The sequence below is a fragment of the Thermincola sp. GK-1 genome, assembly GCF_059412445.1.
This window is the reverse complement of sequence record NZ_JBSQAT010000001.1, coordinates 288,358-339,089: the sequence shown is the minus strand read 5'-3', so window position 1 is coordinate 339,089 and position 50,732 is coordinate 288,358. Positions and strand designations below refer to the sequence as shown.

Sequence of the window (50,732 nt, the reverse complement as noted above, 5' to 3'; positions counted from 1 at the left end):
CTAATATTCGATATTCTTGAGGAAGATTATCCTATAAACCCGAGGATAAAGCCAGGTGGGTAGAGTTTGACGCTTACTTTTATACCAGGGGTTTTTTTCCCTGGTTAATATTTCACTGAAGATATAACCTGATATGGCTGCCACGGAAGCGACTAATGCACCAAAGAGCAGAATACAGGTAAAAATAACCGAAAAAGTTACTGTTACATATCCACCTCTGGGTAATTGTACCTTTAATACCTCAGTAAAAATTGACAAAATACTAAAAAACAACAAACCTTTCAATAGTTCACTTGTATATTCGGTGTTATAAGCCAAAAACAAAAACCAACCCAAGGCTATAAAGCTTACAATAATGATATATAGTTGTGCTGCTTTTGGTAAGTTTCTCATATATGTTCCACCATTTCCATTGCTTTTCTTAAAAATAATAAGGACCGACTTACTTTATTTTAGCTCTGGTAGCACAATTAGCAGAAAAATAAAATTACCAACGCACAAATGCACCACCGGCTAATACTAAAGTAACGATAGCCAAAACAACTTTAGCAATAGTTTTCATGTAAAGTTAACCTCCCGTCTTCTCTGACTCGACCTTTTCCCGCTAAGAATGGTCGGTTGTGCTCCGCTCGGGTAGGTTTCTCGCTCTGCTCATAAATGTTTACTGCATAAAACTTTACAGAAACATTAAAGTTTGGCCTATCTACTGTCGGTCCTTAATAAAACATTTTCCATTAAAATTGCTATTTTATTGTACATTATTATTGTACATTATTCGTTAAGCAGCAGCGCCAGTTTTCTGTTAACTGCCGACAAAGTTGCTTTCACCGTAGCCTCCCGGTCATCCTCTTTAATGTACGCCGTTCCAATCAAACGGTCTTCGCCTAGATTAGTGACCAAGGCAACTGATACAACTACTGCCTGATGCCGGGCCAAGGTAACCAAAGTCAAATCCTCCACCACAAAGTTGCAGGTCCCGGCCAGGTAATCTTCCAGAGCTGCCGCAGTGGCCATGGCTACAACCCGTAACTTGTTGGTTGCGGAACTGGGACCGGAAGCAGTACCTTCAATGACGCTATCAGCTATTTCCAGTTGCACCCGGGCCTCAGTACGGCGGTCAATGGTGGAGAGGTGAACTGCCACAATTTTAGGCCTTATTTCTGTGCCGGCACAACCGTTGTTATTCTCGTCATGGATTTGGGCAACACTGATTTTTTTATGGTCAACAGCTATACCGAACTGAGCCATAAAAGCCGATTCAATGTCACGTACTATCTGTTTGGGGTTCCTACTGGATCCTGACAAAACATGAATTTCTTCTATTTCACCTTTATCATTCTTTATCACCTTTGCTGAAACGACATCGCGCATCTGGCGGATTAGTGCTTCACCTTCATCTATATAATCGGCGTCTTTTCCGTCAAGAACCATGCTGATCCCTCACTTTGGCATATAGAAATACATATTTTTTTATTTTTCTACTTTACTATGTTTTTTCCTCTTTTTCTCCAACCTTAATTATTATAAAATTTTCTACAATTTCCACCTTATAACGACAAAAAAATAAGAGACCGCTTTTGATTATAACGGTCTCACGATGTTGACAAAGGTATTCTTTGTCATCGGCATTTTGAGTTTAGAATTCGGGTTCGATTAAACCGTAATTGCCGTCTTTCCTCTTATACACAACATTGACTTCCTCAGTTTCAGCATTGGAAAATACAAAGAAATTATGGCCCAGCATATTCATTTGCAGGATAGCTTCATCAACAGGCATGGGTTTTATAGCGAAACGCTTTGTTTTTACTATGCGCGGTTCATCTTCATCAGCCCCAGCAGCCGGAGCCTCAACAGGGTTGCCGGCTTTGGTCCTTTTACTCATAATTTTGGTTTTATACTTATCGATTTGTCTTTCCAGCTTTTCTATGACTAAATCAATAGATGCGTACATATCGCCTGTTGCTTCTTCACCCCTGAGAATCATACCGTTGACAGGCATAGTCACCTCTACCTTATGGGTGTCTTTTTCCACCACCAGAGTAACCTGGGCTTCCAGTTCGTTGTCAAAGAACTTCTCCAGCTTACTCAGCCTTTTTTCTACATATTCTTTTAATGCCGGTGTGACATCAATATTTTTGCCTCTTACATTCAATTTCATAAGCAGCGCTCCTTTCAGTCAGTATCTTTAAATTATTATTCCCTTATTTCCATGAAAATCCTGCATTTTTAGAAAAAATATAGCGGTTCTAATTTAAAAACCCCAGGGAGCTACCTGGGGTTAGAATTGTCATTTGAAATTATAACTTAACTACGTTTGCCGCTTGAGGCCCACGAGCACCTTCCACAATTTCAAATTCGACTTCCTGTCCTTCAGCCAAGGTCTTGAATCCTTCTTCTTGAATAGCAGAGAAGTGAACGAATACATCGCCGCCGTCTTCTCTTTCAATGAAGCCGAATCCTTTCTCCTGGTTGAACCACTTAACTTTACCTAACATACTTTACATTCCCCCTAAATATTTCTTACCGCGAGCCTTAGGCAAACTCACTTGCTTAATCATAACACAAGCACTAAAATGTGTCAATATAGAAACCGAAAAATACCTTTATTGGCGCGTGTTTAGCAAATTTTCATTAATTTGCACCCGAATTTGTGTTCCTGCTCGCCAATTATGTGGAAAAATATCTGTGGATAATGTGGATAAGTCTGTTAATAAGTGTGATTATTTATGTGAAAGTGTGGACAAATTTTTTGTGGAAAACAAAAAGCCCAAACCGGAAATCAGGTTTGGGATCCGAATAAGCTTATTTTTTCTTATCAAAAAATACGGGTTCAGGAAACATTTCGGGACGGTCAAGGTATGCTTGCTGAAATTCCCGATACTGCTTGATCTGTTTTAGCTCCTGGCTGATACTTATTTTATGTTCTTCCATTATCTTCATGTTCTGTCGGTCCCATGTCACGATCTCCTTTAATAGGTCCTTTATCTTCTGCGTCTCTTCTTCCAACTTCCGTCTTAACTGAGGGTAAATCAGGTCCTGTACCTTGGCCAGGTTAAATTCCTTGAAGTGCAATAATTCCATGACTTCTTTTTTATGCGGTTCCATGTCGGAGTTTATTTCATTTATATTCTTTATTATGTCCGCTCTTGCGTCTAAAGCCTTGTCAATTTCCTGCCAGTTGTCCGTTTCAATAAGCTCCCTTAACTGCCGGGATAGGTTTCGTAGCTGTTCATAAAACACACTCTGTTGCTGATAGCCATTGATTATATGTTCGATGTGACTGTTCAGGTTTTTAACCTTCAATATTTACACCGCCTGCCACAAGGTTTTTTCTTTCCTTACATTTCACCGCGGCTTCCGCCCAGACTTCCCTCAGTTCCTGAACTTGTCCGAGGACTTCCGTTATAATATCCGGGTCTTTTTTTATATTGGCCTGGACAAGCCTGCGATTCCAGTAATCATAGATATTGCGGAGATTAAAGGCAATTTCTCCCACACTCAGATCCAAGCTTACCATTAGCTCATTTATTATATCTTGTGTCTTGCCAATATATTTGTTTGCATCTTCCATGTTTTTCCGGAAGACAGCCTCTCTTGCCTGGTGAAGAAATTTTATTGCCCCATCATACAACATGACAACCAACTGTTCCGGGCTAGCCGTCTGCACAGAGATCTGTTTGTACTGGCTGTACGGATTTACCTGCATGAACACCCCACCTTTTTAGTATTTATAGAAAAATTTATCATGTGAATCTACCTATTCTAACAACATTTGAACAGTATTAATATCGTTAAATTATGCAAATGTCTTTAATAATTTTTCATGATTTGCACTTACATATATTTAAATTAGATTAAATCCCAAGTTAAAGGAGTACCTTTCCGCACATCTTTTGTAACTTTTTTTCCCAATAAGGCGTTAAAATATTTAGGTGCAAGTCCAAGTCCTGGTCTAATAGCCTTTAAGTTACTTTCTGTCAGTACATCCCCAGCCTTCATATCTTGAACAATATAAAGGGATCGTCTAAACTTTATAGATGATTTTTCCTGTTCTGAAGGACCATACGAAATTTGCCCTAATGCCGCCCAGGCCCTTTTTGTTTCCTGAACTAATTGTTTCATTTCTTCCGGTTCCAATGAAAAGGCAGCATCTACACCCCCGTCCTGGCGGCTCAACGTAAAATGCTTCTCAATGACTGTAGCTCCCAAAGCTACACTAGCTACCGCTACACCAATACCCAAAGTATGGTCAGATAAACCAACGTGAACATTAAACAGATCTTTCATATGAGGAATAGTTAATATATTGGAATCTTCAGGAGTTGCCGGATATGTACTTGTACATTTTAATAATACGATATCTTCACAACCTGCCTCCCTGGCAGTTCGAACAGCTTCATCCAGTTCTGCCACAGTGGCCATACCTGTTGAAATAAATATAGGTTTACCAGTAGAGGCTACCTTGCGAATCAAAGGTAAATCAATATTTTCAAAAGATGCAATCTTGTAACAGGGTACATCCAATGATTCCAGGAAATCTACTGCGGTTTCATCAAAGGGGGTGCTAAATCCAACAATACCTAGCTCCTTGCATCGGTCAAATATAGGTTTATGCCATTCCCACGGAGTATAAGCTTTTTGATAAAGGTTATATAAAGATTGTCCATTCCAAAGGTTATCGGGGGCATCGATGTAAAATTCCCCTTCGTTTAAATCCAGAGTCATGGTATCGGCAGTATAAGTTTGAATTTTTAATGCATGAACCCCGGCTTTTGCAGCGGCTTCAACAATCTCAAGCGCACGTGCCAGTGATTGATTATGGTTACCGGACATTTCGGCTATAATAAATGGAAAGTATTCTTTTCCAATAACTTTATCACCTATTGTAATTTTCATTTTTGACCTCCTTGTTCAGGATGCAATATACTCCCTTGCTTTTTCAAAACCTAAATTTGCAATAACATCAACTATTGATAGATATGGAACAAAATCAGTTGAAGTTTTTTGAGGATATGGTTTTGGAATAAAATTATGATATTCAACCTTAATACCACTTTTTTTAAATAGTCCCTCTTCTTCAATATAGGCCTTAGACCCTGGCGCACTTAGATAAATATTTCCGCCTAAATACTCACAGATTTTTAATAAATACTCAGATTTTTTACCATGAACAGGTATTTCGCTGCTTAATTTAGTTTCAGTGGAAATGCCTAATTTTTTATTTATTTCTTTTATAATGGAAATATTTATTTCTGCCAGAGATTGTCGGGCATTATCAAGTATATCGGCAATCAAAGATATAATCTCATTACCAAAATCATGTTTTGCGTATGCATGAATGAGGTTTAACTTATGTTGCTCTCTCCACGGTTGACTTTCATCGGTTTGAACTTGACATATAAGTTGTTCTCTCTTACCTTTTGTCATAACAGGTATGGTCAAAAACTTTTCGTTACCTTGCAGTAAAATTCTATTTCTTTGCTGCCACGACCTTTTGGCAAATTGCACATCATCTAAAAAAACAAAAAGATCCACAGAGGATATCATATTAAAATATCCTGCCCAGGGTAAATAGGTAGGTTGCATTATAGCACATTTCATTGACAAACCTCCATCCGTCTTGACTGCCATTCCTTTGCCAAAATAGATAATCTGAGTTGATCACTAAAAACACCATTGCGAAAAACAGCTTCTCTTTCAACCCCTTCAATGACAAACCCCGCCTTATTATATAGACCTGCAGCCACTTTATTTTTGGGGTCCAGGTGTAGCCAAACACGATTTAATCTTAAAAAATCAAATGCATAATTAAGAACACATACCAAAGCACTCCATCCCATTCCCCGCCCCCGTGCCAACGGGTTTCCTATATAAATTTGCAGATAAGCGGAAGCATGACGTTTATTAAGTTGAAGTAAAATATTTCCACAGTGTACGTTATGGGTATCTAAAATACTCCATATTAGTAGATTATTTTGAGCCGCTATCCACTGTCGGTGGGAGTCAAATGTAATCGTTCTGGTCAATCCAAAATTCTCACGCATTTCCGGATCATTTAGCCATAAAACAGTTTGTTCATCATGTTTCTCAGAATAAGGCACAAGCCTCGTATCTCTGTAAAAGAAACATATTTGGTTCACTTTAACTCCCCCCGGCCATTATAAAAGAAAAAATACGCTTCAATCCGAGTCCGTCAGAACAAGACAGCCCTATTTCACGCATTGATACTAATTTTTCCCTGTCATTCAAAAAATCATTAAACCTGGTAACGAATTCCTCGTCACTGATAAGGTTAGCCGACCCCAAATATACACATAATCCTTTTTCAGCAATTTTCTTTAGTATATTTGTTTGATTGTAGGTAATAGCTAAATATGCTGATGGCAAACCCATACATGCTCTTTCCCAGGTAGCCATCCCCGGTGCGCCTAATGCTACAGTACAACTACTCATATGAGCCGCCATGTTGTTCACATTCTGTTGCCAATCTATTCGTTTCCCGTATTTTTCAGATAAGTCCTTTAAAGAATCTAAGTACCTATATGAATTTCCCACTACTATCCTTAATGTTAAATCAGGAAAACTTCTGACCAGCAGCCGGCTAAAACGCGCCGTATAATTCGAATTATCAACACCGCCAAAAAAAATATGTACTATATGATTTCCTGCAATCTCCGTACGCGATGTGATTTTTCGTCTATATTCTGCAAATTGTGGCCGCAGCAAAGCATATTTAATACCATATAAACCTATACAGTGTTCAGGTATTAACCCTGCATATTTGTCTCCATCTTCACCAAATGTTTGATCTAATATTAGATCACAATCATGAGGACGGTTTGCTAAATCATCAATGACCATAATTTTTTTTACGTATTTCCTCATTTGGGTTTCCCACTGAGCGTCTAACCCATAATGGTCAACAATTAGCCAGTCTATACATTCGAAGTCCCTTTGCAAAACAGCTTTTGTCTCTTCAGCATCTACTTTAATTTTATTAACTGACCGTTGGTTTTTTATCGAATCTTCAGGCAGGCGGTAAACTTTGATTCCCTTTTTTTCAACATGACTAGAGATATTTCCAGGCAGGTCCCGACTTATAAAAGATACATTAACATTGTTTCGACGCAACTCATCTGCAAGAGTTAGACAACGCATTACATGACCGGTACCCAGTTGTGTTGATGAATCTACTCGAAACACCACATTCATTTTCATCTCCACCCTATTTTATTGCGATATGGGCTTAGCACTTGAGCTTCTTTTGCTCGATATGCCGGTTAATCTCATAAAGTTCAGGCATCTCGGCAAATAAATTTAGAATATCCTTCATTAAAAATATCCGTTTGCCAGTGTATAATTTCTGATAAATAATCTTAATAACTTGAAAATCCTCGAGAGTGTCAACTGTCCATCTGTAGTGCGAATAATCTGTATCACTGTCATAATTACCGCATTTAAATAAGTCCGGGTTTTCATAAAAATAAGGGGTGACATGCTCCCGTTCGTAGTCGTTAGCAGCATTAAAAAATGCTCTTTGCAATGCTTCAAAAGTAAATATTTCAACATCCAAACCTCGGGGAAACCTGCGTACCAATGTATTGCTGTAATAATCCAAGTCTTTTTTTTGTTTAAAAATATTAACCATTTCTTCTACAATTTTGGGGTCAATAACCGGGCAGTCAGCGGTAATACGAATAACAATGTCTGCTCCGGCTTTGCGGGCGGCGTAATAAAACCTGGCCAAAACATCATCTTCTGAACCGGTAAAAACACAAATTGACAATTTATTTCCAAGTTCAACAATTTGCCTGTCAGCGGGCTTGTTACTGGTGGCAATGATAATTTGGTCTATGTTTTTTACTCCTTTAATTCGATCAATAATATGTTCCAAAAGCGGTTTACCCTCAACCTCCATTAGGACTTTTCCCGGCAAGCGGGTGGAACCCATTCGGGCCTGGATAATACAAACCACTTTTCCCATTTTTTTACTTTCACATTTTTTGCATAGTAATGCTTTTACAATAGGCAACAATAGCTCGTAAGCTTCTGAAATTACAGTTATATCTAAGTTAGAATAATCCCCGTGATTTACCTTGTTTCGAATTATTTGAATACACTTCATTAAATAAAAGGAAACGTTATTTTCGATAAGTGTTTCTTTTGATTTAAGTTTGGAAAAAGAATCCTTCAACTTTTCCGAATAGTTTTCACCTTTGCCGTTATTCGCCCTCTCATCAATCAAATTAGCAGTTGTAAATTTTTCGACAATACTTACATATCTAATTAAATTACCATCTTTGTATGTCTTTTCTATCACACGTCTAACTGTATTAAGTAAGTCCTTATTATGATAATCGATATGATAACGGTTATTTTTAGGGGCTAGCCTATCAAATACTGCAAATAACGTTCTGAATTTATGTATTATATGTACACCTTGTTGAGATTCATACAAATTGTAAAACAAATTCATAATTTCAATATCTGATGATGCTTCAAGTATCAATTCTATTTGTTTGTTTACTTCAGCTTCACTAATTTCATTATTTGGTATACCTATTTTTAAATAACCCAGCAGGTAATCTGTATCGGGTTCTACTTTAAAATCTTTCAGTTCAACGCTACTTCCAAAAATACAAAATACTCTTAATATAAAATCTCTAAAGTCGCAGGCAATTAAATAATTTTTATTTTTATCCTCACTTATAATTGTTGCTCGTATAGAGATTTCTTCGTCGGAAATCTTATTGCAAGCAATATTACTTATATAATTATCATGTATTGTATTTGCAATTGTTATATCATCTTTTAACTTTATTCCTCTTAGGATTAAGGAAACTTGGCTTTGAATCATTTGTTAGAAAACCCTCCCTAGGCCTGTCCTCCAAGAATCGGTGAAGCAAAACATAGATAACGTATGTGACTTCATTGCCAACAAGTACTATAAACCCCATTTATTTTTAAATTCATCAAACATTTTAAACCCCGTTTGCCTGTGGTGGCGTAACCTCACTTGCTTAACTTAATATCTCCTATAATATTGCAATACCTTCTCTACGGCTTTTACAACATCCCCTGCATCATGCAAATTCATCTTAGGAAACAACGGAATCGTAATTAACTCTTCATATATTTTTTCAGCCTTAGGGCACAGTCCAGGCTCATATCCTGCCTTCCTGTAGAACGGCATCAGATAAATGGGTATGTAATGCAAATTAACTCCAATGTTTTCGGCCTGAATCGCCTCAAATATTCTACTGCGGCTTACATTAAATAATCCTGTTTTTATCCTTATTACAAACAGATGCCAGCTTGACTCAACATCTTTACTTTGATAAGGCAGTATCAGACCGTCTACCTCTGATAGATGTTCCATATAGAAATCAACTATTTCCCTTCGCTTAGCCAGGAACTCCTCACTCTTCTTCAACTGACTTAATCCGAGGGCCGCCTGTATATCGGTCATGCGGTAGTTATATCCCAGAAACTGCATTTCGTAATACCAAGGTCCCTCGTCCTTTTCTATCAATTTCCTATCCCTGGTTATCCCGTGGTTTCTGAACATTAGCAATCTCCGGTATAGTTCCCGGTTATTTGTAGTGATCATCCCACCCTCCCCGGTAGTAATATGTTTTACCGGATGAAAGCTGAAGGTCGTCATATCACTCATCCCGCCGATTTTTCGGCCTTTATATTCGGCCCCCAGGGCATGAGCGGCATCTTCTATAACAACCAACCCGTGCTCTCTGGCAATCGCGTGTATTTCATCCATCTCACAAGGCTGACCTGTAAAGTGCACGGGAATAATCGCCCTGGTTCGCGGGGTAATTTTCTTCTTTATCTCTTCCGGGTCAATGTTATAAGTCCGAGGATCTATATCGGCAAATACAGGAGTCCCCCCCTGATATAAGATACAGTTGGCTGAGGCGGCAAATGTTATAGGGGTCGTGATAACTTCATCTCCCGGCCCGATACCGGCTGCAAAGACCGCTGCATGCAGAGCGGCAGTACCGTTGGCAACAGCAACCGCATATCTTGCGCCAACATACCTGGCAAATTCCTCTTCAAACTCTTTCACTTTTGGCCCAGTAGTCAGATAAGGGCTTTTTAGAACCTCCACCACCGCGGCAATATCATCTTCATCAATCCACTGGGTCGCATAAGGCAGGAAGGTATCCCGAACCGGTTTCCCGCCAAAAACGGCTAATATATCTTCCTTTTTCATTGGCCAGCCTCCGTTGAAATTATCCCTTTCCGTGATGCTAACCATAGCCTGTCATGTCAGATCAGGGTTATTGGCTATCCAATCCCTGGTTCTCCTGATACCCTCTGCCAAATCCACCCTGGGTACCCATCCCAGAAGTTTATTGGCCAGTGAATAGTCACATAAAAGTTTTGGTATCTCACTCTGGGGATGAATATGCGCAACGTGCCTGATTTTTTCTTCCTCCTGACAGATAAGCCTGGCCAGCTTATTTATACTGATATCCGAACCGCAGCCGGCATTAACGATACGTCCGTTAACCGCATCAGAATAACCCGCCTCCACCACAAAGCGCGCACAATCTTCCACATATAGAAAATCCCGGGTTTGTGTCCCATCTCCGTAAATATTCAGAACCCTCCCTTCCAACTGCCTTTTAATAAAGATGGCCACTACCCCACCTTCACCATTACATTTCTGAAACGGTCCGTAGGTGTTAAAAGGCCTGACCACTACTGTTGGGAGGCCGTAAGCATAATAATATGACAGCACCATGTTCTCTCCGGCAATCTTGGCCCCGGCGTAGGGAGATGCCGGCTTTACGGGCCAGGTTTCGTCAATACCCTTATCATCAGGGGCCCGGTCATAAACCATGCAGGTACTCATAAATACCATTTTGGTTTTATTTTTCCGGCACTCCTCCAGCACGTTGAAAGTTCCCTTTACATCGCATTCAAAAGTATCTTCCGGATTGTCAATACTTTCCTGAACATTAATTTTTGCTGCCAAGTGATAGCACAGTTCAAATTCACCCTCTGCGAAGAGCCTGCTTAGCAGCGCCCTGTCCCGGATATCTCCCAAGGTAAATCCTGCAAAATTCGTTCCAACAAATTCCCGGATATTTTCCTCCCTGCCGTTGGACAGGTTGTCAAGTATCCAGACACGGTGCCCATCGCCCAATAGTTTTTTGACTACCCATCGACCAATAAACCCTGCTCCTCCTGTAACCAACACACGCATAATATCATTCCTTTCCTTCCAAACTAACAGCAACTTCGGGTAATCCAGCAAATAGAGACCGGCGCTGTTCCAACAAACCCTCCCGCCAAAGTAATTCTCTTAATTCTTCTTTACTTAAAACCGGTTGTTCATGCGAACTATACGCTCTTTGTCCCGCGGCCTGTCCATCTGCGTAAGTATACGTCTTTCCGCTAAACGTAGGTGGTATTGCAAACATTTGGGGAAATTCGGTAGCAAATTGGGCTTCTTCACAAGTCATAAGTTCTTCATACATTTTTTCTCCCGGCCGTAAACCTATATACTTTATAGAAATGTCCGACGGCCTATATCCACACAAAGGGGCAAATTCTTCAATCATCACTTCGGCCAATTCCCGGACACGGATAACAGGCATTTTCAAAACAAATACTTCTCCGCCAATAACTCGCCGTGCAGCTTCCAGAGTCAACTTAACAGCCTGCTTCACAGTCATCATAAATCTGGTCATTTCGGGGACGGTCACTGTTATCGGGCCGCCCTGTAAAATCTGTCTTTTAAATAGCGGGATAACTGACCCCCTTGACCCCATGATATTTCCGAAACGCACAGATGCAAATAGTGTTCTCCTTGCCCCCTTATGAAATTCGGCAGCCGACATAAGCCGTTCGGCCACAAGTTTCGTTGCCCCCATTACATTAGTGGGGCTGATAGACTTGTCAGTACTTGTGTAAATAACTCTTTCTACATTGTGTTCCAACGCCGTTTCAATCACATTTTGAGTACCCAGAATATTTGTTTTAACCGCTTCAAAAGGGTTATATTCGCAGGATGGCACTTGTTTCAGTGCGGCCGTGTGAAATACAATATCTATTCCCTCCATAGCCCTGTGAAGCCTTTGACCATCCCTTATATCTCCTAAAAGGAACCGTATATTATCATAATCACTTAAATCCTGTTGCATGTCAAACTGCTTAGCCTCGTCCCGGCTGAAAATTCTTAAGACCTTCGGTTTATATCTTAAAATTTCCCTCGCTAATGCTTGACCCAATGAGCCTGTACCACCGGTAACCAGAATGCTTTTACCTTCCACAATATCCCACATGTCCTCACTCCGTTCCATAAGTTTGAGCCCATTTCAACGCCTGCTCCACTACTGGTCGCATGTAGGTAGCTATTTCCTCTATTCCCCGATACAGCAACAGAGACTTCTTAGCTAACCGTTTTCCTGCTTCCTGTTCTGTTTCTCCAGGGCGCTCCTGAAGAAATTCTGAATTATAAAGGCGCATAAGCAAAGGTTGAAAAGCCATAACAAATAATGCGGTAACGGACCTTGTTTCCGAAAAATTTCGGTCCAATTTCTCTAATTCCGACAAAACAATCGACAGCCTCCGCCTCTTTTTTGCGTTTAAATATGGTAATTTTTCGTAAAGACTGTTCATTTCATTGCTTAACTTGCTCCCCTTCGCACCGATTTTGGCCAAGTTTTCCAACCCATCCACTAATTCCTTCAGCTTCTCCTCAACTTGCTTGCCTTGGTCCCCGGTCAACCTTCGCTTCCGGTGCGATTCCTTAAACAAAGCAACCTCATTGTGGTTAGAAATACAGTATTCCTCTATGGCCTTTTTCAGTGCCATTACCTGTGTTCCCGAAATCCGGGCCCCTCCCTCGGTGGCATCAATAACCTTAATACTGTCGGGATATGAAGCTATTTCCTGTTCGAACCAGCTTAACATAGCAAGAAACACTCGGTCGGTGTACACGGTGCCACCGTTTATATCCTCTACAGGAATTAACCGGCGACTATAATCCTCAGCTTTAACATCCTGATATACAGTACCTGACGCATGGCTTCGACCTTCCGTGTAAGCTAAATCCTGACCAACCAATATAATCGGGTTGCAACCAAGACGGTAAGCAAAGTCCATGGCCACATTCGCCACTGACGGACCGGATTTAAGTTCTATTATATTAATATTTAATGCCTCTTGAAACCAGCTAAGCAAATATCGGTCACAGCAACAGACCCACTTGGAACCATCATATTCCTCGACAATTTGTGGGTAGATCCCTACATCAAAAACCAGCGGTACTTCACAACTAATTTTTTCAAAATGTTTATAATTGGGCGCCCCCCCATCTACGGAAATAACCAGGTCTGGGTCAATACCTTCTGCCAATAAAGCTTTTAAGGCCGTCCCAACAGCAATAATTAAAGCCTTCCCTTTAGCATCTTTTAAGTGTCCGATATTTTTGGATAAAGATGGTCCCGCACTGACAATGATAGCAGGAACGTTCGTGAAATACCCGAAAAGGTCTGAAACAATAGGATTAGTAACGATATGCTTAAAATTACGGAAAAAATTTACCGGCCAGACCAATGCAAAATGAAGCATGGTATTTATATTCACGGACAATTTGGACAGAGCTTCAAAAAATATCGTCCGGAAATAATTCAGAAAATCACCATATATCCGACAAATTGGTTCAAATTCCAGTAAATGTACCTTATTCAAAGCGTATAACGTGGTTGTCATGTTTATGAGATTTATAACTTCTGCAGATGTTGGAGAAATTAAATAATGAAATTTTGCATCTTTTACGAGCTCGGAATAATTTTCTTTCCCTATATCGAACAATTGTTTTTCAGGTTCGACCAGAATAATATGGGTTTCGGGATACTTATTTCTCAAAAGCTTCAAGTGGTACCCTAATCCCCCGCCACATATAAATAAAACCGCATCTTCACTTACCTCTATATTATTTACCCATCGTTCAGCCTCTCTGGTTGGATTAAAGGCACTGTGCAAATAGACCTGTCGGTCACCGGTTTTTGCCAATAATGTTAACTCGCCATTTTTTGCTTTAAGTAAGTTTAATTCCATCCCAATATCCCCTTTAACTGGTTCCATGTTATGGGTTGGATTCCTTTAATAAATGCTCCTGAACCCAGGTTATAAACTGTTCTGCCATTTGCTGCTACAATTCCCTCAATACGTTTTCGGTAATAATCCAGATTTCGACTGGTCCTAATCGTCCCTCCTGTAACAGCCGGAATTTCACGCATATTTTTAAGAACCGCTTTAATTTCCCCGTACATGGTCCCGTCAGCATGACTTTTTTCATTTTTGTACCCCAGGTCTACACCTAAAAGCAGAGTAGGTTGTTTATTCAGGAAAAAACTTAGTGATAACGCGGCCGCCGATACCGTACCCCCAGTAACCAGGTACGGAGGCCTACCTGTGTTACCCCAGTCAAACCCTTCCTGCCACGCCCAGTAAATGTTCCCTTTTATCTTTTCGACTACCGCCGGATGAACTGTAGCAAAAACTACACTGTCAATCTCCTGGGTTCGGGAAGTGATTTGATTTGCAACCTTTTCCTGCGGATCTAAAAACACCTGAATATCAGGCTTAATACCGGATCGTACCAATAATTCTGTGGAACTGCCGACAGAGATGAGATTTAATCGACCAGCCCAGGATTTTAATTCCTCTAGCGCCTCATTTAATGAAGGCCCCGACCCTATAACCAAATTGGGTCTTTCAGGCCACCTTCTCTTTAAATCACCGATCCCCAAACCGTTTATAGCAAGCAAACTATTCTGTTTCCAATTCTCTTCACCAAGCCTGTAAAAACGTTTATTTGTGTCTAACCGCATCAGATAATCTTCCAAAATTTCTTTGATGTCCTGCCAGTTTTCCGGCAAAGCCATAATGCTTGTCCTGTGAATTAACAATGTCCCTTTATCTTCTGCCATCGTAATTAAATGCTTTAATGCGTGCAGATAATCCTTTTTATTATAAACCGTTATCAATCTGCAATTATCCGGCTTTACCCAGTTGGTTCGTTGATGGGTCAGTTTAACCAGTTCGGGTTGTCCTTCCAGAACAATTATCTCCGTAGAACTGACAGCCTTGGCTAGAGCCTCCACATGGTACCCCAGCCCAAGACCAATTACAATAATCGGTTCGCTTCGGCTGTGAGAGAGCTGTTCTTTTATCCATCTCTCAGATTCAAGTTCGGGATTATACCGGCTATGTAGAAAAAATGAGGAACCATTATCTCTCAGAATTTGGGCTGTGAGAGCCCCCGAAACTCCCAAAATAGGTATAATCTTCATCAATTGTCACCTGAAACGTTTCTGGTTGCAAAGATTTCTCCCTGTTGATGCAAAAGCTTTATGTACGGTAAAATTTCATATTCGATTAAATCACCGATAAGTACAAAGTCACTGTTTGCCCAAGCTTCGGTGAGCTCCTGTAAATTGTTTTTAAGACTCTCCGCCTTTTTATACCAGTCGGAACTCAGTAATTCGGATTTCCCGTCTATATTAATTTGTAGCAGGGCTTGAGTTAAACTTGCCATCCACTCTATACCGTCCAATGCTTCGTTAAATATTTGAATCGCCTCTCCCTCATAACCTGCCCGAAGTAACCCAACCACTTTGTCAAGCCCGGAGTAAAGGCGCGGTAAGTACTCTCTTCCGGAATCAATCGCTTCAAGGATTAATTTTTCTGCTGATGCCGTCATTCCTTATCACCTCTGTCTGATACGATAAAATACCCACCGCCCGGCCCACGGCGCACGTTCAGCAAACCCCTGTCTGACAACCTTTTGGCCTGTTCCCTGATATAGGACGGCGTAACGTTTAACCAGCGGCTGATAGCCCATGAATTCATAGGATTGGCATAACTGGTGCGGTTCTCCTTCAATATCCGCATAATCTCCTTCTGGATATAACTTGCCGATTCGGACACTTACATCACCTCAATAGACTTATCCATGCTTAAGTCGACAATTTATTTGGAAAAAGAAAGTAACATATAGCAAATACGTTACTTGCTTTTTCCCAATAAAATTAACTAGCTGTAAAGTGCATTTAACTGACCGGCCAGCCAACTGGCCTGGTTCTGCATATCACTTAAAGCCTTTTCCATTGCTGTAAACTGTTCCCACAGTTGCTCTTCCCTTAATTTCAGGCGCTCTTCATAAGCGGCAATTTTCCCGTCATAGTCCTTTATGACCTTATCTAAACTGTCCAGCCTGGCCGGAATAAGGCCCTTCTTTACAATAACACCGCCAATGCTTTTGGTGCTGGAAGAAATAAATTGTTCCAATTCATTTTGCAGTTTCACCGCAATGCCTGTTTCCCCGGCATCTATATCCCGGTCTCCGTCAAGGTCATGGAAAAACAGCCGGGCCACACCCTCGGGGTCCTGATTAACCGCATCCTTCAGTTTGGTCTCATCAATCTGCAGTCTACCCGATTTCCCAAAATCATCGGAAGTGGTAGTGATACCTATATCGGGCAGCCGGTCAAAAGGTTGTAATCCGGCAATAGGCTCGGAAATCATCCGGCGGAGCCTGTCCTTGAGCCCCACCAGGGCGCTGTCACCCCGCAAAAGTCCCTTTTTCAATGCGGCATCAGTGGTCGCATCCTTGACTTTATCTTCACTTAACCTGGTATTGATCAGATCCATGGTACTGTTATACTGATCCACAAAAGCCTTAACCGTGGCATATACCGCATCGGTATCCTGCTCAACGGTAATAGTTGTGGAAGCACCCTCTTTAAGCAGGTTAATAGTCAGTCCTGAAACCACATCTGAAACAGTGTTGGAGCCCCTGACCACGTCTATGCCATTAATTTTAAAAACAGCGTCCATCGGACTTTGCAGGGTATCGGCAACGCTCTTGTCATCCTTCAGCAAGCCAAGGGATTCCAGTACCTCGGTCGGGTCCGTCGACCCGGCAAGGTTATTACTGTCAGTGAGGGTAATACTGTTGGCAGTGCCCGTTTCATCATGGGTCAATACCAGTCTGTTATCCACTATAGACGCAGTGACTCTCAGCTCTTTCTCTGTATCAGTGTTGTCCTTGGCGGCATTTATTTTATTCATTATTGAAGTCAGGGTATCGTCTGCCGTTACCGAGATAGTGCTGGTATAAAGTCCGTCACTGATGGTAAAATTTCCTGACAAACCCAGCGCAGTTGTGGTACTGCCCTGATTCGAACCGGCAACCCGGTGGGCCTTGGCCAGGGTAGTGACAGTAATGTCGTAGGCCCCGGCCCCGGCTGTGCCGTCGGCCGCCGCTGTAGCCACGGTCTCATCCTGAGAAGTTGTTTTTTGCACCGTAAACTTGGCCGGGTCCAGTAAATCCTTGATTTTGGAATCAAGGGCTGCCAGGCTGGTGTTGATTTCCTGCCACAGCTCCTTGCGCAGTTCATAGGTATGCTGCTGCTGTTTCATCAAATCAACGGGCCTGGCTTCTATCTGCATCAATTGGGTTATCAAACTCTGTGTATCCAAACCGGAAATTATGCCGCTCAATCGTTCCATGACCAATCACCCCTACCGGCGTTCATCAACAAAAACACCTACGATTTCCTGTATTTTCGCCACCACATCCAGTATTTCGGAGGGCGGAATTTCCCTGATCACTTCTCCCGTCTCCAGGTTTATCACCTGCACCTGCCACCGCTTCGCTCCCTCGTGGAATCGAAAGTGCAGGCTTCTATTAAAAACAAGTGCCGTTTTGTTCAACTTTTCGACAGCATCATGCACCGTTCGGGCGTCCAACCGGTTTTTCCCTTGCCCAAACCCGGTATCCCCTGCAACCGGTTCTTTTCTGACAGCTCCGGCACCCCTGGCCGTAACCAGTTGCTGATTGGCATTAATCGTCAAAGAAGAATCAACCTTCATATGTCACACCGCCCTTATACATACAGGCTGGCCAGCCATTGGCCGACCAGCCTGTACGTAAGGCTATTAACCCAATAACTTCAACACGCTCTGCGGCGCCATGTTGGCCTGGGCCAGCATAGCGGTACCGGCCTGGGTAAGAATCTGGTTCTTGGTGAACTTGACCATTTCAGCGGCCATATCAACGTCACGGACCCGGGACTCAGCAGCAGCAAGGTTCTCAGCAGAGGTCTGCAGGTTGGTAATGGTATGCTCCAAGCGGTTTTGGTATGCACCCAACTTGGACCTTTCGGTTGATACATCATTTATAGCGGTGTCTAACTTAGAAATCAATGCTTCAGCGGCTGCCTGTTGCGAAGCAGCGGCACCAGTACCCACGGCAATTACAGCAGCACTTATTCCAGAACCCAACGCATCAGAAGTCATGGTACTAATGGTCAAAGTAATAGTCTGGCTGGCATTGGCGCCAATATGGAATGCTTTACCGGTAAATGTACCGTCAAGCAGTTTCTCGGTGTTGAACTCGGTCTGGGAAGCAATACGGTTAATTTCATTTCTCAGCTCGGTCAATTCATCCTGAATTTTCTTCCTGTCAAAGGTGGTGTTGGTATCGTTGGCGGCCTGGACAGCCAGTTCGCGCATCCTTTGCAGAATGCTGTGGGTTTCGTTCAGCGCGCCCTCAGCGGTCTGGATCAGGGAAATGGCATCCTGAGCGTTACGTACGGCCTGGTTTAAACCGCCGATCTGGCCCCGCATTTTTTCACTGATAGCCAGGCCTGCCGCATCATCACCGGCCCGGTTGATTCTCAAACCGGATGAAAGTTTTTCCAGAGATTTGGCCATAGCGTTGTTGGTATTGGCCAGTCTGTTTTGTGCAAATAATGCACTGATGTTGTTGTTAATCCGCATAAATAAATCATCCTCCCTGAATTTTTTTGAGCATCCATGCTCCTAATCAAACATTTTTCCTGCCACCCTCCGTATCGGCCGCTACTTCAGGAAACAAGAAAAATTTGTTATGTCATCTGAATTTATCGAAAAATGGCGAAAAACCTTTAGCTTTATCTCGGCTGTTTTTTCACCATTTCTGGTCCGTATTCTCCTTTTTTCTTTTTATTGCTTAATCTATCTCCATAATTCCATTTATTTAAAATAAACGCATGCCAATTTTAGCAATTCTAATTGCACTATAAAATCACTATAAAACCACTGAGTACACGGAGAACACAGAGGAATAAAACTAAAAAATCAATATTCTCTCCGTGCTCTCTGCGTCCTCTGTGGTCAAGTTTTTTTACCCAAATTTAAATTTTTCATAATAGTTTTTAAATCCCTGACCTGCTTTTCGCCCATTCCGGTGGCCATACCGGCCGCCTCTCTGTTTTCAGCCCTGACTTCGTCCAGGATTTCTTTCCGTGCTATGGCAACTTTTTTTGGCGCTGCAATGGCAATTTTTACTTTATCGCCTTTAATTTCCACCACCGTGATTTCAATTTCATTATCTATGATTATACTTTCACCGGCTTTCCTGGTTAACGCCAACATGCTTACAGCCCCCCCTGGCCCTGTTTCTCTTGGAACAAATAGTACTTAACAGGGTACCTGTCATCGGCCAGGATAACCTGCTTCCCTTTTCTGTTGGAAATATTTATTACTATGGGGGCCCTCAGGTTGGCCGTTATCTTTTTTACATCCTCCGGCACCACCAGTACCGTAAAAACCCGGGCCTGCTCCGGTTTTGCAAGTTCAAGTTCCCGAACGTCCTCATCGGACAGGTCAAATTCATAGCCGGGATAAAAAATAAAGGGCTCCATTACCACAAAAGCCAGTTCAGGCTCCTCTGCAGACTGCAGCCATTTAAAAGGTGTCTCCTGATCGTGGTCCAGCAGGATATACTTATTTTTATCTTCAAAACCCAGCATACCCCCCACAATAAATATAATATCTTTTTCTTCAATCTCTAGGCTGCCAAAGCGCCTGGTTTCAACAATCACGCAACTCACCCCTATAAATTAAATAACTAAATCCAAATAAGTGCCGGTGGTTTCAATTTTTAATAAAGGCTCCTGTTCCAGATAAATATTTACCTTACCCGGTGCAAATTTGATTTCCGGGAAATTCGGGTTTACCTGCAGCCTTATACTGCCTGACCTCGCATTTAAATTAATACCCCCGGTAAACCAGATTTTCGGGGGCGTATGCGGAATTGCATCCACATTATAGTCACGGTTGTCAAAGGAATTTTGCCAGGCAATATCCGCAATAATACCTCTTCCCTTGCCGGCCGAGCGAGCCAGGCTGTCCCCTTCACCGGCCATCCGTCCAATACCGGCGAGCACTGTAGCCCGTCCTTCGCCGGCATGTTCTGCCTCCAGGGCCACAACTTTTTTGTAGCCTATATCGGCCAAAGCCTGGGTCTGGTCTATATGAACCCGTGGATAATCAATATTAATCTCTATTTCGGGCGGCACCGTAATCAACTGCATGTCCGCCTGCCTGGTTCGTATGTCCATGAAGGGCTGAGTGTAGTTGATCCCTATCTGCCCAAATTGCTGAGTTATCTTAAGGTCCATAGGCTTCTCACCTTAACGTAAAAAGTCTATCAGCGTGGGCTGAATAATTCTGGCCCCCGCCGCCAGAGCAGTACGGTAAGTGTTTTCCTGCATTTTCAACTGAGTTATAACTTCGGCTGTATTGATATCTTCATTCTTGGACAACAGTTCGCTCAAATTAAGGTTCGCCTCATCCAGTCGGGATTTCGTCAGGTCAAGCCGGTTAGTTTTTGCCCCCACCTCCGAACGCAGGGAAAGTATATTATCAATGGCATTATCCAGTTCACCGACCCGGACATTGGACAAACTTGCAGTGTTGCCGGCAGTTAAGTCGGCTTCAATGTTGGCCAAAAGCTGAAAAACATCCTGGGCGTTGATAAACGCCCTATCACCTGTTATATTTACCTGCATCGAAACATTAACGCCTATTTCGTATATAATTGACCCGTTATCTCCGGTGTATGCCCCGGCTGCGGTAAAAGGCGGAGTTGTTGTTTTAAACCCGCCAAAAATATGCCGCCCGTCATGGGTCGTATTGGCCACCTGAATCATCTGGTCTCTGAGCTGGTGTATTTCCTTGGCCAGGGCATCCCTCGACTGCTGCGCCAGAGTATCGTTAGCGCCATTAATGGTCAGTTCCCGCGCCCTGTGCAAAAGGTCCGATACCTGGCCCAGGGCAATATCGGTAGTATCCAGCCAGGCCCGCGCGTCCTCAACATTATTCAGGTATTTCTCTGTTTCTGTAAGCCCTACCCGCAACCGCAGGGAACTGACCACACCTACAGGGTCATCGGAAGGCCGGTTTATTTTTTTTCCGGTGGACAATTGCTCCTGTATCTTATTCATAATCCGGTAATTATTATTTAAATTTGACAGAAAATTGCCCACCAACATACTCTGTGTTACGCGCATATAAGACACCCCTTTAAAATGTTCTTATTCATTATCTCCCAACCAGCCCCAGCCTGTTGACGATGGTGTCCAACATCTCGTCCATGGCCGTTATTGTCCGTGCCGCAGCATTGTAGGCATGCTGAAACTTGATCATATTGGTCATTTCCTCATCCAGGGAAACGCCGGAAACTTCCTGCCTGCGGTTTTCCAGTTGGGAGAGGAGCAGGTTCTGGTTATCTACCATCCTGCTGCTTTCCTGGGCTTCAACACCCAGTTGGGCTATCATGCCTCTGTAGTAATCATCCAACGTGGCCGTGCCAAGTAAAGCCTGATGTTTAAGCTCAGCAATATTTAATGCGTTAGAGCCGTCTCCCGAATTTTCCACCGAAGGCGATGCCAATGGGTCTGCTGCCGTGGAAGCGGCGGCAATATTGTCGAGATCACCCAATATGGCCGCATCAATGGAAATCGTCGCCGCCGTCGTACCCGCTGCATCAAAGAAATTAAAGTGCGGGTCAGCAGCCGTCTTATTCAGCCCGTATCCGGCAACATGTTCAGCATTGACTGAAGTTACCAGAGCATTGGCCAGGTCATCCAGTTGTTGCCTATAAGAGGGTATAGTTATATCCCGTATATCAAGCATACCTTTTATGCTGCCGGACTGTACAGAAACTGCCGTACCGTCAACAGCCCACTGTAAATCCACATACCCATGATTTGCCCCGTTGGGTACTGCGGAAATTTTACTGACTCCTGCAGCAGAAACCAGGGCCCGACCTCCTATGGAAACAGTCACAGCTCCGGAATTATCTTCTTTAACGGTAATCTGGACTATTTTTGAAAGTTCATCCAGCAGCAGGTCCCTTTTGTCCCGCAAATCATTGGCGTTATCTCCCTGTACTTCAACCCTGACAATCTGGTCATTCAGTGCAGCAACCTGGCCGGCAATGTTATTTATTTCGTCAACTTTTATTTTTACTGAGGCATCCAGATCTTCAGCAAGATCTGTCAGTTGCCTGTCCAGGTGATTAAAGGTTTCCGCAACAGCTATACCCCTCTGGCGCACCAGCGATCGGACCGCTTCCAGTTCAGGCTTCTTGGAAAGTTCCTGCCAGGCCTCCCAAAATTGGTCTAAAACTGTCCGCAAGCCGGCATCGGAGGGTTCATTAAAAATGACCTCCAGTTTCTGCAGAGAATTATTTTTTGTCTCCCACTCACCCGTTTTGTTAACCTCCTGCCGGACCTGCAAGTCTATAAAACTATCCCGCATCCGCTTAACTTCCTCAACCATGACCCCGGTACCGATCTGACCGGCGCCGATGGGCCTGTTCACGCTCGGATAGGCAAAAGGCGTTGTCGTGGCCATCACCGCACGCTGCCTGGAAAACCCTTCGGTATTGGCATTGGCAATATTGTGGGCAGTAACATCCAAGGCCCGCTGCTGAGCCTGCAGGGCCTGCCGCCCAATGTTTAGTCCAAAAAAAGTACTTCGCATTTATATACCACCTCTAAATTTTTTGGTCAAATATCCGGGCCGGCGCCCCGTTTTTTCTCTCTTTATCATTATCATTATAAGACGGACTGGTATCCGTATTGCTTAAAATATTCAAATAAAAATTTACGTACTCCAGGGAATGTTCAATCAGCTCAGTATTAGTCTTATTCTCCTTTTCCAACTCGGCAAATATGTTTACCATTTTGTCAAAGACACAGCGTAAACGCGCAGCGGCATCTGCATCCAGACGTTTCTCCAATTCAGTAGCCGTTAAATTTGCCGGTGAAAGTGCAAAATGGTTGGCCAAAGCTTGATGAATCCTGTTTCTTTGCCCTTCAAGCCTACCAACCTGAAAAATGATTGCTTCTTCCTGTTTGGTAATACCATCAAGTTCTTCTATTTTTCCCTTAACCAAAACCGGTCGTTTGGCCCTGGCCAGGCTGAGCAACTGCGTGTACAGATCCAACTGCTCCTGCAATATGGCAATTAACTCCTCGGCAAGTTTCAGCATATTAATCCCCCATCCCCGATAATTAAACCAGCTTATCCACCAGGCTTCGGCCAATCATCTTCTCAGCTATTTCATCGTCGGAAATTTCATAGGTCCCGGTCATAACCTGATTCTGAATCCCTTTCAACCGTTCTTCTCTGATATCAGGCATTTCTTTAATAAGATTTTTAGCCATTTGAAAAGCCCTGGCCGTATCTGAAACCAAAGAATTGTCGTTTACCATAGCTTTCTTTTCTCTTTCGTCTTTTGCCTTCGTGGCGGAATACCGGGCATCCTGCCTGGCATAAGTCTGGAGCAGGCTCTTTATCTGCGCGTCGGAAATTATCATGCTGTCCACCTCTTTGTAACTTTCCTTTGAAGAAAATAAATAAACCTAATATAACTTCGTAAAAAAACCGGCCAGGATTAAAGCCGGTTTTTCGTTACAAAAGAGGCAAATACTCGTTATTGCTCATTCTTCCGTCCTTTTGCCCCAGTTTATGTCTACCAATATATTTTTTCTGAATTTTTTATCATCTCAATCCCGGCCCCTTAACTTGTCCACGATGAACATGCGCCTTTTTATCTTTTCCTGCTCATCTTCCATGTTTTGTGCCGGTTCTTCCCGTTTTTTATGCTTTGCTTTGTCCATCATTTCCGAAGTCAATTCCTGAGCGCATCTGGAGCAAAGGGTACCTATACGGATGGGAGCGCCGCATCTCTGGCAGGTTAATTTGAATTCCAGGTGAGCATCCTGAATACGCCCCTCGCGCAGCCACCGAAGTATAACATTTTCTTCCACATCAAACTTTTCGGCAATCTGTTCCACCGTAGCGCCCGGATATTTTTTCAGGTAGTTCCTGACCTGTTCAAACTTTTCTTCTTCTTCCCGCACACAATCGGGGCAAAGATTTCTGTTTACCATTACAAAGACTTTGCCGCATTTAGGACAGTTCCGGAGTTCTCCCATAAGTACCCCTCCTCTTACTCGCATATTGTTTTCGACATTTTTTCTTCATCTCCTCCATTTTATTGCATCAAACTAATACAAAATTACTGTTTTTTCTCTGGCCGCCAATACAACCGGTAGCCAGGGTAAGAACGCAAACCCTATGCGCCCCCGCCATTATCAAAGTGCGCGTACATTCCTCCACAGTGCTTCCTGTAGTCAAAACATCATCTATTAACAAAACATTTTTTCCTTTCAAATTTGCATCGGCAACTACCGCAAAGGAATCCACCAGATTCCTCCTTCGTTCTTCTGCAGACAGCTTCGTTTGCGTGGGCGTATGTTTTACCCTGGTCAGGCTTGTTCCGTCAAAAGGCAACATTAATTCCTTCGCGACTCTGCGCGCCAGCAATTCCGCCTGGTTAAAAGTCCTTGCCAAAAGCCTTTCTTTATGCAGCGGCACGGGGATAACAACATCGGTATCAAGGAACCTTTCGTCTTTTACCATCTGTTCAATTAATAACCTGGCCAAAAGGTCGGCCAGTGATTGCTTACCGGTGTATTTCAGCAAATGAATGGCTTCCCGCAGCCGGCCGTCGTAAATACCGGCCGCTTTAGCAAAGCTGTAGGCCGGGGCTTTGTTGCGGCATGCGTGACAAACCCGCTCTTCATCCGGAGATTTGCTGAAAAATCGTCCGCAAACCCTACACGACAACATCTGGTTCTCCGTTAATTCTTCCAGACACCGGCTACAGCAATCCCTTTCATATTCAGCGCCACAAAGCGGGCACCTAGGCAAAGGCGGGAGCAACAGGTCTCTCAGACAGGCCAAAAACGATATCACCTTAGCAGCCCCCTCTGTCCGGCCAGACTATTGGTCCCGATAATTTTTTTAATCGCTGCCTCCATAGGTTCTGAGACGGTCGCAGCGGCATAAAGAACATCCCCGGCAGGGTAATCTACCGTTCGCCCGGCCCGTCCGGCCATTTGAATCAAAGCGCCCTCTGTAAAAATGCGCTCGTTATCAGCCCAGAGCACGAGCACATGCGCGTTGGGCACGGTAATTCCCCGCTCCATAATTGTTGTAGTTACCAGGAAAGGAACTGGGCCTTTTTGAAAGGCGAGTTTTTTCCGGTCCCTTTCAGGGTCTGCAGCATGGACTGCGCAGGCACATTTGTCATCGGCAAAATACTGCCTTAAAATGTCATAAACCACCAGCGTATCTGAGACATGGGGAACGAAAATAAATACTTTGGCCTGTCTCCTGATTCCCCGTTCAAAGAGCCAGTCCACAAGGACAGGGTCCATCTGCCCATTTTTTATAATGTAGGACTTTAAAATCTCGGGGACAGGCAGACGATAGCCATGGTACCGGGCTGGAAGCAAAATTTTTGTGGCGTGCCGATCCCTGACCTGCCGGTAGAGAAAGGGGTCAGGGGTAGCGGTAATGTATATTATTTTGCTGCCTTCTTTCAAGGCCCTCTGCAAAACGCCCCGTAAAACAGAATTTTCTCTATAAGGGTAGGCATCGGCTTCATCCAGAAATACTATGTCGAATTTACCGGCAAATCTCATAAGCTGATGGGTGGTAGCCAGGGTTATGGCCGCTTCCCCATATTTGGTCGGGCTGCCCCCGTACAGGGCAGTAATGGTCACTCCGGGAAAAGCCTCCACAAACCTCGGGTAGAGCTCGGTAATAACATCCCGCCGGGGAGCGGCATAAAGAACCCGGGCCTCCTCTTTCAGCGCCTGGGCTATACCCCGGAAAGCCACTTCCGTTTTTCCGGCGCCGCAAACAGCCTCTACCAAACATATTTGGCGGAATTTATCCTTTATAAAGTCTTCCAGCCTGGCAGCCGCCATCTCCTGGGCTGCGGACAACCCCCTGCACCGTAACACCGGCTCGGCTGCATAAGTCTCAGGTATTGTCTGCTCTACCCCGCCTCTGTATAAAGGCTCACAGAAACGGGCAGCGCCCAGCATAATGCAGTCCTCACAATAATAACACGCCTGATTGCAGCGGGCACATGCCGCAGGGACTACCCCTGTTTTGCTGCCACAGCGAAAGCACTGCAATTCTCCTGGACCGGTATAACCTACCCCCGGCAAAATATCTATTTTCCCCTGCAGATACAAATAATGTAAGCCCAAATCCAGGCCCGTAAAATTATTGATACCGTTTTCAGCCAGGCTTCTTTCAATTTCCGCCTTCTGCAATATTCTGCCGGTTATTGTTTTTAGTAATATTTCCAGTGCCTGACTGTCCCACACCGGCAACCGCCCGCTCCAAACCGGCACCGGTTCCGTCCCAGCATTCAGCCGGTGTTCCTGTAAGCGCATACGGGTTAATATTTTGTCCGTCAGCCTTTTGGCCCGGTTATAATCCAGCCCTTTATCAACGGCCACAATTTTTTGCCAAAGACCTTTTGCCCAGCCCGTTATTTTATTGGCACCATTTTTGGTTAACCTGGTCTGAATGGCATGAACTATTCCCAAAGGCAGAGGCTTAGCCAGGGGAAATACATGGTAGCCGTCAGTTGCCAGATAACAGGCGTCGAAACTTATGTCCGGTGAATATTTGATTTGATAAGCGTCTGCATTACAAGCATAATATAACGTGTACTGCATCGCCTGCCTCCTTGAAAAATCTTACGGGCGTATAGCGCAGGCATTGCCCGGTAAAAAAAGAGAGCTTGTTTAGCTCTCCAACGCTGGCTTCTTCTTAAATGTGCATACCTGGTTTCGCCCTGCCTGCTTGGCATCGTAAAGCGCTAAATCAGCATGGCTGATAAGTTCACTCTTTGTCTGGGCATCCCTGGGGTAGCTGGCTACCCCGATACTTACTGTGACTGATACCGGTTCGCCCGCGCCTGTTTTAATATAGGTGTTTTCCACTATTTTCCTGATCCGTTCCGCTAACTGGGCCACTTCATTGCTATCCATGCCGGGAAAAATGACAGCAAACTCTTCGCCACCGTATCTTACCGCCGTATCAACACCGCGCACATTTTCCTTTATTACCCGGGCAATTTCCGCCAGCATACGGTTGCCCATTAAATGGCCGTGCCTGTCATTGAAAAGCTTAAAATTGTCAATGTCCAGCATAAAAAGGGAAATCACCGAAAACTTGTTCTTCTTCAGCTCTTTATCCAGCGCTATCTGAAAATAGCGGTAGTTATACAACCCCGTCAGTTCATCAGTGATGGCCAACTGTTCCATTTCCTTGTTCATTTTTTCTATTATTTCCGTATAACTCTGCAGTTGCTCATGGGATGCAGATAACTGGTGATAGGCTGTTTCCAGTTCAGAGGTGATTTTCATGGTACTGGCCTGCTGTTCCCTGCCAATCTTAATCAGGTAACCCAATATGGAAGACAGGAGAAAGAAAAAGATAATGTTCACCAGTATGGATGTTTCCCCGATAATAGCCAGGTTTAAGCCCAATTCGTTGTATTGAAACCATAGACTTAACAAGCCGGCAAAAAAAGCGGTGAGAAAACTGTCGATAAAACCGCAATACATCGTAGCGGCAATAATGGGCAGCAGATAAAAATTGGGGTAAAAAATACTGGAAGTCCCTCCGGTATAATCAATCCACAGAGTGGCAAAAATCATGTTTACACCCAAAGCCAGGGTCTTTTGAATCCAGTCAGGTTCGTTTTTAAAAAGAACAAATGGAACAACCAGCCCGTTAAATAGGCAGGCGCCGACAAACAGTATATATATGTGCGGAAACTTAACTTTGGCCGGGTCCACAAAGGCCAGTATGGCAAAAGGGATACTGGCCAGTCCGGTGATTATCCACAAGTTACGATTGGTATTGCTGTCACCTATCATATTATTACCTCTTTCAGGTATACGGGTTTAAAATTTAGGTATAATTTTTGGAAATTATATTTAGATATTCTATGCGCAGCAAAATTCTCCTGCAAGAAAAATGGTTACTTTGTCATATTCACCCATTAGAGCGTCAAGTTTCCTTCTCGACTGGCGTAAGGTTCATTTGGGACCAAACAGTAACCCGGTTCTTCCCATGTTCCTTGGAATAATAGAGGGCCTGGTCAGCTAATTCGACTACCTGTTGCGGGTCTTTTGTATCCGCAGGATAGGAGGAAACCCCTATACTCACTGTTACACCCACCGGAGGTTTATCATCTGCAATCCTGAAAACAGTCTCGCTGATAGCCTTTCTTATTCGCTCCGCTACTGTTTTTGCATCGCCCGAATCAGTCTCGGGAAGAAGTATGGCAAACTCTTCACCCCCGTATCTGGCTACTGTGTCAATGTTCCGCGTATTTTTCTTTATAATCTTGGCCACGGTAAACAAAGCCGTATCTCCCGCCTTGTGGCCAAATTCGTCATTAAACCGTTTAAAGTAATCTATATCAATCATAATGACGGAAAATTTACAGCCATACCTTTGAGACCGCTGATACTCTTCCTCGAATTTTTTATAAAAATAGCGGTGATTGTAAACCTTGGTCAAGCCATCGGTAATAGCCAATTTCTCAATCTTTTTATAAAGCAGAGCGTTAGCCATGGCTACCGCCGCCTGGCCGCCCAATATGGTAAGAATCTGCATATGCTTGGGCCCGTACGCATAGGGTTCTTTCTTGCCAATGGTTACAACCCCGATAATCTTTTTTTCAACCATGAGGGGAACGACCAGTAATGACCTGAGAAACTGGGTAATACCGGGCATAGACCTGAGGCGCCGGTCTTTCTTGGTATCGTACACTATTTCCGGCTGCCCTGTTTTAGCTACCATACCAACAATCCCTTCATCCAAAGAGAAGGATATTTTCTTAAGTTTGTCTGCATAGGGACTTCTTATGGCTGAAGGAATCAGGAGTTGTTCCTCCTCATGCCACAAATAAATGATCCCTGTATGGTAGGATATAACTTTCCGGCTTTCCGTCAAAATTAACCCCAACGTCTCGGCCATATCGAGGCTGGCGCCTAAACTTTGGGCTACCCCGTAAAGCACCGATAGCTCCCGATTGGCCATTTCCAGGTTTATATACAACCTCAACAGGTACTTCAAGGTCAGGACAGGTATAAACAGCAAAGCCGCTCCGAGCAGGCCGGTTTTGTTATAGATGAGAAACATTAAGATACCCACCGGTGTGGAAAATAAATAAGTATATATATCCCACTTAAGAGCAGCCCCCCACATCGACCAGGTATAATGGCGGCAGGAAGGCCAAAGAAATATGTTCACCAACAGGTGATTTATCACAAAATAGCTTAAAACAAATACCAATAAAGGCAGGATATTGGGTAGCGAAATCTTATCCGAAGTCAGGCCTCCAACGTAATAATATGCATAAGCGGCGCCGACAGCAGAAATGGTATATTGAGCACCGTTAAATAAAGTTGTACGGAACGAACCGTCTTTGGAAATTACCAAATTACCCAGCAGAGCGCTTAAAACACTGATCAATACCGTTGCGCTCGTATCAAAAAGCAAAAAGGAGGTTAATACTACTGCAAACCCCACTGAAAGACTGCCCTGAGGCAGCGCTACCACAAACCATTCGGCCAATACACCCAAAACCAGAAACACAAGGTATTCACGCAAAAAATCAATATCAACGGGCTGTAGCCGCAACATGGAAACAAGCAGTCCGCAGCCCAGAAATATTACCAGCCAGACATATAAACTATGCATGAAACCGGTTCTGGCTCTGGCCAAGCTCTTCACCCCCCAAGGCATTATTCGACAATTAGCAAGGTATTCCCTTCACAAATTCCACAAAAAGACAAAATGATATCAAAGAAAGTAACGGTGAAACAAACATTGCTCCATAGTTGTAAGTGCCACTGTATGGTGAAGCAAAAATTACCACAGAGTGTATTGAGATAAAAAAAATAAACCGCAAAGGTTGTTAGCCCAAATACGGTTATAATTTAGGAATAAAACATCGATGAACTTTTTGCTCTCCCTAATTTGATTCTATGGTTATGTTATCTCCCAGTTTGGTTCCTGTTTTCTCCACTGTTCCCGCCGGCAGTTCAATGACCTGGAACGCCCGGGAAAAAACTTTAGTACACCGGAAAGGGGGCAAATTTTTGTATATGCCTATAATGGCGTTGTTCATATCCAGAAACAGCACATCAATGGAAAATCTCATAAAACAAGTATGTACGCCTTTGCAGGGCTTGATTAACAAAGCTTCTCCTGCAAAAAAGTTTTTTCTGTTTAAGAGGCCTATAAGCCTTGTAAGCCATTTGTCAGCCACTTTCACCTTATTGGCTAAAACCATGCCTGCGCTGGTATTTACTATATACAAAGGCCACCCCTCCACTGCGCCTGGCTGTCGGATATCAGAATGTTTTCAAAACCTGGATTGCCGCCGGACCAAGAACGACAATAAAAATCGTGGGAAAAATAAAGATTATCAGGGGAATAAGCATTTTAACAGGGGCTTTCATCGCCTTTTGCTCTGCCCTCTGGCGTCTTTTCTGGCGCATTTGCTCCGATTGCACCCGCAAAACATTGCCTATGCTCACCCCTAACTGGTCTGCCTGAATAACAGCTCCGACAAAAGACTGGACATCTTCCACACCCGTTCTGACACCCAAATCCTTCAGCGCATCTCTCCTCGGCTTACCCATTTTAACTTCCTGCAGCATCCTGGCGCATTCCTGGGATAAAACCCCTTTTATTTTTTCCACCACCTTTACCATTGCCGCATCAAAGCCCAGACCGGCTTCCACGCTAACCGTCAACAAATCGAGCACATCCGGGAGCGTATCCTGAATTTCCTCCTGTCTGGCCGCCGACTTTGCTTTTAAATAGTACTCGGGCAGCAAAAAACCGATGGCTCCACCTAATGCCACTACTGCTACCATACCGGCCGGGCTCCAGCCCAACGGCAGGACAACAACTATACCGATGACCGGAAGCAAAAGGGTCAGCGCATATTGAATGACCATAAATTCATTGGGTGAAAGATCCAAGGGATTGCCGGCAGCCAGTAATTTTCGCTGCAGGGAAATTCGTTTCTTGGCCGGTATGGCTTTACCCAAAGACAAAGCAATTCTCTCCAGCACAGGCCTGACTACCCGCTCAAAAAAGGGTCTGTCCAGTTCATCCTCTATCTGCTGCTTCTTATTCATGGAAGCGATTTCTTCTATGCGTTGGGCAACAATGATTTTATCGCGGTACACAGTGTAATAAATGCCCTGGACCAAAAAGAACACCGTTACAAAAGTAAGCCCCAAAACAAGGTACAACACCGTTACCACTCCAGTCAAACTTTAATATCGACAATTTTCTTGATCAGAGCTACCCCAATAAGTTGCAATATAACACCGGCGACAATCAGGACAAGACCCAGCGAATCACTGAACAGGATACCTATGTACCCGGGATTTATGGCGGCAAGAATCAACCCCATCCCAACAGGTAAGGCCCCAACTATCATGCCCGATATGCGGCCCTGGGCTGTCAGGGTTTTTATTTCCCCTTTGATACGCACCCGCTCCCTGATGGTATGGGATATGCCCTCCAATATCTGGGACAGGTTGCCGCCCACCTGGCGCTGAATCAATACTGCCGTGATAACCAGGTCCAGGTCCTCGCTTTCTACACGGTTACAGAGGTTTTGCAGGGCCTCTTCCGTTGCGGTACCCAAATTCATTTCCCGTAAAGCCCGGGCAAATTCAACGGAAATCGGGGCGGGCATTTCCTTGCTCACCAGTTCCATGGCCTGCAAAAAACTGAAACCGGCTCGCAATGAATTAGCCATAATTATCAGCGCATCGCCGATCTGGGCATTGAACCGGGCCACTCTTTTTTGTTTGGCTGCCTTCACAACATATTTCGGCACTATAAATCCGGCACTTGCCCCAACCCAGCCCAAAACAAAGTTGCCCGTAAATATAAAGGCCAGGATCCCCATCCCCAGCACACAAAGCACGTTTATCAGAACAAATTCCTCACCCCGCAGGGGAATATCCGCCTTAATCAGTTCCGCTTCCATGGTTTTGGCAAAACTCCTGGCAGCGAAGATTTTACTGGACTTTTGAAACAACTTTTTCAAATTAATGCTCTCTTTTGGTTTCCTGGCCCTGTTATCCGCTTCATAGATGCGTTTGGTGTACTGTTCCATACGGGCAATCAGCATTCTGCGCCGGGCCGTTACAGCCATCAGCACAAAATAACTGAAGACAAAAACAGTCCCGAAAATAAGGAGCAAAACCAGGGATTGCATTGAATCACCCCGCTTAGCTTATGGGCACCGCAAAAGTATCTTCGGGCAGTATTATTCCTGCCGCCTCCAATTTACTCAGGAATTTTGGCCTTATGCCCGTCGGTCTGAACTGACCGATAATCCTTCCTCTGTCATCAACGCCTTTTTGCTCAAAGACAAAAATATCCTGCAAAACTATCGTATCCCCTTCTAAACCGAGCACTTCAGTGATATGGGTAATTTTCCTCGACCCGTCTTTCAACCGGTTTTGCTGAACAATCATGTCCACGGCCGAAGCAATCTGTTCCCTGATGGCACGCACCGGTAATTCCATACCGGCCATTAAAACCATGGTTTCCAACCGGGACAACATATCCCGCGGCGAGTTGGCATGACCCGTCGTCAGAGACCCGTCATGGCCCGTATTCATAGCCTGCAGCATATCCAGCGCTTCACCGCTCCGGACTTCGCCGACTACTATTCGGTCCGGCCTCATCCGCAGGCAATTTTTGACCAAATCCCTGATTGTCACGGCGCCCTTGCCCTCGATATTGGCCGGCCTGCTTTCCAGAGTCACCACGTGTTCTTGGCGCAATTGCAGTTCCGCAGCATCCTCACAGGTAATAATGCGTTCATCATTTGGTATAAACGACGAAAGAACATTTAAAGTGGTGGTTTTACCGGAACCGGTTCCCCCTGATACGACTATATTCAGTCTTCCTTTGACACAGGCTTCCAAAAATTTAGCCATCTGCGGCGTCAGGGTTCCGAACCTGATCAGGTCGTCGATTTGCAGTGGGTCTTTGGAAAATTTCCTGATAGTAATAGTCGGCCCTTTCAAGGCCAGGGGAGGAATTATGGCGTTTACCCGTGACCCATCGGGCAACCGCGCGTCAACCATTGGCGAACTTTCATCTATGCGACGGCCCAGAGGCGCCACAATTTTTTCTATAATATGCATGACATGCTCATTATCCCGAAAGGAAATATCCGTTAATTGCAGCTTACCGCTTCTCTCCACATACACCTGATGAGGGCCGTTTACCATAATTTCCGAAACGGTGGGGTCATTTATCAGCGGCGTAATAGGCCCCAAGCCGATTACTTCATCAATTATCTCCGAAACAATCTTTGCTCTGTCTGCCCTGGGAATAAAACCGGCCTCCCGGTCAATGATAGGATTAACCAGGTCTTCAATCTGACTCTTCAGTTTCTCCGGGGAAATCTCCACATCCGTCTTGTCTCCTTTTAGTATCTCATCATCCAGCTCTTCTATAACCTGTTTATGAATCTTCAGCTTCAGCTCCTGATAAGGGTCCTTGACAACAGGCTGGCTGAACACCCGTTCCTGGGTATCCGGACCTTCATTCAGGTTCTGCTTTTCCTGTTCAAGCCTTTTCAGCAAAGACATGCATAATCCCCCTCATCTTTTCACCGCTGTTCCACCAAAATACTATCTTTTTCTCTTTTATCCAAATAATCTGCTAAGCAGGCCCTTTTTGCTCTCGTCGCCTGTTTCCAGCCCGGTGTCCGACCTTTTTATAATCATCTGGGCCAGTTCTTTTACACTTTGGCTGATTTTGGCCCCGGGCTGGGAAATAACAAAAGGGACCCCCTTATTCACTGCCCCTACTACAACTCTTCCATCACTGGGGATATGGGCAGCAACCTTCATGCCCAGACTTCTTTCCATATCACTGCATTTGATGCCAATCTCGTTGGAAGACCTGTTTAAGATGAGCTTTACTTTGCCTTTGTGGTGTAGAGATTCTAAAACTTCCAAACCCAGCTTGACATTTTTAATGGTCGGCAAATCCAGGGAAACTATCAGAAGTATCTGCTGGCATATATCCAGGGCTGTTAAAGTCGTCTCGTGAAAAAAAGGCGGCGTATCCACTATGATATAATCGTATTTCTGTTTTAACGTGTTAAGTATTTTTTCCACATGGGCAGCCGTAATCAACTCGGCATATTCGGGACGGGTGGGCGCCGGCAGTACCCTGACGCCGGACGAATGCGGAACCAGGTAACTTTCCAGTGTTTCCGCATCCAGAGACCCGATATCCTGAATAAGTTCGGTAATCGTTCTTTTCGGTATTACATTCATCATTACCGCCACGTCACCAAACTGCAGGTCTAAATCAACGATGACCACCTTTTTCCTGGTCTCGTGAAATAAACTTACTGCCAGGTTGGTAACAATGGTTGTTTTACCCACGCCGCCTTTGGTGCTAAAAACCGTAATAATCTGCGGGTCTTTGTTATCCATCAGCTTTGAGGGGTCAGCGGCCTGGATTTTTCTTTTCATTTCAAAATCATAAACATTTTTAATAGTACCGGCCAGTTCGTCGCTGGTAAAAGGCTTGACCATATATTCCCTGGCCCCCGCCGCCATGGCTCGCCTGACATATTCAACCTCCCCCTGTACGGAAATAATGATAATACTTGTTTTGGGGTATTTCAGGGAGATTGCCTCCGTAGCCTTGATTCCATCAAGTCCGGGCATGTTAATGTCCATCAAAATAATATCTGGGTTAAGCTTGCCTGTCTGCCTGATGACATCCTCACCGTCGACAGCCTCGCCAACGACCGTTATCTCTTTTTCAAATTGCAGGAGCCGCTTTATATTTTCCCTGGTTTCTGCCACATCGTCAGCTATTAGTACTTTAATTGGCATCGGGCCCACCTCCGGAATTTTGCCAAACACGCTACCGGCTCTATTTTTTCAAAAACTGTGTATCATCAAAAGGCGGTCGGTCATATCTACTCTGGTCCAGTGGCGACCTCAGAGCCAGGGTAACCTTGCCATGATCCAGCATCAGGGTCAGGGCCTGCATTTTATCCGCCGGTATGGCCAGCGTAACATTTTTCGCTCCGGTATCAGATTGGTTATTTTTTGCATCCTCTTTACCCTGGTTTACTGCCCTATTTGTAGCAGGCGTAAAATTATCGCCAACGGCCAGGACTTCCACGTTTTGCAGTAAAACGTGCGCCACAGTTGTCTGTGTCGGACCCGTTTGTTGATTGGAAGCAGGGTTACTGGTTTCCAGCTCAATGGTCCCTATCACGTCTACCCGGTCACCCGGTCTTACCAAACCTCCCACGCCCGTGACTTCGTTAATCGGTACAGACATAGCTCTGGATCCGAGGGGGACTTGATAGGACAAACTTACCGGGTTGCCTTCTTTTCGTAAGATTTTTTCCCTTAATACCTGTTCGCCGGCCGAAATGTCACTGCCTGAAACAAACCCGATGACCTGCTCCTCATCCAAAACTGCATTGGGATGGACAAATTCTTCAGGCACATCTTTGACAGAGACCATATCGCCGGTAATAACGGTCCTGGCCGGAATATTGACATTGGCCACTACGACTTTTTTGGTCGTTACGTTAGTAGCAGCTTTCTTTACCTGCTCCAGGTAGTAATTCATCGCCAGAGTCGTAAGTAGAGCCAAGAAAACCGCCACAAACAGAATCTTTTTATTGGACATTTTCTCGCCCCCGCTTTTACTCGCTTAATTTTATGCCATGTAGACCGTAATCTGTTGCAGATTCGTCACTGTCGGCCGAAATAGCTTCTTTGATAAAATAACCGACCACATTGTTTTCATGGCCCTGCCCCTCAACTCCTTTAAGGAAAAAAGCGGCAAAACCCACCACCCGTACCCTTCTGGAATCGATTTGTTCAACCACCGGCACGTAGATAACCCGGGGGCAATCGGGTTGATAACTGTCCCAGGTGCATTCGGGGGAATGCCTGGTCCTGCACAGATTGATCCGGTAATTCACCCCGTCCGATGTAGGGCCTGACATATTGCCACTTTTGATGTCAATCACATCGCCGATGGAAACAGATCCGGCATAACCGTTCTTTATCGTCTCCCGGTATTCACTGGCGCCGCCTCCTCCACCGGTGTAATCCAGAGCCCCAAACCAGCCATGCCAACGTCCTCCGTCATTGCTTACACCACCGGAACCTTCTTTGAGCACATATTCTTCTCCGTAATGAAGTTCCTGCTTCAGTACGCTGAAAGGTACTGCTCCGGTCAACGTTCTGGCCGGCGCCACTCTCGCTTTAGCTGAAGCGCTAACGGTACTGAAATTTCTGCCAAATAGTCTGGCAAAAACCAGATTCACTGTGTCGTTTGATGTAACGGTAATACTCTTGTTGTCCGGCGCAACGGTGGCTGTAACCTGAAGCGGGTCAAGACCGTTTAACTGAGCATAGCTTTTGGCAATCGCCACGGCGTTGGCCGGATTATCTGGCAGCTCCTGGGCTCCGGCCAACGCCGCCGCATCCACGGCATGCGCCACTTTATTTTGCTTAACGTAAAGCAAACCTATATCAGTAACAATGGCAACAAAACCCAAAAATACGGTAAAGGCTATGGCTACAATGACAATAACGCTACCCTCTTCCTTTTTTAGAAGCCTGGAAATAAGGTGTTTCATTAATACCACCTCCGATTGGTAACCGGTATATACCGTTCCCCGTCATTCTACCCGCATCGTAGTTGAGGCGGTAACTATATATGGGTTTCCGGTTATGACCCCGATAAGAGGCGCGATTATATCCAGGCTATACGAAACCTGTACCGTCAAGGGGGTACCCCTGGTTCTGCTTCCGGCAGGACTGATGGTGACAGTTATTTTGGCAGGATCTAAAGTATAGGCGTTGTTAATCACCGCATCTCTGATATCGGCATCGGTTCCGCCTACTACTCCGTGGCGCGCCCCTTCCCTGGCCGCGTTGGTAACAATCAAATAGGTGTTCATAATACGGCCAAACTCAACAATACCAAAAATAATTAAAATCAAGACGGGCAGAACCAGGGCCATTTCTACCAAAGCCTGTCCGTTTCCAGTTCGCCCGAATTTCCTAAACCATGTCATATTAACCGTCACCTCATCAGATAGGCCACAAAAGTGCCTATACCTATTGCCAAACCATACGGCAAGGACTCATGATACTCCGCTTTATCCAGACTTTTTAAGGTGTTAATTCTAAAACGGCTGCCAATAAAAACAAGAAATGTCAGCGCTATTCTTTTAAGGGTTGACAGCAGGCGTTTTTGTTTTATCAGAACGGCAATAGCAAAAATTCCGCCGGTAATTCCGGTAGCCAGAAAAGCATTAAATGCAAAATAGGGTCCTTTTAAAGCGCCAACAGCACCCATCAGTTTAACGTCTCCTGCCCCAAAACCACCCAGAGCAAAGGGAACAAAGAGCAGCCCTAACCCTGCTCCCAGCCCTTTCAGGCTGAAAATAATCCCTGCAGTTCCCGAAGTTAAGGCATGTAGCATTAGCCCCGCCACAATCCCTGTGGCAATTACCTTGTTATATATCTTCCGCTGCTTTAAATCAGTATAGACGGAAATTAAGACTACACCCACTGTTACAGCATCCAACAGATAAGTTGCCAAAGTCATAAATTTTTCACCCTTCTATTAACAAACCCTACTTAAAAAGTAGGGCTTGTTTGAAGTGCATTATACCAATTATTGCGTTTTTCAACGGTTATGCCTTTTCCCAGAGGCCGCATCCGCTTTACAAATATGAACCCGGTTAAGGAAGTTGAGGGCAGTGGATTTGCCACCGCCCGTTAATTATTTATCAAATTTTAATTAGTTCGACCGATCTTGCGCCAGTTCATCCCTTACAGTAGTAAACCTGGCTTTCAGGTTATCGCCCATTGTAGCCATAATAGCAATTACCGCAATTACAATTAACGCAAGAATAAGTCCATACTCCGTCACACCCTGTCCACTTTCTTCTTTCCATAATTTTTTTATCATGGTTAACATACACTCACCCCCTTGCCATATTTTGTAACCAGGAAAGTCGGGCAAAAAAACAGCCTTTCTCTCCAAACTGCTTTTGGTAGAGAAAGGCTTTCCTTCTATCACTCCCCTTCGGCAGCCTGGCGATCATAGCAATAAGCTTTAGACCCATGGCTTTGCGCCACCGTCTTTCGACGGCTTAGCCTTTATCGTGGTTTTCCACTACTTCGGAATAAAATCTTCTTTTAGGTTGTCCGAACAAAATTCCTTCTTCGCTTCTTAGCTAATTATATTGTATCATTCTGCCTGGTTTTCTTGTATTCTACTGTAGTCTCAATTTTTTTAGGACTTTTGTCCCAGGACCTGACCCGTTTTCTTTTTAGATAATGTTTTATCCTACCCATAATCTGATTACATCTATGTATATCGCCCACTTCCTCCAAAAGGACTACCCGGCCGGAAGCCGCCCGCCATATTTCCTCATACAGCCCCATCATCTTCCTGGTTGAAACCAGCAGTTTGATGGTGGGATAGTCCCTGGCCAGCAAAGCAGCAATTTGCGGTGTTCTGTCTTCTGACCCCATGTCAAATAATAATATTTCAAAGTCTTCGTAATTGCCATACCTCAGCATCATCAGCCTTCTTACCAACCACTCCAGGTTTTCTTCATTATTTTGCAAAAATAAAACTAGACTGAATTTGGGGCCAAAACCATGGCGTGGCTGGCTGCTATTGTGAAACCGTTTTGTCATCCCCATTACCAAAACAGCGATTATAACCAAACTTGTCATACATACTGCCAGAACTGTCCACATCTCCGCCCACCCCCCGGTTCTTTCTTTATAATATGAGGGGGAGAACCCCAGGCGTTACAGAGGACAATTATAAATCCTACAGGTCAGTCTTTATGGCATAAAGGGCTGCCTGAGTCCGATCGTGCACTTTGATTTTTCGGAATATGCTGCTGATATGGTTTTTCACAGTCTTTTCACTGATAAAAAGCTCTGCGGCTATTTCCCTGTTATTTTTTCCCTCAGCGATCAGCCTGATGATTTCCCGTTCCCTGGCCGTCAATTCCGCCAAACCACCGGACGCCGGGCCTCCACCGGCCGGATTGTTTACCTCCCGCAGCAACATTTGGGTAATCCTTGGGGCAATAACCGTCTCTCCCGCATAAACAGCCTTTATAGTTGATATCAATGCGTCAACACTGACATCTTTCAGCAAATACCCTGAAACGCCTATTTTAATCAGTTCAAGTATCCTTTGTTCACAGTCATCCACGGTCAAAGCAATAACCTTTATTTCAGGGTTATTTTTCAACAAAATTTTTGCCGCTTCCACGCCGCTAAATTTGGGCATGTTTAAATCAAGCAGCACGACATCTGGTTTTAACCGGTTTACCTTATCCAAAACCTCATTGCCGTCGGCTGCTTCGCCGGCAACGCAGATCTCCTTATCCAGAGCCAATACTTTAATTAGCCCTTCCCTTATTAACGGGTGGTCATCAGCAATGAGAACCTTAATTTTCCCCAACCGCCTGTACCTCCTGTCCGGCCACCGGAATTTTGAAATATAACTCGGTTCCCTGCTTCGGGGCCGTGGTTATCTTCATCTCTCCCCCAAGCAGCGCAACCCGTTCCCGCATATTGATAAGGCCAAACTTATTCCCTTTGTTATTCATCATTACCTGTTCTAAATCAAACCCTACCCCATTATCCCTTATACATATGGTAAAAAACTTGTCATTTACATCAATCGTCAGGTTTACCCTGCCGGCCCGCGCATGTTTGCGCACATTGTTAAGCCCTTCCTGTATTAAACGGAAGATAGCGATTTCCAGCGCTGGGGTATACCGCGCTTCCCGGCCAAAAAAATTGGCATCCACTTCTATACGGGATTTTGACTTATAATCTTCCAGGTACCTTTTTACGGCCGGCACAATGCCCAAGTCATCCAGAGCCATCGGCCGCAAGTCAAAAATTATCTTGCGCACATCCTGCAAGGTCAGTTTGACGGCCTCTTTTATCTGACCCAACTCCGCCCGTACCTGTTCGGGGGCCACATCCATTAATTTTTCACAGTATTCCATGCGTAAAACCAGGTTGGCCATAGCTTGGGCCGGCCCGTCATGTATTTCCCTGGCGACCCGTTTTCTTTCTTCTTCCTGGGCCCTGATAATTTCTATACCCATCTGTTGCTTCTGCTGCAAGCTCTCCAGCCTTAAGTTCAAGTTTTTTAAATTACCGCCTATAAAGTCCATCACTACCCCTACCTGGGACATAAGGTTGTCGGCCTTCCTGGCGGTTTCCTGTAATTTTACCAAACTGGCTTCGTAGTCCTTTTTCTTTTGTTTTAACAGGCTTTCACGTTCCAAAAGAGAGCTTAAATAAGCCTGCATTTTGCTGGCATGCTCGTAGGCCCTCTTTATATCCGCTTCTTTATATTGTTGAAAATTCCGGTCGATTTCACCTAGTTCATATTGGGCTACTCTTTCGTCTTCCCTGACTTTTTCTATTTCTTTCGCCAGTTCTACTAACTGGTCGTTAACTTCATCCAAATGCGTTTTCATGCGCAGGTACTCGATACGGGCATTTTCTGCAATGGCGAAGATTTGTTCTTTGCCGTTTTCTATAGAAAAAATGGTATCCTTGACTATCTTGTCCAGGTTGCTAATGTCTGATTTACTTCCATTGATAGCTAATTCCACCATTTTTGCGCCCCCCTTTCCTCTTTTTTCGACAATAATTGGCAGAATCCTGCAAAGCTGGCATAAATAAAGGTTTGGGTTTAGCCCAAACCTACTAACTCTACGATTTCCTCCTGTATGGCTTTTAAATCATCGACGCTATTGGCTTCCACATAAATCCGGAAAAGGGGTTCTGTGCCCGAAGCCCTGATAAGAGCCCAACTACCGTCTTCCAGGACAAATTTCCTACCGTCAAGGCTTAAAACTTTATGGACAGCTTTTCCGGCAACAGAAGCCGGTGCCAGCTCTTTGAGGGACTCCAGGACCCGTTCTTTTGTTTCCTGGGAACAGCGAATATCTTTTCGTTCGCTGAACAGCCGGCCATATTTGTCTTCAATATCCTTGAGTATTTCCCGCACCGGTTTTTTGTGCCAAGCCACCATTTCTGCAATCAGGGCATTGGCCAAAATGCCGTCTTTCTCGGGAATGTGACCGGCAATGCTTAACCCTCCGCTTTCTTCACCACCTAAAATACTGCCGCGCTTCATCATAGATTCACCGATATATTTAAAACCAACAGGCGTTTCGTCTACGTCCATGCCGAAATCGCGCGCAATGCGGTCCAACATATGGGTAGTGGCCACGGAACGGGCTACCGGCCCCCTGATATTTTTATTTGCCAACAAGTGATAATAAACAAGGGTCAGCACCTGGTTAGCCGTGGTATAAGCGCCGTCGGCATCAATTACCCCAAACCTGTCGGCGTCGCCGTCCATAGCCAGACCCAAGTGAGCCCTTCTTTCCACCACCAGCTTTTTCAATTGGGTCAGCACTTTATCGGAAGGTTCGGGTAAACTGCCGCCAAATAACGCGTCCCTGTATCCGTGTATCGTTTCCACCTGGCAGCCGGCATCCCTGAGCACAGTATCCAGGTAGTCAATTCCAGCTCCATACATAGGGTCAACAATGACTTTTAAATTCGCCTCTTTTATGGCCTTAGTATCTATTATTGATTTCAGGTGTTCCGTATAAGCAGGAAAAGGATCAAAGTATTCAACCAAACCATTATTAACGGCCTTTTCAAAAGAAGTTGCCACAACCTTACCATCTGTCAGCGCTTCATGCAATAATCGTTCTATTTCATTGGTTATGTAAGGCAGCGCCGGGCCCGCATATTCAGGTATAAATTTGATCCCGTTATATTCCGGCGGATTATGGCTGGCCGTCAGCATCACAGCGCCGGCGGTTTCTTTTAACTTGACAGCAAAAGCAGTAACAGGTGTGGGCATGGACCGGTTGTTCATAAATATCTTGATTTCATGTCCACAGAAAACCTCGGCCACAGCCTGGGCAAAATGTTCCGACAAAAACCGGTTGTCATAACCGATGACCACGCCACGACCGGCAAGACGGCTCCCCTTCACATATCTGGCCAAGGCCTCCGCAACATATTTGACATTTTCAAAAGTAAATTCTTTAGCCATTATGGCACGCCAACCATCTGTGCCAAATTTAATCGCAGCCATTCCTCGCCTACCCCCATTTGCATAAATTGATATCACAAATTCAGTTTTATGGGCCCCGGTCAGTTTTTATTACTTAATTTTAATTAATTTTACCCGGTGGGTTGATTTTCCTTTTTCCGATTAAAAATTTTTTCTACGTTATACCTCTTTATCGCTTATGTCCGTTACATGGTCAAGTTTATCTTCTTTCAAATCCACATAAAGTTCGCCCTGAGAATTGATGGCGGCCAGCGCTACTTCCCCTATCGTATGCACACCTTTTTTTCCCAGCTCCTGCATCAGCCATTCCTCGCTTAAATTATTTTGCACCAGATTGGCCTCGACCAATTTACCGTCCACTATAAGTTCTGAAGGAACCCCCTCATATTGTGTGGCTATCCCCAAGTCCTTAGGGGTAGCGGGCCTATATTGGGATTTCAACTGGACACTTAAATGTCCGTTGGGTTCAAGAATAGCAAACTCTACCTGACTGATATCAAAAACACCCCTTAACCTGAGCTGGCTCATCAAGTCATCCATGGTATACCTGGTCAATCCCATATTTTCTTCTAATACTTTTCCATTGTGAATGACCACAGTAGGTTCCCCCTGGATAAGTTTGCGCAATGGCCTGCTCTGCAAAGATACATAACCGGCTAAAATAGACAGGAATACAAAAGTCACCAAGGCAGCAAAAACAGGCCAGACATCAATATTCAGGCTGCCGGCCATATTAGCGGCAATGCTGCCGATGGTAATTCCCGTAACAAAATGGTAAAAAGTCAGCTCGGATATTTGCTGTTTTCCCACCAAACGGGCTAATACCAGCAAGGCAACAAAGGCAAAAGCTGACCGGAACATAGCTTGAATTATTTCATTCAATTAAAAAACCCCCTTTAAACCATATCGCTCTTATTATGGTTCAAAGGGAGGTTTTTAATTCCGATATTATTTCAGATTTCTCTCATGCCTTCAACACAAAAAACTCCCTTGTGGGAGTTTTAAGCGGAATATTTGCGCTCTTGCTGCGGCATTTCCAGAGTTTGTACGGCTCTGGAGCCAAGCACGCCCAATTTATCGGCGCCAATAAAAGCCGCCAGGGTAACGCCGATAAACACCAGGAAGGACTGGGCTGTCGTTAATTGGGTAAGAATTATACCACTGACTCCCAGGAGAATGTCAAACAGGTAAATGGCCAGTACTGTCTGGCGATGGGATAAGCCTTTTTCCAACAAGCAGTGATGCAAGTGTTCCTTATCAGCTTTAAAGATGGGCTGATGGTTCATAAACCTTCTCACAATAGCAAAAGCAGTATCAAATATGGGGATACCGATAATGAATATGGGCACAAACACCGACATAACGGCAAAGCCCTTGGTCAGCCCAATAATAGATAAAGCAGCAAGGATATAGCCTAAAAACATGCTTCCCGAATCACCCATAAAAATCTTGGCCGGGTGAAAATTGTATTTGAGGAAGCCGATAGTACTGGCGCCCAGGATAATTGCCGGAAGGACTACCATGTACTGGCCTTCCAGCCATCCGATTACAGCCAGGCAGAAAGCAGCTATGGTAGCCACGCCACCGGCCAATCCGTCTAAACCGTCAACCAGGTTAACGGCGTTGGTTACGCCAACAATCCAGAACAAGGTAATGGGGATGCTCAATATCCCTAAATTTACTACCCCGCCGAAGGGGTTGGTGACAAAAGTGACTTCTATACCGAATAATACCAAAACCAAGGCTGCTACAATCTGGCCTAACAGCTTCAACCGGGGTGAAATATCAAAAATATCGTCCATTATTCCTAAAGCAACTATCAAGGCGCTACCGATGACCAGGCCCAGTGTGATTTTACTGATTTCCTGTGTGACCAGCATAGCTATGACAAAGCCAAGAAAAATGGCCACTCCGCCTAACCTGGGCATCGGCTTGCAGTGTACTTTACGGTCATTGGGGCAATCAACTGCGCCAATTTTAAAGGCTAACCTTCTTACCAAAGGCGTCATTATCAGCGTTGTCAGGAAAGCGACTGCGATTCCGAGTACTTTGGTCTCCACTTCGTCTCTCCCCTCCCCAAGGGCAACGTCCTTACGAAATATTTCTATGCTAAAATAGCAAACAACAATACACACTTGTCCCTATTTTAACACATTAACCGACATTTGTCACTACTATCCGCAAAATTACTCGCCAACAGCAAACATTAATTCTGCCTCGGCAACCAACTGATCGCCCACAAATGCCCGGCCAAAAGCCTTGCCTACCCGGCCACGCAGCTTTAACATCTCTACCTCCAACCGCAGTTGGTCACCCGGGACAACCTGTTTTCTAAAACGCACCTTATCCAAACCGGCAAAAAAAGCAATTTTCCCTTTAAATTCAGGCTTTGACAGGATGTACACCGCCCCTGTCTGAGCCAATGCCTCGATAATCAAAACTCCCGGCATAACCGGGTAGTCAGGAAAATGCCCCTGAAAATACTCTTCGTTAGCGCTTACATTTTTTTGTCCCACAACTTTATTTTCATCCATTTCAATAATCCTGTCCACCAACAGAAAGGGATATCTGTGGGGCAAAATCTCTTTAATCCGGTTAATATCTAACATCTTGGTTCCTCCTTTATATGCCGGTTACCGGCTTTTTAACATTTTATCTTTTAATTTTATAATCAACCCTGTCAAATCGGCTATCTCTCTGACCTTGAGCAGTAACAAACCGAAAAAGTAAACCAGTACTCCTGCCGCACCGGCAAGTAAAATTTTCAGCAAAAGCCCCTGGCGCGAACTGTCCGGGACATAGCTTCCCAGCAAATTATAAAGTACGGCTGTTACCAATGCCATCACAGCGCCGGCAGAAATGATCTTACCTAAAGTCAGCAGCCAATGGGCAGGGAAAATTTCACCCAACTTCCTTCTCAGGTAAACATATAAGATCAAAACATTAACAGATAAACCCAACGCCAATCCCAAAGCCAGGCCCCCAACGCCCATAATTTTAACCAGCAGCAAATCAAATAAGACAGTGGCCATGGCGCCCACCGCAGCGATAAGCACAGGAGTTACCGTATCCTGCAGGGCATAAAAACTTCTGGTCAAAATGTCTCTTAGGGCCCACGGAATTATCGCCAAAGCATAATAGGCCAGAGCATTAGCCGTAACTACCGTGTTGTGAACCGTAAATTCCCCATGTTCAAAGAGCAGCTTAATTATAGGTTTATTCAGTGTGAGGAGTCCCACTGCGGCAGGGACCAGAATCAGAAAAAAGAGACTGATCCCGCGAATCAAGGTTTCTTTTAATTGCCCGTATTCCCTTTTTGATGCGTAAACCGACAGGGCCGGAAAAACAGGAATTGAAATAGCCGCCACAAACAAGCCAAGGGGTAGCTGCATCACCCTGTTGGCATAGTTTAACGCCGAAATGCTTCCTGCTTCGAGGGTTGAAGCCAGTCCCCGTTCCACAAAAACCGGCGCCTGGCCGATAATCACCCCCAGTACAACAGGGAGCATTAGCCACAGGGTTTTCTTTACACCCGGGTGGGACCAGGAAATAATCAGGCGGTATTGAAAACCCTTTTTCCACATCACCGGGAGCTGAAAAAGAAATTGCGCGGCAAAACCCACCATTGTCCCTGCTGCCAGGCTGGCAATCCCCCAGCGGCGCCCTAGAGCCAGGACAAACCCGATGGTAACCAGACTGGTAATCATGGGGCCCAAAGCCGGAAATAAAAAATGCCTGTAAGAGTTCAAAATAGCCGAAATCAGCCCCATTAAGCCAATAAACAATAGGGCCGGCAGTATTATGCGGAACAGTTTTGCCGTTAAAGCCAGGCTGGCCCGGTCAAAACCCGGCGCAAGCAATTTTACAATATAAGGGCTTAGAACAAAAGCCGCGGTAATCAGGGTAATAAAAAAAACCGCCACCAGGTTAATTGTTGTATTGGCCAGGTTATTTGCTTCTCCCCTGTCCCTGGAAACCAGGTAATCATTGAAGACAGGCAAAAATGCAGCGTTAAAGGCTCCCGCCAGGGCCATAGCCACCATACTGGGGATAGTATAGGCCACTACATAAGCGTCGGTATGGGCAGACGCACCGAACTGGTTGGCAATCACCATTTCCCTGATAAAACCGACAAACCGGCCGACCAGAGTTGCTACCATGATGACCGACGCCGCTTTCGCCAAACTTTTGGTGTTACTCATGCCTTTTTCCCTCTTTGCATTTTTCTCGTCCTTCTACGTACTAATTTTTCATATACTTCTGCCGTTTTTCGGGCCATCGCTTCAGCGGTAAATTTCTTCTCAACTGTTTCCCTTCCCGTTCTGGCCAACTCCCGGGCAAGGCCAGGCAGTTCCAAAACACTGGTTATGGCTTCGGACAAAGCAATGGGATCGCCCGGAGGCACAAGTAAACCGTTAACACGGTTTTTAATGATTTCCGGTACACCGCCCACCGCACTGGCCACAACAGGCTTTTCCATGGCCATAGCCTCTATAATGGACAATCCAAAACCTTCTGACAGGGAAGGCTGTACAACAATATCCACAGATGTCAAGACTTCCGGAATGTCTTTTCTAAAACCGGCAAAAATGACATTTCCGGCAATTCCCAGCTCCCGGGCCTGTTCCTCAAGGCGCTTCTTTTCCGGGCCTGTCCCCACAATGAGCAACTTTAAAAATGGAAAATCACGGACCAGTTGTTCAAAGGCATAGAACAAAATACTGTGCCCTTTGACAGGATGCAATCTGGAAATTACCGCCAGCAAAGTTTCATTATCGGCGATCTTGAACTGTTTTCTTATTTGAGCCCTTTTAGCCTCAGAAAAAAAATATTTATTTAATTCCAAACCGTTGTATATAACGGAAACCCTTCGTTTACTGATACCGTATTTTTCACAAACATACCCGGCCAAATCTTCAGAAACTGTTATAAAATGCTTAGTCAAAGGCAGGGTCAGTTTTTCGCTGATTTTATTTACATACAGGTCCAGCTTTCGCGGGTAATCATACTCCAGATTGCTGTGGATCGTTGTAACAATGTTTTTTATCCCTGCTTTTCTGGCAGCCAGCCGGCCGACCAGATTGGCGCGCACCCCATGGGTATGCACTATGTCAAAACCATTTTTCTTTATGTAATCGGAGAGCCTGAAGATAACTTTAAGGTCTAACTTCCCGGCCATAGGAAATACCCGGTGGGGAAAACCTTCGCCCGCCAGTCTGCCGGCCAGCGGCGCTCCAAACAAACAGGCCACCACAATATGAAAATCCTGCCGGTCCATATTTCTCAACAGTGTAATCAAATACTGCTCAGCCCCGCCAAATTCTCCGCCACCTATGACATGCAGCACTTTTATTTTCTTCTTCAACCCTGCTCTCCCCCTAAACACGTCCTATTAATATATTCTAACAGGCATTCCTTTTTTGTACAACTTAGATTCTAAATTGGGGGCAAATGTTTGGATTTTCTTAGGGGCCGTGAAAAATTGAAGGCCGAATGCTTCACAGACCTTAGATGTTCATAAGAAAAGCATTCGGCCATAAAAACCCCCGCCTAATTTCACCGGGAAACAGTTTATACCGGTTCTGACGGAACATAATATATGAGCCATTTACCATCTATTTTCATTAAGTACACATACTCCGTCATGTTAATTACGTTTTCGCCGTCGGCATCTTTGACGGTCATCTTTGAATCATATGTAACCTGTGCCAGCCAATCACTTTTATTCACTACTTTACCTTTGGAAAGGATTTCGTATTTTAAACTTATGTTGCGGTCCGCCATTTCGTTCAGGGCATCGGCGTTTGTCGCCAGGGCGGCTTCTTCTGTTCCGGTGAGATACTCCTTCAACGGAGATAAATCATAGGGGGCTCCGCCGTTTAGCAGTTCTTCATTTTTTGCCATGTAGGCATCGGTCACCGCTAACAGTTCTTCATCATCAGGAAGCTGTGTCTTATCATTGGATAGCATGTTATATAACATGGTCATCACTTCGGCTCTGGTGGCATAACTGTTAGGTTCGAATTTTCCATTCGACTTGCCCCTAATAATGCCCACATCAGCAGCCTTTTGAATAACTTCAGCAGCCCAATGTTCATCAGAGACATCAGGGAAACTCCTGGGTTGTTTTACAGGGCTCCGGTCATGTAAGCCTTTGACCACCATAGCGGCAATCTCCGCTCTCCTAATATTGGCATTGGGGTTAAAATTGCCCTGGGCGTCCCCGTAAATAATTTCTTTCTGATAAAGGGTGTTCACTGCCTCCCTGGCCCATGAGGGTATCTTAGCAGCATCCTTAAACGAAGCCTTTCCGGCAGCCGGAATCAAATTCAAGGTCTGAAACATCATGACTGCAAACTCAGCCCTGGTAATGTTCTGATTTGGAAGCAGTTTCCTGGCGGGCACGTAAGCCCTCATCTGCTCATTATAGCGGGTCGAAGGATAACCTTTGACTATGCCCATTGCTACCAAATGAGTCATCTGGTTTTCCGCCCAATGCCCTTCCACGTCGGAGAGGTCATAAATCAGCACATCCGTTATATTTGCCGATGCCGGAGCAGCAACCAGCAGCAGGCATATAACCAGGGTAAAAAACCTCCGTAACCTGATCTGTCTCATGTTTTCACTCCTAACAAAAATTGTTTGCATTACCATATTAGTTCTCTAACCGCCTAAAAATACCCTGCTTTTATAAACAAATTCTTTTCTGGTAAATTATGTTAGGACTGACCCTTTGGCCCTACACTGATGCCGCCTATTACAATAGTGATACATGTTTCCTCTGTGTTCTCCGTGCCCTCTGTGGTGATTTTTTAACAACGGTTGTTTCACTATGGCAGCCTGTTGCGACTTAGCGAAAGATTTTCTTCGCTAAGACCAGGAAGAGGAACTTGGGCAGTTCCAACATTCTGAAAAAGCGGCTTGGCTGGGTGACCAGCCTATACAACCATTCCAGGCCGAGCCTCTGCATAAACACCGGGGCTCTTTTCACAGCTCCCGCCAACACATCAAAACTCCCGCCCACACCTATAGCAACAGGAATCCCCAGTTCCGCTTGATGAGCGTTAATCCATGCTTCCTGTTTTCCCATACCCAAAGCAGCCAGCAAAATATGAGGCCTGGAGGCTTTAATATCTGCAAGGACTCCATCTTCATCATCTTGAAAATAGCCATGGTGGTATCCGGCCATTACAATACCCGGGTATTTGGCCCGAACATTGGCAACGGCCTGTTTGACCACCTCTTCCCTTGCCCCCAGGAAATAAAAACGGTATCCCTCCCGCGCGCCAATTTCAAACAGCGCCTGAATGAGATCAATACCCGTCACCCGGCCTTTTAAGGGGGTCCCAAATATCTTTGCGGCAATGATCAGGCCGACCCCATCGGCCGTAATAAGGTCTGCTTCAGATAAAATTTCAGCAAATCGGGGCTCCCGGCGGGCTTTCATAACAATCTCGGGGTTAGCGGTAACAATCATGGCACGGCCACCCTCTTTTATCACCTGTACTATATATTGTAGGGCTTCCGACAGGTCAAGCTGATCAATTTTTACTCCTAAAATATCAATTTTCCCCGGCATAAAACACTAACCACCTTTATGTCTATATAGAAACTTTATATCTTATATAAACTTTATGTCTTAATATAAACTTCCATATGCATGCGCGAATTTTTAAGGAGAGGCATAAAACCTCTCCTGTGTTTATTCCATCTTATCAAGTTAAACCATTTATCAAGTTAATCCAGTACTATGGGAGCGCCAGGCCCTCATCCTGCTGAGTGGATTTGGGCGCCGTCCCGGTTGAACCGGGGTTCGGAGGCGGTACAACAATATTATTCCCACCCTGCCCGGTAACAGGAACGTCGGTATTTCCCTGGTTTGGCCCGGTGGATTCCGCGCCTCCCGGAGTAGAGCCTCCCGGAATTGAGCCTCCCGTAGAACCGTTACCCGGCTGCTGCGTCCCGTTGGCAGGATTAATTATCGACCCATTATTATTTGGTTCGGTAGGTTCAGTCGGTGCGGTATTACCTGTATTCCCCTCCGGTGGAGGAACTGTACCGGAACCATTGGTGTTTTGTTGTGGCGTTTGGCTGTCTGTTTCGCCAATGTTTACGTCAACCTGCGGTTTGTTTTTTTGAGGTACTTCTGTCCGTTTTTTCACATACTCCTTACTCGCCTTTTTCGGTATGTCCTTCGGAACGTTTACAGGTTTATCAACCACGGCAGCAGTTGTGACGCCCTTGAACATGTCAGCCAATACCAGTTTGGT

The 50,732-nt window shown here is 44.7% G+C and carries 54 protein-coding genes and 1 riboswitch (1 of these 55 running past the window's edge); all 54 genes read right to left on the bottom strand.

What is annotated here, in order from left to right; all coding sequences use genetic code 11:
• Positions 1-771: 771 nt before the first annotated feature.
• Positions 772-1,431 carry a hypothetical protein gene (locus tag ACSNJE_RS01695; RefSeq protein WP_495251844.1) on the bottom strand — a complete coding sequence of 220 codons (660 nt, stop codon included), beginning with the start codon at positions 1,429-1,431 and terminating at the stop codon, positions 772-774.
• A gap of 205 nt (positions 1,432-1,636) precedes the next feature.
• Positions 1,637-2,158 (bottom strand): ribosome hibernation-promoting factor, HPF/YfiA family, encoded by a 522-nt coding sequence (gene hpf / locus ACSNJE_RS01690; protein WP_495251843.1) that lies wholly within the window; start codon positions 2,156-2,158, stop codon positions 1,637-1,639.
• A 139-nt stretch (positions 2,159-2,297) separates the two neighbouring features.
• Positions 2,298-2,495, bottom strand: a complete 198-nt coding sequence (locus tag ACSNJE_RS01685; RefSeq protein ID WP_013121599.1) for a cold shock domain-containing protein — start codon at positions 2,493-2,495, stop codon at positions 2,298-2,300.
• A gap of 307 nt (positions 2,496-2,802) precedes the next feature.
• Complete coding sequence (locus ACSNJE_RS01680) at positions 2,803-3,303, bottom strand: hypothetical protein (RefSeq protein WP_495251842.1); 501 nt, start codon at positions 3,301-3,303, stop codon at positions 2,803-2,805.
• Positions 3,293-3,706 carry a flagellar export chaperone FliS gene (gene fliS / locus ACSNJE_RS01675; RefSeq protein ID WP_052217330.1) on the bottom strand — a complete coding sequence of 138 codons (414 nt, stop codon included), beginning with the start codon at positions 3,704-3,706 and terminating at the stop codon, positions 3,293-3,295. The genes ACSNJE_RS01680 and fliS overlap by 11 nt, the downstream gene beginning before the upstream one ends.
• A gap of 143 nt (positions 3,707-3,849) precedes the next feature.
• On the bottom strand, positions 3,850-4,896 hold the full coding sequence (gene pseI, locus ACSNJE_RS01670; protein WP_495251841.1) for a pseudaminic acid synthase: 1,047 nt from the start codon (positions 4,894-4,896) through the stop codon (positions 3,850-3,852).
• 15 nt (positions 4,897-4,911) lie between these two features.
• Positions 4,912-5,601, bottom strand: coding sequence for a WbqC family protein (locus ACSNJE_RS01665; RefSeq protein ID WP_495251840.1), 690 nt, complete (start codon positions 5,599-5,601; stop codon positions 4,912-4,914).
• On the bottom strand, positions 5,598-6,140 hold the full coding sequence (locus tag ACSNJE_RS01660; RefSeq protein WP_495251839.1) for a GNAT family N-acetyltransferase: 543 nt from the start codon (positions 6,138-6,140) through the stop codon (positions 5,598-5,600). Before ACSNJE_RS01660 ends, ACSNJE_RS01665 begins: the two co-directional genes overlap by 4 nt.
• A gap of 1 nt (position 6,141) precedes the next feature.
• A complete protein-coding gene (gene pseG / locus ACSNJE_RS01655; RefSeq protein ID WP_495251838.1) occupies positions 6,142-7,212 on the bottom strand; it encodes a UDP-2,4-diacetamido-2,4,6-trideoxy-beta-L-altropyranose hydrolase in 1,071 nt (356 codons plus the stop codon).
• A 34-nt stretch (positions 7,213-7,246) separates the two neighbouring features.
• Positions 7,247-8,857, bottom strand: coding sequence for a cytidylyltransferase domain-containing protein (locus ACSNJE_RS01650; RefSeq protein ID WP_495251837.1), 1,611 nt, complete (start codon positions 8,855-8,857; stop codon positions 7,247-7,249).
• 168 nt (positions 8,858-9,025) lie between these two features.
• The gene (pseC, locus tag ACSNJE_RS01645) at positions 9,026-10,228 is read right to left on the bottom strand and encodes a UDP-4-amino-4,6-dideoxy-N-acetyl-beta-L-altrosamine transaminase (RefSeq protein WP_495251836.1); all 1,203 of its coding nucleotides are present in this window, start codon (positions 10,226-10,228) and stop codon (positions 9,026-9,028) included.
• 51 nt (positions 10,229-10,279) lie between these two features.
• A complete protein-coding gene (locus ACSNJE_RS01640) occupies positions 10,280-11,227 on the bottom strand; it encodes a dTDP-glucose 4,6-dehydratase (protein WP_495251835.1) in 948 nt (315 codons plus the stop codon).
• A gap of 4 nt (positions 11,228-11,231) precedes the next feature.
• Complete coding sequence (locus ACSNJE_RS01635; RefSeq protein ID WP_495251834.1) at positions 11,232-12,326, bottom strand: UDP-N-acetylglucosamine 4,6-dehydratase family protein; 1,095 nt, start codon at positions 12,324-12,326, stop codon at positions 11,232-11,234.
• On the bottom strand, positions 12,313-14,088 hold the full coding sequence (locus ACSNJE_RS01630) for a motility associated factor glycosyltransferase family protein (RefSeq protein WP_495251833.1): 1,776 nt from the start codon (positions 14,086-14,088) through the stop codon (positions 12,313-12,315). Before ACSNJE_RS01630 ends, ACSNJE_RS01635 begins: the two co-directional genes overlap by 14 nt.
• A complete protein-coding gene (locus ACSNJE_RS01625) occupies positions 14,079-15,326 on the bottom strand; it encodes a motility associated factor glycosyltransferase family protein (protein ID WP_495251832.1) in 1,248 nt (415 codons plus the stop codon). Before ACSNJE_RS01625 ends, ACSNJE_RS01630 begins: the two co-directional genes overlap by 10 nt.
• Complete coding sequence (locus ACSNJE_RS01620; RefSeq protein WP_495251831.1) at positions 15,326-15,736, bottom strand: DUF8042 domain-containing protein; 411 nt, start codon at positions 15,734-15,736, stop codon at positions 15,326-15,328. The genes ACSNJE_RS01625 and ACSNJE_RS01620 overlap by 1 nt, the downstream gene beginning before the upstream one ends.
• Positions 15,733-15,963, bottom strand: a complete 231-nt coding sequence (locus ACSNJE_RS01615) for an Rrf2 family transcriptional regulator (protein ID WP_495251830.1) — start codon at positions 15,961-15,963, stop codon at positions 15,733-15,735. Before ACSNJE_RS01615 ends, ACSNJE_RS01620 begins: the two co-directional genes overlap by 4 nt.
• A 105-nt stretch (positions 15,964-16,068) precedes the next feature.
• Positions 16,069-17,547: a flagellar filament capping protein FliD gene (gene fliD, locus ACSNJE_RS01610; protein ID WP_495251829.1), complete on the bottom strand. Its 1,479-nt coding sequence runs from the start codon at positions 17,545-17,547 to the stop codon at positions 16,069-16,071.
• Between the two features lie 12 nt (positions 17,548-17,559).
• A complete protein-coding gene (locus ACSNJE_RS01605) occupies positions 17,560-17,910 on the bottom strand; it encodes a flagellar protein FlaG (RefSeq protein WP_495251828.1) in 351 nt (116 codons plus the stop codon).
• A gap of 66 nt (positions 17,911-17,976) precedes the next feature.
• Positions 17,977-18,819, bottom strand: coding sequence for a flagellin N-terminal helical domain-containing protein (locus tag ACSNJE_RS01600; protein ID WP_495251827.1), 843 nt, complete (start codon positions 18,817-18,819; stop codon positions 17,977-17,979).
• Between the two features lie 375 nt (positions 18,820-19,194).
• A complete protein-coding gene (csrA, locus tag ACSNJE_RS01595; RefSeq protein WP_495251826.1) occupies positions 19,195-19,455 on the bottom strand; it encodes a carbon storage regulator CsrA in 261 nt (86 codons plus the stop codon).
• A 2-nt stretch (positions 19,456-19,457) separates the two neighbouring features.
• Positions 19,458-19,904, bottom strand: a complete 447-nt coding sequence (gene fliW / locus ACSNJE_RS01590) for a flagellar assembly protein FliW (RefSeq protein WP_495251825.1) — start codon at positions 19,902-19,904, stop codon at positions 19,458-19,460.
• 18 nt (positions 19,905-19,922) lie between these two features.
• Entirely contained in the window at positions 19,923-20,483 is a 561-nt protein-coding gene (locus ACSNJE_RS01585; protein ID WP_495251824.1) for a DUF6470 family protein, read from the bottom strand.
• A gap of 12 nt (positions 20,484-20,495) precedes the next feature.
• The gene (flgL, locus tag ACSNJE_RS01580; RefSeq protein ID WP_495251823.1) at positions 20,496-21,374 is read right to left on the bottom strand and encodes a flagellar hook-associated protein FlgL; all 879 of its coding nucleotides are present in this window, start codon (positions 21,372-21,374) and stop codon (positions 20,496-20,498) included.
• Positions 21,375-21,405: 31 nt separating this feature from the next.
• On the bottom strand, positions 21,406-22,851 hold the full coding sequence (gene flgK / locus ACSNJE_RS01575; RefSeq protein WP_474773459.1) for a flagellar hook-associated protein FlgK: 1,446 nt from the start codon (positions 22,849-22,851) through the stop codon (positions 21,406-21,408).
• A 13-nt stretch (positions 22,852-22,864) separates the two neighbouring features.
• The gene (locus tag ACSNJE_RS01570; RefSeq protein WP_474773460.1) at positions 22,865-23,362 is read right to left on the bottom strand and encodes a flagellar protein FlgN; all 498 of its coding nucleotides are present in this window, start codon (positions 23,360-23,362) and stop codon (positions 22,865-22,867) included.
• A 22-nt stretch (positions 23,363-23,384) separates the two neighbouring features.
• Entirely contained in the window at positions 23,385-23,690 is a 306-nt protein-coding gene (locus ACSNJE_RS01565) for a flagellar biosynthesis anti-sigma factor FlgM (protein ID WP_052217310.1), read from the bottom strand.
• A gap of 189 nt (positions 23,691-23,879) precedes the next feature.
• Positions 23,880-24,311, bottom strand: a complete 432-nt coding sequence (locus ACSNJE_RS01560) for a TIGR03826 family flagellar region protein (protein WP_495251822.1) — start codon at positions 24,309-24,311, stop codon at positions 23,880-23,882.
• Between the two features lie 67 nt (positions 24,312-24,378).
• Positions 24,379-25,134: a ComF family protein gene (locus ACSNJE_RS01555; RefSeq protein WP_495251821.1), complete on the bottom strand. Its 756-nt coding sequence runs from the start codon at positions 25,132-25,134 to the stop codon at positions 24,379-24,381.
• Entirely contained in the window at positions 25,131-26,918 is a 1,788-nt protein-coding gene (locus ACSNJE_RS01550; protein ID WP_495251820.1) for a DEAD/DEAH box helicase, read from the bottom strand. Before ACSNJE_RS01550 ends, ACSNJE_RS01555 begins: the two co-directional genes overlap by 4 nt.
• A 69-nt stretch (positions 26,919-26,987) precedes the next feature.
• Complete coding sequence (locus ACSNJE_RS01545; protein ID WP_495251819.1) at positions 26,988-28,127, bottom strand: GGDEF domain-containing protein; 1,140 nt, start codon at positions 28,125-28,127, stop codon at positions 26,988-26,990.
• 133 nt (positions 28,128-28,260) lie between these two features.
• Positions 28,261-29,985, bottom strand: a complete 1,725-nt coding sequence (locus ACSNJE_RS01540; protein WP_052217305.1) for a sensor domain-containing diguanylate cyclase — start codon at positions 29,983-29,985, stop codon at positions 28,261-28,263.
• Positions 29,986-30,235: 250 nt separating this feature from the next.
• The gene (locus tag ACSNJE_RS01535; RefSeq protein WP_474773466.1) at positions 30,236-30,583 is read right to left on the bottom strand and encodes a DUF192 domain-containing protein; all 348 of its coding nucleotides are present in this window, start codon (positions 30,581-30,583) and stop codon (positions 30,236-30,238) included.
• 34 nt (positions 30,584-30,617) lie between these two features.
• Positions 30,618-31,532: a type II secretion system F family protein gene (locus ACSNJE_RS01530; RefSeq protein WP_495251818.1), complete on the bottom strand. Its 915-nt coding sequence runs from the start codon at positions 31,530-31,532 to the stop codon at positions 30,618-30,620.
• Between the two features lie 14 nt (positions 31,533-31,546).
• Entirely contained in the window at positions 31,547-32,509 is a 963-nt protein-coding gene (locus tag ACSNJE_RS01525) for a type II secretion system F family protein (protein ID WP_052217302.1), read from the bottom strand.
• Between the two features lie 13 nt (positions 32,510-32,522).
• Positions 32,523-33,899 (bottom strand): TadA family conjugal transfer-associated ATPase, encoded by a 1,377-nt coding sequence (locus tag ACSNJE_RS01520; protein WP_495251817.1) that lies wholly within the window; start codon positions 33,897-33,899, stop codon positions 32,523-32,525.
• A gap of 57 nt (positions 33,900-33,956) precedes the next feature.
• Positions 33,957-35,165, bottom strand: coding sequence for a CpaE/TadZ family protein (locus tag ACSNJE_RS01515; RefSeq protein ID WP_495251816.1), 1,209 nt, complete (start codon positions 35,163-35,165; stop codon positions 33,957-33,959).
• 40 nt (positions 35,166-35,205) lie between these two features.
• Positions 35,206-35,979: a Flp pilus assembly protein CpaB gene (gene cpaB / locus ACSNJE_RS01510; RefSeq protein ID WP_013121633.1), complete on the bottom strand. Its 774-nt coding sequence runs from the start codon at positions 35,977-35,979 to the stop codon at positions 35,206-35,208.
• A gap of 16 nt (positions 35,980-35,995) precedes the next feature.
• Positions 35,996-36,940 carry a pilus assembly protein TadG-related protein gene (locus tag ACSNJE_RS01505; protein ID WP_495251815.1) on the bottom strand — a complete coding sequence of 315 codons (945 nt, stop codon included), beginning with the start codon at positions 36,938-36,940 and terminating at the stop codon, positions 35,996-35,998.
• Positions 36,941-36,982: 42 nt separating this feature from the next.
• Positions 36,983-37,381, bottom strand: coding sequence for a TadE/TadG family type IV pilus assembly protein (locus tag ACSNJE_RS01500; RefSeq protein WP_052217297.1), 399 nt, complete (start codon positions 37,379-37,381; stop codon positions 36,983-36,985).
• Positions 37,382-37,389: 8 nt separating this feature from the next.
• A complete protein-coding gene (locus tag ACSNJE_RS01495; RefSeq protein WP_461568577.1) occupies positions 37,390-37,917 on the bottom strand; it encodes an A24 family peptidase in 528 nt (175 codons plus the stop codon).
• A 195-nt stretch (positions 37,918-38,112) separates the two neighbouring features.
• Positions 38,113-38,292 (bottom strand): Flp family type IVb pilin, encoded by a 180-nt coding sequence (locus ACSNJE_RS01490; RefSeq protein WP_495251814.1) that lies wholly within the window; start codon positions 38,290-38,292, stop codon positions 38,113-38,115.
• 107 nt (positions 38,293-38,399) lie between these two features.
• Positions 38,400-38,483: riboswitch (cyclic di-GMP riboswitch) on the bottom strand.
• Between the two features lie 72 nt (positions 38,484-38,555).
• Complete coding sequence (locus ACSNJE_RS01485; protein ID WP_474773473.1) at positions 38,556-39,083, bottom strand: glycosyltransferase; 528 nt, start codon at positions 39,081-39,083, stop codon at positions 38,556-38,558.
• A 76-nt stretch (positions 39,084-39,159) separates the two neighbouring features.
• Positions 39,160-39,804, bottom strand: coding sequence for a response regulator (locus tag ACSNJE_RS01480; RefSeq protein WP_052217293.1), 645 nt, complete (start codon positions 39,802-39,804; stop codon positions 39,160-39,162).
• The gene (locus ACSNJE_RS01475; RefSeq protein ID WP_052217292.1) at positions 39,791-40,981 is read right to left on the bottom strand and encodes a sensor histidine kinase; all 1,191 of its coding nucleotides are present in this window, start codon (positions 40,979-40,981) and stop codon (positions 39,791-39,793) included. Before ACSNJE_RS01475 ends, ACSNJE_RS01480 begins: the two co-directional genes overlap by 14 nt.
• A gap of 77 nt (positions 40,982-41,058) precedes the next feature.
• Positions 41,059-42,483 (bottom strand): phosphoglucomutase/phosphomannomutase family protein, encoded by a 1,425-nt coding sequence (locus ACSNJE_RS01470; RefSeq protein ID WP_495251813.1) that lies wholly within the window; start codon positions 42,481-42,483, stop codon positions 41,059-41,061.
• Between the two features lie 138 nt (positions 42,484-42,621).
• Positions 42,622-43,344, bottom strand: a complete 723-nt coding sequence (locus ACSNJE_RS01465; protein WP_495251812.1) for a YetF domain-containing protein — start codon at positions 43,342-43,344, stop codon at positions 42,622-42,624.
• A gap of 119 nt (positions 43,345-43,463) precedes the next feature.
• Positions 43,464-44,522 carry a glycosyltransferase family 4 protein gene (locus ACSNJE_RS01460; RefSeq protein WP_495251811.1) on the bottom strand — a complete coding sequence of 353 codons (1,059 nt, stop codon included), beginning with the start codon at positions 44,520-44,522 and terminating at the stop codon, positions 43,464-43,466.
• A 126-nt stretch (positions 44,523-44,648) separates the two neighbouring features.
• A complete protein-coding gene (fabZ, locus tag ACSNJE_RS01455) occupies positions 44,649-45,071 on the bottom strand; it encodes a 3-hydroxyacyl-ACP dehydratase FabZ (RefSeq protein WP_495251810.1) in 423 nt (140 codons plus the stop codon).
• 24 nt (positions 45,072-45,095) lie between these two features.
• Positions 45,096-46,664, bottom strand: a complete 1,569-nt coding sequence (gene murJ, locus ACSNJE_RS01450) for a murein biosynthesis integral membrane protein MurJ (RefSeq protein ID WP_495251809.1) — start codon at positions 46,662-46,664, stop codon at positions 45,096-45,098.
• Entirely contained in the window at positions 46,661-47,827 is a 1,167-nt protein-coding gene (locus ACSNJE_RS01445; protein WP_495251808.1) for a glycosyltransferase, read from the bottom strand. The genes murJ and ACSNJE_RS01445 overlap by 4 nt, the downstream gene beginning before the upstream one ends.
• A 206-nt stretch (positions 47,828-48,033) precedes the next feature.
• Positions 48,034-49,080 (bottom strand): S-layer homology domain-containing protein, encoded by a 1,047-nt coding sequence (locus ACSNJE_RS01440; protein ID WP_495251807.1) that lies wholly within the window; start codon positions 49,078-49,080, stop codon positions 48,034-48,036.
• A 232-nt stretch (positions 49,081-49,312) separates the two neighbouring features.
• Positions 49,313-50,041 carry a WecB/TagA/CpsF family glycosyltransferase gene (locus ACSNJE_RS01435; RefSeq protein ID WP_495251806.1) on the bottom strand — a complete coding sequence of 243 codons (729 nt, stop codon included), beginning with the start codon at positions 50,039-50,041 and terminating at the stop codon, positions 49,313-49,315.
• 169 nt (positions 50,042-50,210) lie between these two features.
• Positions 50,211-50,732: the 3' end of an LCP family protein gene (locus ACSNJE_RS01430; RefSeq protein WP_495251805.1), read on the bottom strand. It continues 855 nt past the right edge of the window; only the last 522 of its 1,377 coding nucleotides appear in the window; the start codon falls outside the window, past its right edge; its stop codon occupies positions 50,211-50,213.

What these genes read in the sequence shown, in the direction of transcription:
- ACSNJE_RS01695 (WP_495251844.1), bottom strand. Translation starts at nt 1,431, where the DNA reads ATGGTTCTTGACGGAAAAGACGCCGATTATATAGATGAAGGTGAAGCA.
- hpf (WP_495251843.1), bottom strand. Translation starts at nt 2,158, where the DNA reads ATGAAATTGAATGTAAGAGGCAAAAATATTGATGTCACACCGGCATTA.
- ACSNJE_RS01685 (WP_013121599.1), bottom strand. Translation starts at nt 2,495, where the DNA reads ATGTTAGGTAAAGTTAAGTGGTTCAACCAGGAGAAAGGATTCGGCTTC.
- fliS (WP_052217330.1), bottom strand. Translation starts at nt 3,706, where the DNA reads ATGCAGGTAAATCCGTACAGCCAGTACAAACAGATCTCTGTGCAGACG.
- pseI (WP_495251841.1), bottom strand. Translation starts at nt 4,896, where the DNA reads ATGAAAATTACAATAGGTGATAAAGTTATTGGAAAAGAATACTTTCCA.
- ACSNJE_RS01665 (WP_495251840.1), bottom strand. Translation starts at nt 5,601, where the DNA reads ATGAAATGTGCTATAATGCAACCTACCTATTTACCCTGGGCAGGATAT.
- pseG (WP_495251838.1), bottom strand. Translation starts at nt 7,212, where the DNA reads ATGAATGTGGTGTTTCGAGTAGATTCATCAACACAACTGGGTACCGGT.
- ACSNJE_RS01650 (WP_495251837.1), bottom strand. Translation starts at nt 8,857, where the DNA reads ATGATTCAAAGCCAAGTTTCCTTAATCCTAAGAGGAATAAAGTTAAAA.
- pseC (WP_495251836.1), bottom strand. Translation starts at nt 10,228, where the DNA reads ATGAAAAAGGAAGATATATTAGCCGTTTTTGGCGGGAAACCGGTTCGG.
- ACSNJE_RS01640 (WP_495251835.1), bottom strand. Translation starts at nt 11,227, where the DNA reads ATGCGTGTGTTGGTTACAGGAGGAGCAGGGTTTATTGGTCGATGGGTA.
- ACSNJE_RS01635 (WP_495251834.1), bottom strand. Translation starts at nt 12,326, where the DNA reads ATGGAACGGAGTGAGGACATGTGGGATATTGTGGAAGGTAAAAGCATT.
- ACSNJE_RS01630 (WP_495251833.1), bottom strand. Translation starts at nt 14,088, where the DNA reads ATGGAATTAAACTTACTTAAAGCAAAAAATGGCGAGTTAACATTATTG.
- ACSNJE_RS01625 (WP_495251832.1), bottom strand. Translation starts at nt 15,326, where the DNA reads ATGAAGATTATACCTATTTTGGGAGTTTCGGGGGCTCTCACAGCCCAA.
- ACSNJE_RS01620 (WP_495251831.1), bottom strand. Translation starts at nt 15,736, where the DNA reads ATGACGGCATCAGCAGAAAAATTAATCCTTGAAGCGATTGATTCCGGA.
- fliD (WP_495251829.1), bottom strand. Translation starts at nt 17,547, where the DNA reads ATGGAACGATTGAGCGGCATAATTTCCGGTTTGGATACACAGAGTTTG.
- ACSNJE_RS01605 (WP_495251828.1), bottom strand. Translation starts at nt 17,910, where the DNA reads ATGAAGGTTGATTCTTCTTTGACGATTAATGCCAATCAGCAACTGGTT.
- ACSNJE_RS01600 (WP_495251827.1), bottom strand. Translation starts at nt 18,819, where the DNA reads ATGCGGATTAACAACAACATCAGTGCATTATTTGCACAAAACAGACTG.
- csrA (WP_495251826.1), bottom strand. Translation starts at nt 19,455, where the DNA reads ATGTTGGCGTTAACCAGGAAAGCCGGTGAAAGTATAATCATAGATAAT.
- ACSNJE_RS01585 (WP_495251824.1), bottom strand. Translation starts at nt 20,483, where the DNA reads ATGGACCTTAAGATAACTCAGCAATTTGGGCAGATAGGGATCAACTAC.
- flgL (WP_495251823.1), bottom strand. Translation starts at nt 21,374, where the DNA reads ATGCGCGTAACACAGAGTATGTTGGTGGGCAATTTTCTGTCAAATTTA.
- flgK (WP_474773459.1), bottom strand. Translation starts at nt 22,851, where the DNA reads ATGCGAAGTACTTTTTTTGGACTAAACATTGGGCGGCAGGCCCTGCAG.
- ACSNJE_RS01570 (WP_474773460.1), bottom strand. Translation starts at nt 23,362, where the DNA reads ATGCTGAAACTTGCCGAGGAGTTAATTGCCATATTGCAGGAGCAGTTG.
- ACSNJE_RS01565 (WP_052217310.1), bottom strand. Translation starts at nt 23,690, where the DNA reads ATGATAATTTCCGACGCGCAGATAAAGAGCCTGCTCCAGACTTATGCC.
- ACSNJE_RS01560 (WP_495251822.1), bottom strand. Translation starts at nt 24,311, where the DNA reads ATGGGAGAACTCCGGAACTGTCCTAAATGCGGCAAAGTCTTTGTAATG.
- ACSNJE_RS01550 (WP_495251820.1), bottom strand. Translation starts at nt 26,918, where the DNA reads ATGCAGTACACGTTATATTATGCTTGTAATGCAGACGCTTATCAAATC.
- ACSNJE_RS01545 (WP_495251819.1), bottom strand. Translation starts at nt 28,127, where the DNA reads ATGATAGGTGACAGCAATACCAATCGTAACTTGTGGATAATCACCGGA.
- ACSNJE_RS01525 (WP_052217302.1), bottom strand. Translation starts at nt 32,509, where the DNA reads ATGCAATCCCTGGTTTTGCTCCTTATTTTCGGGACTGTTTTTGTCTTC.
- ACSNJE_RS01520 (WP_495251817.1), bottom strand. Translation starts at nt 33,899, where the DNA reads ATGTCTTTGCTGAAAAGGCTTGAACAGGAAAAGCAGAACCTGAATGAA.
- ACSNJE_RS01515 (WP_495251816.1), bottom strand. Translation starts at nt 35,165, where the DNA reads ATGCCAATTAAAGTACTAATAGCTGACGATGTGGCAGAAACCAGGGAA.
- cpaB (WP_013121633.1), bottom strand. Translation starts at nt 35,979, where the DNA reads ATGTCCAATAAAAAGATTCTGTTTGTGGCGGTTTTCTTGGCTCTACTT.
- ACSNJE_RS01505 (WP_495251815.1), bottom strand. Translation starts at nt 36,940, where the DNA reads ATGAAACACCTTATTTCCAGGCTTCTAAAAAAGGAAGAGGGTAGCGTT.
- ACSNJE_RS01500 (WP_052217297.1), bottom strand. Translation starts at nt 37,381, where the DNA reads ATGACATGGTTTAGGAAATTCGGGCGAACTGGAAACGGACAGGCTTTG.
- ACSNJE_RS01495 (WP_461568577.1), bottom strand. Translation starts at nt 37,917, where the DNA reads ATGACTTTGGCAACTTATCTGTTGGATGCTGTAACAGTGGGTGTAGTC.
- ACSNJE_RS01490 (WP_495251814.1), bottom strand. Translation starts at nt 38,292, where the DNA reads ATGTTAACCATGATAAAAAAATTATGGAAAGAAGAAAGTGGACAGGGT.
- ACSNJE_RS01485 (WP_474773473.1), bottom strand. Translation starts at nt 39,083, where the DNA reads ATGTGGACAGTTCTGGCAGTATGTATGACAAGTTTGGTTATAATCGCT.
- ACSNJE_RS01475 (WP_052217292.1), bottom strand. Translation starts at nt 40,981, where the DNA reads ATGGTGGAATTAGCTATCAATGGAAGTAAATCAGACATTAGCAACCTG.
- ACSNJE_RS01470 (WP_495251813.1), bottom strand. Translation starts at nt 42,483, where the DNA reads ATGGCTGCGATTAAATTTGGCACAGATGGTTGGCGTGCCATAATGGCT.
- fabZ (WP_495251810.1), bottom strand. Translation starts at nt 45,071, where the DNA reads ATGTTAGATATTAACCGGATTAAAGAGATTTTGCCCCACAGATATCCC.
- murJ (WP_495251809.1), bottom strand. Translation starts at nt 46,664, where the DNA reads ATGAGTAACACCAAAAGTTTGGCGAAAGCGGCGTCGGTCATCATGGTA.
- ACSNJE_RS01440 (WP_495251807.1), bottom strand. Translation starts at nt 49,080, where the DNA reads ATGAGACAGATCAGGTTACGGAGGTTTTTTACCCTGGTTATATGCCTG.
- ACSNJE_RS01435 (WP_495251806.1), bottom strand. Translation starts at nt 50,041, where the DNA reads ATGCCGGGGAAAATTGATATTTTAGGAGTAAAAATTGATCAGCTTGAC.